This is a genomic window from Clostridium sp. CTA-1 (genome assembly GCF_054768215.1).
Genome location: NZ_BAAAAP010000014.1, coordinates 57,672 through 99,194, shown reverse-complemented (window position 1 = coordinate 99,194; position 41,523 = coordinate 57,672). Strand labels below are relative to the sequence as shown.

General features: G+C 27.6%; 29 protein-coding genes (1 of these 29 cut by a window edge). 2 read left to right on the top strand and 27 right to left on the bottom strand.

Annotated elements, in window-relative coordinates; genetic code table 11:
- From gltA to thrC, 18 genes are all read right to left on the bottom strand, one after another.
- On the bottom strand, positions 1 to 1,085 hold a 1,085-nt coding region (gltA, locus tag ACYUEW_RS12640; RefSeq protein ID WP_460276890.1), incomplete at its 3' end, for an NADPH-dependent glutamate synthase.
- Positions 1,085 to 1,972, bottom strand: coding sequence for a sulfide/dihydroorotate dehydrogenase-like FAD/NAD-binding protein (locus ACYUEW_RS12635; protein WP_460276889.1), 888 nt, complete (start codon positions 1,970 to 1,972; stop codon positions 1,085 to 1,087). The genes ACYUEW_RS12635 and gltA, both read right to left, overlap by 1 nt.
- 340 nt (positions 1,973 to 2,312) lie before the next feature.
- Positions 2,313 to 3,479, bottom strand: coding sequence for an iron-containing alcohol dehydrogenase (locus ACYUEW_RS12630; RefSeq protein ID WP_003486164.1), 1,167 nt, complete (start codon positions 3,477 to 3,479; stop codon positions 2,313 to 2,315).
- Positions 3,480 to 4,009: 530 nt separating this feature from the next.
- Entirely contained in the window at positions 4,010 to 5,920 is a 1,911-nt protein-coding gene (locus ACYUEW_RS12625; protein ID WP_003486166.1) for a sigma-54-dependent Fis family transcriptional regulator, read from the bottom strand.
- Positions 5,921 to 6,928: 1,008 nt separating this feature from the next.
- Positions 6,929 to 7,585 carry a TetR/AcrR family transcriptional regulator gene (locus ACYUEW_RS12620; RefSeq protein ID WP_003486170.1) on the bottom strand — a complete coding sequence of 219 codons (657 nt, stop codon included), beginning with the start codon at positions 7,583 to 7,585 and terminating at the stop codon, positions 6,929 to 6,931.
- Positions 7,586 to 7,865: 280 nt separating this feature from the next.
- A complete protein-coding gene (locus ACYUEW_RS12615; RefSeq protein WP_147567975.1) occupies positions 7,866 to 9,281 on the bottom strand; it encodes a DUF4832 domain-containing protein in 1,416 nt (471 codons plus the stop codon).
- Positions 9,271 to 9,951 (bottom strand): DUF4956 domain-containing protein, encoded by a 681-nt coding sequence (locus tag ACYUEW_RS12610; RefSeq protein WP_032883719.1) that lies wholly within the window; start codon positions 9,949 to 9,951, stop codon positions 9,271 to 9,273. The genes ACYUEW_RS12615 and ACYUEW_RS12610 overlap by 11 nt, the downstream gene beginning before the upstream one ends.
- Before the next feature lie 13 nt (positions 9,952 to 9,964).
- Positions 9,965 to 10,666 carry a polyphosphate polymerase domain-containing protein gene (locus tag ACYUEW_RS12605; protein WP_003486176.1) on the bottom strand — a complete coding sequence of 234 codons (702 nt, stop codon included), beginning with the start codon at positions 10,664 to 10,666 and terminating at the stop codon, positions 9,965 to 9,967.
- Positions 10,667 to 10,685: 19 nt separating this feature from the next.
- Positions 10,686 to 12,383 (bottom strand): CotH kinase family protein, encoded by a 1,698-nt coding sequence (locus ACYUEW_RS12600; RefSeq protein WP_003486178.1) that lies wholly within the window; start codon positions 12,381 to 12,383, stop codon positions 10,686 to 10,688.
- Positions 12,370 to 13,839 carry an exopolysaccharide Pel transporter PelG gene (gene pelG / locus ACYUEW_RS12595; RefSeq protein ID WP_043031888.1) on the bottom strand — a complete coding sequence of 490 codons (1,470 nt, stop codon included), beginning with the start codon at positions 13,837 to 13,839 and terminating at the stop codon, positions 12,370 to 12,372. The genes ACYUEW_RS12600 and pelG overlap by 14 nt, the downstream gene beginning before the upstream one ends.
- Positions 13,839 to 15,254, bottom strand: coding sequence for a GT4 family glycosyltransferase PelF (gene pelF / locus ACYUEW_RS12590; protein ID WP_003486185.1), 1,416 nt, complete (start codon positions 15,252 to 15,254; stop codon positions 13,839 to 13,841). Before pelF ends, pelG begins: the two co-directional genes overlap by 1 nt.
- Positions 15,255 to 15,260: 6 nt before the next feature.
- Positions 15,261 to 17,090, bottom strand: coding sequence for a DUF2194 domain-containing protein (locus ACYUEW_RS12585; protein WP_460276888.1), 1,830 nt, complete (start codon positions 17,088 to 17,090; stop codon positions 15,261 to 15,263).
- A complete protein-coding gene (locus ACYUEW_RS12580) occupies positions 17,090 to 17,839 on the bottom strand; it encodes a tetratricopeptide repeat protein (RefSeq protein ID WP_460276887.1) in 750 nt (249 codons plus the stop codon). The genes ACYUEW_RS12585 and ACYUEW_RS12580 overlap by 1 nt, the downstream gene beginning before the upstream one ends.
- 130 nt (positions 17,840 to 17,969) lie before the next feature.
- Complete coding sequence (locus ACYUEW_RS12575) at positions 17,970 to 20,156, bottom strand: NAD-dependent epimerase/dehydratase family protein (RefSeq protein WP_257412170.1); 2,187 nt, start codon at positions 20,154 to 20,156, stop codon at positions 17,970 to 17,972.
- A gap of 1,250 nt (positions 20,157 to 21,406) precedes the next feature.
- Entirely contained in the window at positions 21,407 to 22,684 is a 1,278-nt protein-coding gene (locus ACYUEW_RS12570; protein ID WP_460276886.1) for a homoserine dehydrogenase, read from the bottom strand.
- Between the two features lie 351 nt (positions 22,685 to 23,035).
- Positions 23,036 to 24,355: an aspartate kinase gene (locus ACYUEW_RS12565; RefSeq protein ID WP_460276885.1), complete on the bottom strand. Its 1,320-nt coding sequence runs from the start codon at positions 24,353 to 24,355 to the stop codon at positions 23,036 to 23,038.
- A gap of 226 nt (positions 24,356 to 24,581) precedes the next feature.
- Positions 24,582 to 25,469, bottom strand: a complete 888-nt coding sequence (thrB, locus tag ACYUEW_RS12560; protein WP_045885415.1) for a homoserine kinase — start codon at positions 25,467 to 25,469, stop codon at positions 24,582 to 24,584.
- A 9-nt stretch (positions 25,470 to 25,478) separates the two neighbouring features.
- Entirely contained in the window at positions 25,479 to 26,960 is a 1,482-nt protein-coding gene (gene thrC / locus ACYUEW_RS12555) for a threonine synthase (RefSeq protein WP_460276884.1), read from the bottom strand.
- A gap of 286 nt (positions 26,961 to 27,246) precedes the next feature.
- Here thrC and ACYUEW_RS12550 point away from each other — a divergent pair, with 286 nt between their 5' ends.
- Positions 27,247 to 27,450: a hypothetical protein gene (locus ACYUEW_RS12550; RefSeq protein WP_460276883.1), complete on the top strand. Its 204-nt coding sequence runs from the start codon at positions 27,247 to 27,249 to the stop codon at positions 27,448 to 27,450.
- A 296-nt stretch (positions 27,451 to 27,746) separates the two neighbouring features.
- On the opposite strand, the gene ACYUEW_RS12545 is transcribed toward ACYUEW_RS12550, so the two are convergent.
- Genes ACYUEW_RS12545 through ACYUEW_RS12535 form a run of 3 tightly spaced genes read right to left on the bottom strand, consistent with a single transcriptional unit; the run spans position 27,747 to position 34,209 of the window.
- Positions 27,747 to 30,710, bottom strand: a complete 2,964-nt coding sequence (locus ACYUEW_RS12545) for a type I restriction endonuclease subunit R (RefSeq protein ID WP_257412172.1) — start codon at positions 30,708 to 30,710, stop codon at positions 27,747 to 27,749.
- A complete protein-coding gene (locus ACYUEW_RS12540; protein ID WP_265204033.1) occupies positions 30,710 to 32,089 on the bottom strand; it encodes a restriction endonuclease subunit S in 1,380 nt (459 codons plus the stop codon). The genes ACYUEW_RS12545 and ACYUEW_RS12540 overlap by 1 nt, the downstream gene beginning before the upstream one ends.
- A gap of 5 nt (positions 32,090 to 32,094) precedes the next feature.
- Positions 32,095 to 34,209 (bottom strand): type I restriction-modification system subunit M, encoded by a 2,115-nt coding sequence (locus tag ACYUEW_RS12535; protein ID WP_265204032.1) that lies wholly within the window; start codon positions 34,207 to 34,209, stop codon positions 32,095 to 32,097.
- A 909-nt stretch (positions 34,210 to 35,118) separates the two neighbouring features.
- On the opposite strand from ACYUEW_RS12535, the gene ACYUEW_RS12530 reads away from it, so the two are divergent.
- Positions 35,119 to 35,292 (top strand): hypothetical protein, encoded by a 174-nt coding sequence (locus tag ACYUEW_RS12530; RefSeq protein ID WP_460276882.1) that lies wholly within the window; start codon positions 35,119 to 35,121, stop codon positions 35,290 to 35,292.
- Positions 35,293 to 35,439: 147 nt separating this feature from the next.
- Here the strand turns inward: ACYUEW_RS12530 and ACYUEW_RS12525 are convergent, their stop codons facing one another.
- The 6 genes from ACYUEW_RS12525 to ACYUEW_RS12500 all read right to left on the bottom strand — a co-directional run.
- Positions 35,440 to 36,816 carry an ABC transporter ATP-binding protein gene (locus ACYUEW_RS12525; RefSeq protein WP_265204031.1) on the bottom strand — a complete coding sequence of 459 codons (1,377 nt, stop codon included), beginning with the start codon at positions 36,814 to 36,816 and terminating at the stop codon, positions 35,440 to 35,442.
- A 10-nt stretch (positions 36,817 to 36,826) separates the two neighbouring features.
- The gene (locus tag ACYUEW_RS12520) at positions 36,827 to 37,507 is read right to left on the bottom strand and encodes an energy-coupling factor transporter transmembrane component T (protein ID WP_265204030.1); all 681 of its coding nucleotides are present in this window, start codon (positions 37,505 to 37,507) and stop codon (positions 36,827 to 36,829) included.
- Between the two features lie 2 nt (positions 37,508 to 37,509).
- Positions 37,510 to 38,112, bottom strand: a complete 603-nt coding sequence (locus tag ACYUEW_RS12515; protein ID WP_003486210.1) for an MptD family putative ECF transporter S component — start codon at positions 38,110 to 38,112, stop codon at positions 37,510 to 37,512.
- A gap of 302 nt (positions 38,113 to 38,414) precedes the next feature.
- Entirely contained in the window at positions 38,415 to 39,044 is a 630-nt protein-coding gene (locus ACYUEW_RS12510; RefSeq protein WP_460276881.1) for a TetR/AcrR family transcriptional regulator, read from the bottom strand.
- A 302-nt stretch (positions 39,045 to 39,346) separates the two neighbouring features.
- Positions 39,347 to 40,930, bottom strand: coding sequence for an ABC transporter permease/substrate-binding protein (locus ACYUEW_RS12505; protein WP_460276880.1), 1,584 nt, complete (start codon positions 40,928 to 40,930; stop codon positions 39,347 to 39,349).
- Positions 40,923 to 41,523: the 3' portion of a betaine/proline/choline family ABC transporter ATP-binding protein gene (locus ACYUEW_RS12500; protein WP_460276879.1), read on the bottom strand. Its footprint extends 545 nt past the window's final position; the window shows 601 of its 1,146 coding nt (coding positions 546-1,146); its start codon lies beyond the right edge, outside the window; it ends in the stop codon at positions 40,923 to 40,925. Before ACYUEW_RS12500 ends, ACYUEW_RS12505 begins: the two co-directional genes overlap by 8 nt.

Genomic DNA, 41,523 nt, shown 5'->3' with positions numbered 1-41,523 from the left:
TCTCCTAGTTCCATCTTTATACATTTCATTCCTTTTACCCAGCCCTTTTCATCCTCTAATATTTCTACTGGATTTGTTAAAAGGTTAAATATTATTCCTTCTTCCTTTGCATGGTGTACTTCTTCTACCCTTGCTGGAAGTTCTGCCTCTGACCTTCTATATACTATATGAACCTCTGCTCCAAGTCTTAAAGCTGTTCTAGCAGCATCCATAGCAACATTTCCACCACCTACTACGGCTACCTTTTGTCCTACTTTTATAGGTGTATCATATTCATCTTTGAATGCTTTCATTAAGTTATTTCTTGTTAAAAATTCATTTGCTGAAAATACTCCATTTGCATTTTCCCCTGGTATTCCCATAAATCTTGGAAGCCCTGCTCCAGATCCTATAAATACTGCATCAAATTTTTCTTCTTCTATAAGCTCATCTATAGTTACAGTTCTTCCTATAATTACATTGGTTTCTATTTTAACTCCTAATTTTTTTACATTTTCTATTTCACGCTTTACTACAGTATCTTTTGGCAATCTAAATTCTGGTATCCCATACACTAAAACTCCACCTGGTTCATGAAGAGCTTCAAATATAGTTACATCATATCCTTTTTTAGCTAAATCTCCTGCACAAGTAAGTCCTGCTGGACCGCTTCCTATTACTGCTATCTTTTTATTTTTACTATCTTCCCTCTGGGATAAATCTACATTATGTTCTCTTGACCAATCTGCAACAAATCTTTCAAGCTTTCCTATAGCTACCGGTTCTCCTTTTATACCAAGAACACATTTTCCTTCACATTGGCTTTCTTGAGGACAGACTCTTCCACAGACTGCTGGTAGTGTGCTGTATTTAGCTATAGTTTTTGCAGCCTCTTCAAATTCTTGATTTTTTACATGTTGTATAAATTCTGGTATTCCTATTGAAACTGGACATTTTGTTACACACATTGGCTTCTTACAATTTAAACATCTGCCAGCTTCTTTAACAGCTTCTTCTTCATTGTATCCTAAGCATACTTCTTCAAAATTAGTAGCTCTTACCTTTGGATCCTGTTCTCTAACTGGTGTTTTTTTCATTCTATCCATTATGCATTTCCCCCCGCTCCTATATGACATACATGACCTTCTTTTTCTTCTTCTACTTTATGAAGCCTTTTTCCTTCTTCAGTTTTATATAAAGCTTGTCTTTTCATAGCTTCATCAAAATCTACTAGATGTCCATCAAACTCTGGTCCATCTACACAGGTGAATTTTGTTTCTCCACCTACAGTTACTCTACAGGCTCCACACATTCCTGTTCCATCTACCATAAGTGTATTTAAACTTGCAATGGTAGGTATTTTATATTCTTTTGTTAACTTGATTACAAAATTCATCATTATCATAGGACCAATAGTTATTAATCTATCATAATTTTCTCCACTATCTATTAGTTCTTTTAATTTATTGGTTACAAATCCATGAAATCCATAAGAACCATCATCTGTACAAGGATATACCCTTGCTCCTAACTCTACCATTTCCTTTTCTAATAGTATAAAGTTTTTGCTTTTTCCTCCTATTATAACCTCTGGTTTTACTCCTCTTTCACAAAGCCATTTTACTTGAGGGTATACAGGTGCTGCTCCTACTCCCCCTGCTACAAATATTAATTTCATATTTTTGAGGCTTTCTAAATCCTCTTCTAGAAATTCTGAAGGCTTACCAAGTGGTCCTACAAAATCCATGAAGTAATCTCCTGCTTTAAGCTGTACCATTCTACTAGTTGAAGATCCAACAGCCTGTACAACTATGGTTACCGTTCCTTTTTCTTTATTATAATCTGCTACAGTAAGTGGGATTCTTTCTCCTTTTTCATCAATTCTTACTATAATAAATTGCCCTGGTTTCGCTGATTTAGCCACCCTTTTTGCTTCTACTTCAATAGAATATATCTTTGGCGCTAATTCTTTTTTTTCAATTATTTTATACACTTTTATTCCCCCTATTCTCTCCCAATTAATATAAATCTAAAAATTTTCCTTACAAAGAATAATATATATTATACTTCTTAAAAATTCAAATATTTAAAATTTCTATACTATATTAAAAACTATATTAAAAACTATTAAGTCTTGGGTACTAATCTATAAACTATAAATTTAATAAAAATTTCATTCAAAAGCACAAATTTTATTTGTTATAATTTTATATATAAATAATGAATTTTATAAAGTAATATGCAACTCTAAAACTTCCTCTTTTTAAAAAGGAAGTTTTAAAGTTATAAGTTATACAATAAAGTTATATTACTTTATTGAAATAGTTTTTTAATTAAAATGCTACATCTTCTCCGTAGTATGTGCAGGCAAATAATTTTTCCATAGTTTCATCATCAATTTCTCTTGGATTTGATCCAGTGCAAGCATCCAATACTGCATTATGAGAAATATATTTAACATTTTCCTTAAATTCTTCCTCTGCTATACCATATTCTTTTAAATTGGATGGTATATTCATAGTTTTATTCATTTCTCTAATCATTTCTATTAATGATTTTACTAATTCATCCTGATTCTCACCTGCAAGTCCAAGTTTTTTTGCAATAGTTGCATATCTTTCACCACAGGATTTGGCATTATATTGAATTACATAAGGTAGGAAGATTGCATTAGCACATCCATGAGGAATATGGAATACCGCTCCAGTTTTATGAGCCATTGAGTGCGTAATTCCAAGTAGTGCATTTGAAAAAGCCATTCCTGCTAAACATTGAGCCAAATGCATTTGTCCTCTTGCTCCTTTATTTCCATTATAAGATTTAACTAAATATTCCTTTACCATAATTATAGCTTGCATTGCAAGAGGATCTGAAAATACAGATCTTAATCCTGCCACATAAGCTTCTATAGCATGGGTTAGAGCATCCATACCAGTATGAGCTGTTAATTTTGCTGGCATTGTTTGAGCTAAATCTGGATCTACTATAGCTATGTCTGGAGTTAAATTAAAATCAGCTAAAGGATATTTTATCTTTTTCTTGTAATCAGTTATAACTGAAAAAGCTGTAACTTCCGTAGCAGTCCCACTAGTTGATGGTATAGCCACAAATCTAGCCTTTTGTCTTAATTCTGGTATGCCGAAAGGTACAACAGCTTGTTCAAATGTAAAATCTGGGTATTCGTAGAATATCCACATAGCCTTTGCTGCATCAATTGGTGATCCACCACCTATTGAAACTATTAAATCTGGTTCAAATTCTCTCATAACAGCTGCACCATTCATAACAGTTTCAACAGAAGGATCTGGTTCTACTCCTTCAATTAGTTTAACCTCTATACCTGCCTCATTTAAATAACTCTCTACTTTATCTAAAAAACCAAATCTTTTCATTGAGCCGCCACCTACAACTACTACGGCTTTTTTACCCTTTAATGTTTTTAATGCTTCTAGGGAACCTTCTCCAAAATAAAGATCTCTTGGTAATGTAAATCTTTCCATATCGAACTCCTCCTCATATTATAAATATTAGAATATTTTTATTAATCTTATTATTTCACAAATATTTAAAGCAAGTATTATGCCAAAAATTTAACAAAGTTACAGAATTAAATTGTGTTCTATTATAATAATATACGGATTTTTTATAATAAACTTAAAATCAAATATCTGCTTACTATCTAAAACACCTATATACACAGGCATTCCCTTAATCTACAGATTAATATAAAAAAACAAACTATCTGATAAAATAATAACTACTATATAATAAATAAATTTTATTTTATTTATATTTTACTCTAATAATAATATACATCACTTTAAAAAATTAAAATTTTAAATAGCTTATTGTATAATATTTATACAATAATTTGAGTTTCACTGTATAAATATTAAACACTGTATATTTTTTATACAGTGTTTGTTGTTTTTATCCAAAATTTTATGATTTTAATATTCTACAAAAAATTCGATTTTATTTTTATTTAAATAAAGAATTTCTCTATTATGAATAAAAATCCTTTGAAAAATCAAATATTATATTTCTTAATTTTTGAATATAGGGTAGCTCTAGTTATACCAAGAGCCTTTGCACTTTGTGACATATTTCTATTATATTCATTCAATGTATTTATAATAGCTTCTTTTTCAATTTCCTCTAATGTTCTTATTTTATTACTATATAAAAGTCCTATATTATTTTCATGAAAATTATGTTTATGCTCAATATTTTTAAAATCCTCTTCCAATATAAAAGAACTATCTCCCTTTAAATTAACTATGTTCTCTATAAAGTTTTCCAGTTCTCTTATGTTACCTGGCCAATTATATTCTAACATATTATAATATATATCTTCCTTTATATGAGGCATTGGTTTGTTTAATTTTATGGCTTTACTTCTCAAAAAATATTTAATAAGTATAGGTAAATCTCCTCTTCTTTCTCTAATAGGAGGTAATTTTATAGGTATTACACTTAATCTATAATACAAATCCTGCCTAAAGGTGCCCATTTCCACTTCTTTTTTTAAGTCCTTATTAGTAGCAGCAATAATTCTTACATTTACAGGTATTATTTTATCCCCACCAACTCTTGTTACATACCCTTCTTGCAAAACTCTAAGTAAGTTCACTTGCATATCTAAAGGCATTTCTCCAATTTCATCTAAAAATAAAGTTCCTCCATTAGCCAACTCAAATTTACCCGCATGTCCACCTCTTCTTGCTCCCGTAAAAGCTCCCTCTTCATATCCAAAAAGTTCACTTTCTATCAAACTTTTAGGTATAGCTCCACAATTTAAAGCAATAAAACTATTTTTCCTTCTATCACTATAATTGTGAATCGATTGAGCCAATAATTCTTTTCCTGTACCACTTTCTCCTTCAATTAATACAGTAGAGGGGGATGAACTTATACTTTTAGCATAGCTTATTACCCTATTTATTTCTTTACTTTCACCTATAATATCTTCAAAGTTATATACAGCTCTCATACCACTATATTTATTAACTAAATCCAACACCGTTTTTATTTCTTTAAAAACAATAACCATTCCTATTATTTCATCTTCTATTTGTATTGGAGTAGCAGAAACATTATATCTCCCTTTAATCAATTTATCATTTAAAACCGCTTCTTTATCCTCATAGGTTTTTCCATTTTTAATTCTTTCAAATATATCCTGCCAATTAGGTAATATGTTTTCTACATTTTGCTCTAATACGTCTCTATCTTCAATTCCAAGAATATTACAAGCTGCTTTATTTATGGTCTTAATCTTTCCATTAAAATCCACCACATATATTCCTGAAGATATTGAATCTACTATAGTATTCATATATTGATATGTTTCTAATAATTTTTTATTTGTATTATCTACATTTATTTGATTTTCTATAGATTTAACGGCTGCTACAACTAATCCTAATGTGTGAGAATGAACTTTATCTCTATCTCCACTTAAATTTAAAGATCCTATTATTTCTCCATTTATATCATGTATAGGTGCTGCAGAACATGTCCATCTGTGATAAGCTTTTATAAAATGTTCTCTTTCAGATATTTGAATAGGTATGTTCTCCTTTATAGCTGTGCCCATAGCGTTTGTGCCAATACTATTCTCTGACATAAATGCTCCCATTACCATATTTAGATCATTGGCAATATCTATTACTTCTTTATCTCCAATAATTTTTAAAATACATCCTTCTTTATCTGTTAAAATTATAAAAAACCCTGAACCCTTTAAAAAATCATATAATATTTCTATAAAAGGAGATGCAACTTCTAAAAAGTTCTTGTTTTTTTCTATATTATTAGTAATTTCTTTTCCTTTTAGAATTTTTTTGGGGAAAACTCTATTTTCCTCTATTCCAAAATAAACAGATCTCTCATGAGATTTTTTTATTATATTATCTTGTTTTTCTTTACCATAAATCAAACCATCACTTCCTTATGTGAGTATTATATCAAAAATTTAGATTTTTATTTACCTTATAAAATATAATCTTAAAAAAGATAAAGAAAAATACTATGAATTATTTAAAGAAATAAAAGAGTAAAATGTATCTTTCATTAAATGAAAAATTAAAAGAGGCTTTTAAAGTTCCTGTAATCACTGCGGGAAGAATGGACAATCAATTCTAAAAAAGAGTTATATAATGAATTAAAATTTGATGATAAGGATCTGTAGAGGTAATAATGCGTAATGTATTTATTAGGAGATGCAAAAGATGTAAAAAATATTATGACTGCTATATGGGATGCCTTTGAAGTAGCAAGACATATATAAAAAACTATCTTAAAATAAATTTAATTTAACTTCTTAAAAATAAAAGTAGATAGTTGTAAATAATAGGTAGTTATATCAATGATTTTTTAGTTGTTCTAAAAAGGTAGAAGATAAGAAAATAACTTATATACCCATGCAATACTGCTTAAACACTGTCCCCTTTCAGTTTTTCATTTTACTATAAAATGCCTATAATATAATCCAAATGAAATTTTTTTTTGCTATTTTAATAGACAGTACACCGTTGCCATAACCAATATCTAAGATCTGTCCATTATCAACTTCTAAATAGAACAAACCATAATCAATCATTTTACTTTGAATTTTATAATTACTACCATAATAAAATGAACCTCTGTAACTAAAAATATGACACATTGCGAATTCTGAAGATAGAATTCATTATCAATGAATTTGTTTTAATAGTCCATTTTATTGAAACTATCTTTCCTTCTGCAAATAAAAAAAAACTTATATTACATAAGTCATAACAAATTAATATATTTTTTTTGCATAACAGCCGTTACGTAGTACTGTTAAATATACTTGAAAGCATAGAATTACACTCTAAACTTTCAAGTGAAATTTTTTATTATTCTATTCCAGGCACCAACTAATATGCTACAACATCTACTTGAGTTAACACATCATGAAAAGTTAAGTCGCTAGCATAGAATTATAATCTAAATTTTCAAATGAATTTTTCATTATTCTGTTCCAACCACCAACTGCATAATTTGCTATAACTTCTGCTTGAGTTAGTGCCTCATGAAGAGTTAAATCACTATTTAATACATTAATATAAGAATGCATACGCCATGAAACCAAACAATGTATTGTATATTCATTTATATTAGGATTCCTACTTGTTTTGCACTTATACAACTCCAAAAATTCTCTAAACACTTCCTCCACTAACTGAAGAACTTCATTATAATAATTCTCATAGCAAGACCCCTGTGATTTCATAACCAACAGAATAAATGCAGTCTTATTAGCATACATATACTTCATAAACTTCTTTTCATGCTCAACATGATAATTGAGATTATCTATATATTTACAATTACCATTCCAAATATTTTTGTAATTTTCTTTTTCTCTTTCTACAAAGGCACAAATAATTTTTTTAAAACTGTTTGCAATCTTTTTTACTAATGACTTAAATAAGTCTTCTTTATTATTAAAGAAAAAATATAGTGCTCCAGTTGTAAGTCCTACATTTTTACATATAGTTCTTAAGGAAGCTTTCTCATATCCATATTTCAAAAACTCATTTTGTGCAGAAATTAAAAGTTTTTCTCTGGTTTCCATTGTATTATATATGGCTATCCTCTCCTAACTTCATATACTCCATAACACTTAATAACTTGGAGTATAGTATTATATATGTAAAGTTTATATAATTCTAAAAAATTATTAATATGCTTACATTAAAATTTTTTACTAAATATCTTCTAAAATTCTCTACTTCTCCACTTATAAGAAATTAGTTAATCTTAAATTTCATCAAATTAATAACTACTAAATGTTATTTTTATATCTGTTTCATATATTTTTACCTTTTACACACTTAAACTAAATCTATTTTAGTTTATTTCACTTTCATTTCACCTACATTACAAACTTTACTATTTTCACATCCTAAATTTGCAAATTCAATAGCTGGTTTGTTGGTTTCGGGATTTAATATACACACTTTCAGTTTATAAATTCCCCATGGTAAATTTTTATCTAGTGGAATTTGAAATGGGATATCTACACTTCCTGGAAGTAGATTTCTAATATCATAATTCAAATTTTCTTTTTGTACAATCTCTCCTTTAGAATCTTCTAAAATCACTTGTATTGGCCACTTAAAGTAAAATGGTGCAACCCCAGAATTTTTTATGCCTATACTTCCAATTAAACTTTGCCCTGGAGAATTTAGATAAGAATATTGAATTTTTGTAATAGTGTATCTATAACCTATTATATTTAGCAATCTATCTAAATTCTTTTTCTTTTCCTTTGGTAATCTTATGTATCCAGGATTACTTGGACCTAACCAAGTTGTATGACTATTTTTTATCATATTAATTGTACTTTCAATATTTTTATTTTCTAAATACATATCTCCTGGATAATTTGCAAACTCCCCGCCCGAAGGACTTTTTTTCCAATATCCATTCATTTCAGGATTGTACTGATCATTGTCAGGAACTTTATATCCATTATTTATCCAATTTAAAAAGTAATCATTAGTTTGAAATTTGTCACCAAAGGAATCATTAAACAATCCCATTTTATTGTCTTTTGCTATCTGGAAAGGCCTTCTCATTAATAAAATCTTATTGCTTAAATACTGTATGTAAGGTCTAACGTACTTGTCTGTTACACTTGCATTAGGAAATTTATTTTCTACATTTGATATGGAATTATTCCATTCTCCCCATTGACCAATACTTCCTATTTCAACAAATACCACAGAACTATCCTTACCATATCTTTTTCCTAATGCTTTGATTAATTTGCTATGATAATCAATTAGTATTGGATTATTATATTCGGGCGCAAATCCTTTATTTCCATCTTTATCATACCAAACTCCCTTTCCCTGAATCTCTTTATACAGCCAATCTGGAATATCCATGTGTTTTTCACTAGAAGGATAATCCATATATACCCTTATAACATAGCTTTTATCTCTTTTCCAATACTTATATTTTATCTTTTTCTCAATTGCATTAAAATTAAACTTTCCCTTCTGAGGCTCTAATTCTCTCCACGATATTCCCGCATAAACCATAGAAAAAGGTTGTTCCGTAGAGCCTGAAGTAGCATCCATAACTAACCCCATATAAGGATTAATTATTACTCTATTACTTTCTTTAAATTCATTAACTTTAAATTCTTTATTTACAACACCTATACGTTTTTTATTATGAAGAAACATTATTACTATAATCCCAATAATTACTATAAGTAATAAATTAACAACCCAAATTTTAATTTTCATCTTATTCTGCATAATCTCCATTATATCTTACAAGAGAAGCATCAATAACACCTTCCATTTCTGATATTTCATTTACAAATGCTGTGTTATTATTTTTTACTTTTACTTCTAAAGCCATCTCAGTGACCCCTCTTGTAATAGATTTAGACTTTATAAAATATTGTACTTCTTGAAGTGTAACGATTAATTTTTCATTTATTTTTTCTTCATAATGTATAATAAACATATAGGTATTGTTTTTCACTTTATAATTTGTTAATAGTTTAATAGCTAGTCCTACAAGAAGAGATCCCAAAATAGCCACGGAATATATTTTGGCACCACAAGCTATTCCCACTGTTATGGCCCAAAACATATACATTACATCCATAGGATCTTTAATTGCAGTTCTAAATCTAACAATACTAAGTGCACCAACCATACCTAAAGATAATGCAACATTTGAACTTATAGTTAATACAATTAACGATGTTAATAAACTCATCACAAACAATGAAATATTATAACTATAACTATATACTACGCCTCTAAAAGTATCTTTATATATATAGAAAATAAAGGATGCTACAATGGCTGTTATTATCAGACATATAACTACTTGTGAAATGGGTATTTTTCCAAAATGATCTACTTGTGTGAAACTTTTTTTAAAAATATCTTGAAAAGTTAGACTTTTATCCATGTTTCCCCTCCATTTATATATTATTTTTTTGTACTCTACAAAAAACATACTTAGAAATTGCACTCAAATCTTCCGCATCTATACAGATCATTTTACGTACACTTTCAGGTAAAAACTCATTAAATTTCACTTCCATTATCATCTTTGGCATGGCTATAATGGTTTGAGTTGCAATATTTTCATTGAAAATATTATTGTCTGTATAAGATACTCTTAAGTTTTTATCAAAGGTAATTCTAGTTTCACTTATTTTTCCTACATATGCTTCTCTATCATAGTCCACAATTACTTTAGGAGCTAATATTTTATTTTTAATTTCCCAATAAAAATCTCTTTTCAAAGGATGCTTTGAAGAAACTAATGATTTATAATCACCATTAATAATCTCATCATACTCTTTTCTTGAAATTGTGGCGCTTTCTTTACAAACATATTGACCAACTTTATTTTTTCTTTCAAGTTTTATTACCTTATCACTCATATTATAAATTCTTATACGATATTTCTTTCTAATATTTACGCCAAAATTTTTTTCATATAATGCACTGTCATATATATCATCATAATATAAACTTCTAATAAAATATTCTCCACTTTCATCTGCATTTTGGTCCAATTTTAGTACATATTTAATTCTATTCCTTACTGAAATATAATCATTGTAATTTATATAATATTTTAATTCATGCCTAAATTTTTTTCCTCCATTTCTCATATTTTTACCTACTCCCTCATCATTTAACTTCTAATTCCTTTACTCCATAATATTTAGCATCTCCATCGTAACAACTATCAAAGGCTACTTGCTTCCTACCATTAGAATCGCAAATTTCCACTTTCCAATAATATTTTCCTCCTTCTAAATTAGGAACATTTATAAAAGTGCTTTTTATAGAGTCCTTTTTAAACACTATATTATTAAAGCTAGGATCTTTACTAATAGTAAAATTATATGTTAAACTATTTCCTTTGAAATCAAAGGATTCATCCCAATTAAACCTATACTCATTTCCCTCAACCTTTGGTTCACCTAAAAATATTGGCATTGGTGTATTCATTGAATCATAGAATTTCTTCTTATTTTCTTCAACAATAGAAGGTAACCTTTTAATCTCTTTTTCATAATTTTCTTGAGTTGACGGCAAAAATTGTATATCTGGTTGACTTTTAATAATAGCATTCGTTTCATTATAATATTTAGAAACTAAGCTCTCTATTTTATCTTTAGACATATATTTAGATATTTCTTCAACTTTTTGTGTTAAATCTTTTAAATTCTTAGGATTAGATAAAAACCTCTTATGCAACTTAACCCCCCAATAATTAGATAAAGGTTCCATTTGCCAAGGTGCAAATTCTACCTTTTGATCTCCCTGGGACTCAAATCCAAAAGCACCGTCATAGTCCCAAGGTATAAAATACCATTTGTCTGAAGTAACGGGACTAAAAAGCAAGAAGTTTTGAGATGTTGTATCTCTATTTCCTGTTAAAATATTTATAGCAAGCCAAGTTAAATAATTTTCTCTATTAAAATGCTTATTTATTACATCATCAATATTTAAATCATAATTGTTTACATCATCTAACATTTTTATTAATCTAGTATGATCTTCTATCCCTCTACATTTTAATATTTTACTAAACTCCACTTTATCATAGGCAGGATCAGTTACATTTTTAATTCTGTCAGCGTATCTATTAAACTCAAAAAATTCTGCCTTATATAAATACCCTTCTTGAGCTAGTCCATGATTTTTGATATATGATTCATTAGGTTGCTCAATTTGAGTATATAATCCTTGGTCTACAAATTCATTACTTCCTCCAGCTAAATCCTTAACATAAACTTGAAAAAATTCTGTTCTCATACTAAAAATATCTGGAATTGTCTTAATTAAATCAAAAGCTAACTTTGCTCTTATCCTTGTCAAATCATAAGGACACTTATTTAGATTTATTACACTTTGTCCCTTCCATTTTCCAGCTTTTTTAGAAAGCTTTATTTTATATGATTTTTGTGCTGCTCTACTGGTAGCATGTCCCTTAGGTTCAATAGTTGCATTCACATCTGAACCAGCCATTATAGGAGAAGGCTTATCAAACTCAACTTGTACATTTAATTTAGGTTTTGTTTCTGGTTTGCCCTTTTGAGTTAAAAAATTATGAAATCTGTATCTATATAAATTACCCATATTTTTTTTATTATCTTTTGCAACGGTAATATATATTTTCCTAACACCATCTTCATCCTCTTCATAAATTGCTTTATTATCTTTAACAGTATATTCAACTTTTCCACCATTTTTTATACTTTTTTCTTCAACCTTATTGACAATTATGATATTTTTGACAAATAATAAAATAACTATTATAAGCACTATTATTAAGGATATTGCAATAATAATTACGTTTTTTCTGCTAATCTTTTTCACTCAATTTGTCTCCTTTCATAATTTTATTATGGTATAATCTAACAAAAAAACCATCCACTTTTTTTATAAACATTGGTTGAGAAGCAAAAGTATAATAATCTATTTCTTTTAAAAACGAATCAAGCTTACGATATGAATAAATAAAGGAACTTAAAGCTGCTACAAAGAATCCAAATCCATAAAAATACTCACCTAAAAATAATGTTAATAATGTTAATAAAAAATTTAACACACAGAAAACAATTGATATTTTCATAGCATTTACCATACTGTCAAAATAAAGTAAAATCACTACTATAATATACATTATAGAAAAACTCATGCTTCCTAAAACTAGTATAGAAAATATATCTGTTGGCAATCCTGCCAGCCCTATCTGAGGTAAAAATTTTTTTCCAAATACCATAAATACTAAACCAATAATAAATTGCATTTCAATAAGATAATTTAGTTCAGAATACAATGTAGAAATCATTTCTGACCTTGCTAAATTAATATCTTCTATGTTTCCTTTTTCCTGAGATACCATATAATATTTCTTATATTTAGGATAAAATGCAGTTTCAGTCTTTACTTGAAATAGTACCGTTATCGGCATTAATGATAAAAAAGCATAAAATAATGCAATATCATAAAATGGCGCAACTCTAAAAGTATTCTCCACAGTTATTCCCTTAGGACTAAGCCAAAACACAAAATTATGTATATACATTCCAATATAATATAAAAAACCTGTAATAAATATATATGGATATTTATTAAAACTTGTAATTACTTCAAAGCACTCTTTATAGTTAAAACTATTTTGCCCAAATTCTTTTATTATCTTTTTTATAAACAACATTATCATTACAAAGAATCCAAAAGTAATAGAAAATAACGCACTATAAAATATACTAAACTTTATAAAATAACTTAAAACAAAATAAATTACTATTATATTACCAATCCCTATCAAAAAACTCTTTAAAATTGCTACATAATCTTTTAAAACAGATATGTATACTGATTGAATCCATACTACTGATAATTCACCTAAAAGAATTATAGAAAGTATTTTTACACAACTACTTATATTAGAATTAATATAAAATAAATTTGAAATAGTAAAATCAATTACCAAAACTATAGATAAAATACCAAATAGGGAAGGTACTATCTTTTCTTTATTATCTTTATATATACAATCTGAAACATATCTGGATATTAAAAGAGAAAATCCTCCTGTAATTATTAATGAAAATGAAAAACAATATACTATTATTGTCACAAAATATTCTACACTTTTATAACTTTCGCCCATAACTTTCATAAAATATTGCATTGTCGTAATTAGTAATATACATAAACATGTAGGTCCAATACTTACCAAGGAAGATATGAAATATGCTCTAATATCATAAAACAAGCTATGTTCTTTAAAAAGTTTTTTTAATTCAAAACCTATTCCAGCCATTATATTTCTCTCACCACTTCATTATAAATTTTTTTATAACTATTTATGAAATTTTCAATAGTATACCTAGTTGAAACTCTTGTATATGCATTTCCACCCAATTTATCCATAAGTTTTTTATTGTTACTTAATTTTATGATAGCAGCACCAAAGCCTTCATAATCCATAACAGGCACAATTATTCCAGCCTGTGCTGTATCATCCATGGTTCCATACATGAGTTCTTTGCAGCTTCCAACATCTGTAAGGACATGTGGTTTACCACAAGCCATCCCCTCTAATACTGCTAATGGTTGGCCTTCACTTATACTTCCAAGTACAAGAATGTCCATCTTACCTACATACTCTTTAACATTTATCTGGCCTGTAAATGTTATATTTTTAAGCTTCAGTGATTTAGCAAATGCCTTACACTCTTCAGTGTAAATAGGATCCTCATCTTCTGGTCCCATTATGAAAAGGTGAATATTTTTCACCTTTTCATAAGCTACAGCAAATCCTTGAATAATTGTTTTTACATCTTTTATTGGAACTACTCTCAAAATAGCCCCAATATTTATAATTTCATCTTTTTCTTTCTTTCTATTAATATTATTAAAGTCTTTGCAATTTACCCCATTAGGTATTATTGATATTTTATTTTCTTTACATCCTAATTTAACCTGAATATTTTTATTTCTTTCAAATAAGGTTATTACCTTATCTGAAAACTTATAGGCACATCTTGATAATGTATAAAAAAACTTTATCCAAAAATCCTTCAAATCGCTTTCAACCCAATCAGCCTTTATTAATTCTTCTTCTCTTTCTCTTGTATATATTCCATGTTCTGTAAGAATCATTGGAACATGATATTTATACTTTCCAAGGGACGCAATAACTCCAGCATACCCAGTGGACACACTATGATAAATATCAGCTTTAGGAATCTCATTTCTAAGAATTTGGAATAAAGTTAAAATCATTGATCGTATGGTCCAGAAAAAATCATTAAAACCTATATAAGGATATTTCTCTTCACATATCTCACGAATAATATCATAAAAATCTTTACTCATTAAAAACTCTGAAACAGAATAATTTTTATGCTCTTCAATAAATGAAAAAAGATCATTCCAATTTAAATTTTCTCCTAATATTAAATTCTTAATAACATTTTTCTCATTTTCTTTAAGATTCATCTGAATTATTACTTCACCGCTATCCTTAAGATATGTATCTAAAAAAATTTCTTTAACCTGAATAATGTTTTCTGGCAATTTGTACTTAAACTTCCCTTTTAAACTTTCCTCAGCTCCTATTGCAAAAATTACAAATTCATGCTCAGGCATTAATCTTACAAGACTTTGTATCCAGCTTGATACCCCTCCAGTAACATATGGATAACTCCCCTCTGCTATAATACAAATTCTCATCTCACATCATTCCATTTCTAATTTAAATTCATAATCTTTTACTTTTATTAAATAAAATTTATTATCAATTTCCTTAAAATCACAATTATTTGTTTTAGTTATTTTTTTATCACTTCTTAAAATATAATACATAGTGCCTTTGAAATTTTTACAATATCCATTAATAGAATTATCATTATATTCAAAAGCTATATCACTATCTAAATATTTACTTAGTTCTATACCACCATTTGAAATTGTCATACTGTTTAACCAATCAAAATTGGTATATACGTCTTTCATCATTTTATTATATTCAGTACTCATTTTTTCCCAATTCATTCCTTCACTTCTTTCTGGATCTAAAACATCATCTGGATGAACAAAATGTGAAAAAACCCCATAAGCCATAATTCCATTATAAATATCAAATTTTTTTTCTTCTGTGTATCCATAACCTGAAGAAAATCTTGGAATACTTAAAATCCCTTGAGAATCTTTTGAAAATTCTTGTACACAATGCACATCATCCTTATCACTATCCCCTTCTAGAACTGATGCTATTACTTTAATATCTGGGAAAACCTTTTTTAATGCCTCCTTACCCTTTTTATCAATTATATTGGAAGGTGGGACATAACTTCTAAATTTATAATTCGGGAAAACAGACTTTAAATAATTACTCACTTCTTCAAGAGCTTGTACCATTTTTTCTTGACTAGGCCAAATCTTATATTCTGACTCTACATCTTTAATTTTTTCATCTGAAAAAAGTGGTTCATGATTATATCCATGAAGACCTATTTCTCCACCATTTTTAATTACCTCATATCCTAATTTAAAAAGAATATCCCTATTCTCTTTACTTCTAGCTTTATCAAAATTACCATTTACCAAATCATTATAAGATTCAATATAATAAGTTGAATACTTGGCATCATAATTTTTAGCACTTCTTAGCATAGTCGGCCACCAAATTTCTGTATAAAAATCACTTGTATTTCTTCCATATTCTGAATATATTTTTTTATTATAACCTTCTGGAATAGGACAAGGAAAATCATCTATAAAATTTAATTTCATGTTCATAATAGGATAAATAAACCCTGATTTTATTTTACTTAACAAGCCTACAAACAAACCCCTATATTTCTTATATTGAAAAAGATCCCCATTAGTAAATAATATTCTCCCATTTCCTAAGGACTTTTCCCAAATTATAGGTCTGTTATTTTCAGAAACCGCATGAACAATACAATTTTTATCAACTTGAGCCTGAACAGATGAAATCTCTGCATTAGGGTTAGAAACCCCATTACCTTTAAAAATCAGATCATTTGTTAATTTAATCCCTTTAATATTAGTGATTTCTCTGTATTCATAAATTCCCACTTCCCTACTAATACCTTCAAGGCCACTATATGTTTCAGGTGTCACTGCAAAAATAACAGTACCTCCATTTTTAACATATTGAAATAATTCATTAAAAAATTTAAATTTATATAAATATTGAAAATCTATTATTACACATTTATATCCCTTAAAAGAAAAATTATTATCTGTATTTACTTTATAATCAACCTTCTTCTTAATAGATGAAAATACTATGCTTAAATTTTCTTTTATCTTGACACTAATCTCTTCCCCTGGGTTATATATAAAAAGGTATTTTTCATTATTAGCATTACTAATACTACTATACTTATTAGATGTCTTACCATCCTTACTGTTGTAATCTTTGTATACATCTGTATTTTCAACATTTCCTAAAATAAATTCTAGTCTAAAAACAAATAAACCAAGGGCTAGAATCAATAAAACTATAACAAATCTAATAAATAACTTATTATTATTCATTAAATTTCTCCTTCTAACCAAAATTTAATAAGATTTAAAGAATCTTTATTTAATATAACATTAGATTCCTTAAGCTTTTCTAATACTTTATTAAATTTAGTTCTATTTTTATTAATAAAATAGATTTTCATAATTAATAAATATGGTTTTTCAGATTTTTTAAATTTTTCAAAGTATCGATTGCAATATTCTATAGCTTTTTTAAATTCTTTTAATAGAATATAGCAGTTTATAATTTCTTCATATAGATATTCATCTGATTCGTCTATTTTAATGATCTTTTCTAATAATTCTATATATATATATAGGTTCTTTTGATATGCGCTCTTATCTAATAATCCACTATCATTATATTTTTTTATCGCATCTGCATATTCTTTTATTACAGTTAAATCAGTTTTATTCTTTTCATATCTTTCTTCAAACTCTTGAATTTCTAAAGTAAGTTTACGTTTCACCTCAGTAACTGCTGTAGCAGCATAATGTGATGTTTCTGTATCTTCATCCTTAAGTGCTTTTTTTAAAAAACCTAAATATTTATATGGATCACTCTTTAAAACATTAATAATAAGATCTTGCTTAATTTTTTCATCATTAAGCACAAGGGCGTCCTCTACTGGAATAACATCCATTTTCTTGCTTAAATAAAATGGTTTTGATGTTAATTCATCAGATTGACTATAACTATCTTTTTCTAATTCTGAAACCTTAAATTTGCTAGTAATTTTTTTTCTATAATAAATATTCATAATATAAAATACGCTCCCGAAAAAGGGTAGACAAATCATTATTATAAATCCAATAAAGTATTCTTCTTTTTTTTTCACTTTTGCAAAAAGAAAAATTATTAAGGAAAAAATGATATTAATTAAGTATATCTTAAACATATAGGCACTCCTCATTATATTCTTCAGCTTGTATACCTTTTTCATTTAATCTTTCTACTATTAAGCCACTATCAGATTTAGAAGCATTTGATAAAATCAGAACTAAGTCATCATGTGACGTCATTCCTATATAATCACTTTGCCTAATTGTTTTAAATATTAAATGAGATAAACTATTAATATCTTTATCTTTATTTTTAACTTTTAACATAATAAATTCTGATTTATTCTTCTCCATTTCATCTTTTTTAATATTTTTTATATTTTCAAAGAACTCTCTCTTTAAAATAGGCGTATTTTCTATATATCTTTTATCTCTTATAGCTTGTTCATATTTATATGCTTTTAAAATAGCTGCTTTAATTAAGCCTGTAACCACATTTATCAAATTTATAAAATGCAATGTTAATCTTTCAAACTTAACCGAATTAATCATTATTAAAGCAATCGGAGTACCATGCTGATCATTTATTGGAGAAATAAACATTGGAATATCCCTATGAAGATTTTTATTTACAAACAATTCACCATTAAATATATTAGTTTTTGCTTCTTTTAAATAGTCTAATGTGATTGTCTTAGGCATATTAATATCATTCTTCCCCTTTCTAACAATTAATCTTAAATATTTATTGTTTTTATCCATTGAGTATATTGATACATCCCCTACCTTCAAAATCTTTTCGATTACTTCAACTGCCTCACTATAAACATACTGTGATTCCAAGCTATCTAATTTCTTAATAATTCCATATATCTTTCCAAAGCTATTTTCTGAATTTACAACTTGATCTTGCAGAACTGACTTTTCTTCAAGTATTTCATTATATATATTTTGTAATAAATCATACTCACCTTTTAAAGACTCAACAATTCTCTTTTGTGACTGCTCTTTTTTCAAATATCTTTCAAAAATATAACTAAGGATAACCCCAACTAATATATACATACCAATTTTAAAAGCAAAATTAGTATCTAGAGGTAACGTAAAAACAGATCTTCCCTTTAAAATATTTTCAACAGTAACTAAAATGCTAGTTAATGTAGTTGCAATTATTGTTTGCTTTCCTCCATGTGTTAATCCTATTATAAAAATATAAGCAAGTTTTAAATCCATAGTATTTTCAAGATATTCTCCATTTTTAAAAGTAGTCAAAACTATTATTAGAATAAATAATGCTATATTTTCAATATAGGGTATACATTTTTTTATTTTATCATCATATTTTAACTTTTTTTTTTCCGTATTGTTTTCTTCAACTTTATAATTAGTTGAATACCAATCAAATGTATTTTTTATACCTTGTTCTAGTGAAACCATAGGTATCCATCCCAGTGCTTTCTTTATTTTGGTGTTATCTAGACTGGAATGTTTAATATCTCCTTTTCTATCTTCTTTTTTAATAATGCCCTTTATCTTTTTTAAATTGTTTAATATTTTAATTAAATTATTTAAGCTTGATCTACTATTAGTAGAAAGATTATACACTCCAAAAGAAATATTACTTTCAGCTGCTTTAAATAATGCATCTGTCAAATCTGATACATAGATAAAATCTCTTGTTTGCTCTCCATCACCATTTAAAGTAATTTCTTGATCTTTAGTTATATTATCCATAAAAATGGAAACAACTCCACCTTCTCCTATAATTCCTTGTCTTGGTCCATATACATTTGAAAATCTAAAACAAATAGTATCCAAACTATATATTTCATTCCATTTTTTACAATATCCTTCTCCCACATATTTACTTATACCATAAGGTGATAATGGTTCGGCTATCTCTTTTTCTGTAAGAGGTATATTTTCATTATTACCATAAATTGCTGCCGAAGAAGCAAAAATAAATTTCTTAACCTTATACTTTGTAGATAATTCAAGCATATTAACCAAACCTAAAATATTTGTTTTAGTATCTAAAAACGGGTCTTCTAAAGAGGTTATTACATTAATTTGCGCAGCTAAATGAACCACAATATCAAAGTTATTGTTCTTAAAAACAAATTCACATCTTTTATCTTCAACATCAAATTTATAAAATTTATGTTTACAATTTACATTTTCAAGTTTTCCTGAAGACATATTATCAATGATAAATACTTCATATCCTTCCTTTGCAAACCTTTCTACTACATGTGAACCAATAAAACCATATCCTCCAGTTACCAAAACTCTCATAAATCATCCCTCCAAAAAATTCCATTATGTTAAGTTATATAAATATTAATATTTTCACTATGAAAAACTATAAATTTAATAGAATAATAATAAAGCAAAAATGGAATTCCATTATGTCGATTCTCTCAAGTTATATAAGTTTAGACAAATAGACTATTGAAAAGAGAAATGTAATCTATAATTGCCTTTTAGCTTCGTCAATTAACTTAGCTTATATAATATCCTAGATATGTTAAATTTGTTTGTAGACAAATTTATAATTGAGATTTGCTAACACTATAACAGATATGAATTTGTCACAGATATATTGCCATAATATACTCAAGCAGTAGTTAAAATTTTAAATAATACGAAGCATACTTAAATAGATCCAATGTGAAATTATAATTATAATAATTTAATAATGCATTTAAATTTTAATATAAAGATAAAAAGGTATTTAATTTATTTTCAAATACAAATAACTCAATATATTTATTTATCCTTAAATTTAAAATAATGAATTATCCAATAATCTTGTCCCAATTAAAATTATTAGTTTCTTTAAAAATAAAATTAGTTTTACCGCCTTGTTTATTACTGCTTAGAAATTAATAAATAGCTTTATTAATCTGCCAAAATTATATTTATTCATAGCCTATTTGTCACTAATCAAATTAGCTAAACTTATACATTTTTCAAAGAACCTGAAATTTTGCCAATAGTTAAGATATTTTTTAATAATAACTTAACTACATCAAAATTTGCACAAAAAAACTATACCATAAATTTCTTTTGGCGTCAAAAAAAACTTTTTAAATCATTTTTTACCTTTATTTATCAATATATTACAAGGAAATATACGGTTTTATTCTTTTATAATTTTATAGATTTTATCCTAAAGCTAAAATATTTTTTAGAATTTTCTCATGGAATTTATTGTAAAATATACATTTAAATACATATAATAAATATTTTAAATATATATTTTTATATCTTTCCTCCGTCATTTTCAATATAAAAAAAACTTTTTTTAATATACTGTGAATATAATTCATTCATATATTTTAATTTTATTAATTTTCTAAATATACATAAAAAAGTGTATATTAAAGATATTTACTTTCAAAAATAAAAAGAATATATCTACTATATAGAGAATGCCTATATAGTAGATATATTCTTTTTTTAAATTATATTTTTATAAATTAATTTGAATTTCCTAAAGTATTAAAATTAAATACATTTTATTTTGAGAAATCATCTTTGGATTAACTTAAATTTTCAATTCTTATAACACTTTTTATCTTGTCTACTACCTCTAAGTGTTTTATTTCTTCTATGGATTTATTTATATTTCCTTCCAAAGTATCATAAGTTACCAACACTATGGATACAAAATCTTCTTTTTTAGGTTTCTGTATAAAGGATAGAATACTTACCTTATTTTCTCCTAATATAGCAGTAATTTTTGCTAAAACTCCTGGTTTTTCTTTTACAGAAATTCTTAAATAATATTGAGATTTAATACTTTCTACTGGTGCTACCTCTTTATTATTATAGTTTTTATCTATTTGAGGCACACCTTCATTTCTTACAACAGATATTATATCGCCAACCACTGCACTACCTGTAGGAAGTTCTCCTGCTCCTCTTCCATAAAGCATTAAATCGCCAACTGCATTACCTTTAATAAAAATTGAATTAAAAGAATCATTAACATTGGCCAAAGGATGAATTGATGGTATCATTGTAGGATGAACCCTAAGTTCAAGCTTTTCATTAATTTCTTTAACTATAGCTAATAGTTTTATAACATATCCCAATTCCTTTGCATATTCTATATCCTTTGCTTTTATCTTAGTTATACCTTCTACATATATATCTTCTACATCTACATTTGTTTCAAAGGCTAAAGTAGTTAAAATAGCTAATTTATAAACTGCATCATATCCTTCTACATCAGAAGTTGGATCTGCTTCTGCATATCCCTTTTGCTGTGCTTCTTTAAGTGCCTCTTGAAAGCTCATACCTTCTAAAGTCATTTTAGTTAGTATATAATTTGTAGTCCCATTAATTATACCTACAATTTCCTCTATTTTATTTGCAGTTAAACTTTCATTTATACTATTTATTACAGGAATTCCTCCAGCTACACTAGCCTCAAAATTCACAATTACCCCCTGTTTTTCAGCCTCTTTAAAAATTTCTTTACCATTAGTTGCAATAAGCATCTTATTAGCAGTTATAACATGCTTTTTATTCCTTATAGATCTTAGTATATATTCTTTAGCAGGCTCTAGCCCACCTATAACCTCTACTACAATTTTTATACTATCATCATTAAATATTTCTTCCACATCTGTAGTTAATAATTCTTTAGGTACTTCTATTCCTCTTTGTTTATTTATATCTTTTACCAATATTTTTGATATTTCTATATCATAACCGGCTCTTTTAATTATAGCTTCTTTGTTTGTCTTTAATATATTCCAAACACCTTTACCTACATTTCCTAATCCTAATAACGCAATTTTAACTTTTTCCACAATTTTTGCCCCCTTTTTTTTGCAAACAGCTTTCTAATTTTTAAATTCTTTTTTCAATCTACTCTTAAATTAAAAATCCTTTTAAATCACATATTTTCCCTTATACAAAACATCAAATAATTTCTATTTTAAAATTGATTTTATTTTGAAAATTACTTTTCTACATTTAACTTTATTACCATGTTTCTCAAAACTATATCAATTTATAAATTATTTATAATAAAAACTTTTAAAAATATCATACATAATATAAGAGTTTAACTTTATAGAACTTAAAGCTTTTTAAAATTAATAATATTATTAATACTGATATAATAAGTTTTTCTAACATTTCTACATAAATTTATAAAACTAATTTATAAAAGCTTTATATATGCCCCTTACAGCCTTTTCAAAATCATCATTTTCCACACCCACAATAATATTTATTTCACTAGAGCCTTGATTAATCATTCTTATATTTACATCGGCTTCTAAAAGTCCTTTAAATATCTTTGCAGATATTCCCTTAGTTCTATTCATTCCATTCCCCACTGTGGCAATCAGCGCCATATTAACATGAACTTCTAAAGAATCTGGGTTGCACTGTCTTTTAATTTCCTCTAGTATAATATCTAACTTATTGCCAAGCTGACTATCTTCTATTACTAATGATACAGAATCTATACCTGAAGGAATATTTTCAAAGGCTACTCCATTTTCTTCTAATATAGATAAAAGTTTTCTACAAAATCCTAATTCTGAATTCATAAGCATTTTGTGTATAGCTATAACTGTAAATCCTTTTTTACCTGCTATGCCTGTAATAGATCCAGTATAATTTAAAGCTTTATCATCATCCACAATTAATGTACCTTTATCCTCTGGTTTATTTGTATTCTTTATATTTATAGGAATTTTTACATCTCTTACAGGAAATATGCTCTCTTCATGAAGGACCTTTGCCCCCATATAAGAAAGTTCTCTAAGTTCCTTATAACTTATTATCTCTATAGGTTTCGGATTATCTATAATATTAGGGTCCGCAACTAAAAACCCTGAAACATCTGTCCAATTTTCATAAAGACAAGCATCCACAGCTCTAGCTACTATAGCTCCTGTTACATCAGAACCACCTCTTGAAAAAGTCTTTATAGTTCCATTAGGTAGTGATCCATAAAAACCTGGTATAACAGCTTTTTTTACGTTCTTAATTTTTTCTTTTATTGCTTTTTCTGTTTTTTCTAAATCTAAACTTCCATATTTTTTGAAATGTATAATATCGGCTGCATCTATAAATTCATAATTTAAATAATCAGCTAAAATTAATCCGTTTAAATATTCCCCTCTACTAGCTGCAAAATCTCTTGAAGCACCTACTTCAATTTCCCCCTTTATTTCTTCTAATTTATTTTTTATATCTACTTTAACCTGTAGTTTCTTTGCCAAATTTAAATATCTTTCCTCTATATGTATAAATACATCATCAAAAGATATACCACTTTCTCTATGTGCATGACATAAATATAAAAGATCTGTTATTTTATAATCCTTTTTAAATCTTTTACCTGGTGCTGAAGGTACTATATATTTCCTGTTTTCATTATCATAAACTATATTTTTTACCTTTCTAAACTGTTCACTGTTTGAAAGCGAACTTCCTCCAAACTTAGCTACAACTACTTTTTCCATTTTATTTTAAGCCCCCTATATATGAATTAGTGAGTAGTGGATGGTGGCTAGTAAATAGAATATTAAAACTTATTTTACCACCTAGTACCAACTACTAAGTATAATTTAAAAATTTTATGTTATTTTTGCAACTACTAACACTATATTTTTCTTTTAAAATTATAAATATTGCAATTATTGTGCTTAAAAGTACTTAATTTCTTTTTTAAATTTATTTACTTTAACACTAATTATTGTTTATTATAGTTCCTATATTATCTATCTTAAGTTCCCTAACTTCCCACTTATTTTTTAAAGTATCTAGAAAAACTTTAATATTTTTTGAAAAATAATTTTCCTCTTCTTTAATCATAACCATAATTGTTGGACCTGCTCCACTTAAAAATACCCCTAAGGAATTTAGTTTTTCACACTGTTTTTTTATTGAATAAAAATTTTCTATAAGTTTTGCTCTATAATCCTGATGTAATTTATCCTTACAAGCATGTTTTATTAAATGAAAATCACCATTGTTCAATGCAGATACCATAAGTGCAGTTCTTCCTACATTAAATATTCCATCTTTATAATCTATACTTTTAGGAAGCACTGTCCTTGCCTTCTCTGTAGATAAAGTAAAATCTGGTATAAGTGCACAAAACTTAATCCCTTCACTTACCTTTACTTTACTATAAATTATCTCCTTATTATCAGATATGGAAACAGTCATCCCCCCACAAAAGGCTGGATTTACATTGTCTGGATGGCCCTCCACTTCCACTGCTAAATCTAAAAGTTCTTTTTTATTTAAAACCCTACCAGCTAATTCATTGGCAGAAACTATACCTCCTACCACACAGGCAGCACTACTTCCAAGACCCCGAGATACAGGTATATCACTTTCCATTTTTATCCTTAACCCAGTAGGTTTGTATCCAATTTTATCAAAACACTTTTTCATAGCTACATATATTAAGTTGTCCTCATTTTTAAATTTGTCCTCACAGCCTTCAAAAATAAGTCCCTCTTTAATTTCTTCTACAAAGAATTTATTATACATATTTACTGCTACACCTAAACAATCAAAACCTGGTCCTATATTTGCACTTGTAGCAGGTACTCTAACTTCTATCATTTTAATCACCTATATCCCTAAAAAATTTTTAATTACTTTTTCCATTTCATCCTTTTTACAAGTGACCTTATGACAAATTTCTTTTTCCTCTAGTCCTTCTAATCCTTTAGGCAACTTTAAATTTAATTTATCTGAAAATAAATTAACTAATTCAAAATCTGAGACACTATCATTTCCTATATTTAATACTTCATTTATACTCCTTGGAAATTTAAATGGGCTTGCAGTGGATGCTATTATAGTAATCCTATGGTCTCCTGTTTTATTTTTATATTTTTCATAAACCTCATATGCTACTGCAGTATGAGTATCTATAAGATAATCAGAACTTTCATAAACCTTTTTAATAGTTTTAAGTGTATCATCTTCACTTGCAAAATCTCCATATAATATATCTAATCTTTTCTTCATTTCCTCTGTTATCTCATATTTACCCTTTTCTTTAAGTTCTGTCATAAGATTTCTTACAAGACGTGAATCTCTTCCACTTATTTCATACAAGAATCTTTCCAAATTACTAGATATTAGAATATCCATAGAAGGAGAGTTAGTCACAGAAAAATTTCTTCTTCTATTGTAGATTCTAGTATTTATAAAGTCTGTTAACACTTTATTTTCATTGGATGCACAAATTAATTTTCCAACTGGTATTCCCATATTCTTGGCATAAAAAGCCGCTAGAATGTTACCAAAATTTCCTGTAGGAACAACTATATTTATACTTTCTCCTTCCCCTACTTTTTTATCTTTAAGTAGGTTTACATAAGAATAAACATAATATACTATTTGAGGCACTAGTCTTCCTATATTTATAGAATTGGCAGAGGAAAAGATATAACCATTTTCATTCAGTAACTCATTAAATTCCCTATGGCTAAATATTTCCTTAACTCCACTTTGAGCATCATCAAAATTTCCCTCTATACCTACTACAAAAGTATTTTTTCCCTCTTGTGTAATCATTTGTCTTCTTTGAATTTCACTTACCCCATTTTTAGGATAAAACACTACTATTTTTGTGCCCTCTACACTATCAAATCCCTCTAGGGCAGCCTTTCCAGTGTCTCCTGAAGTAGCTGTTAATATAACTATGTCTTTAGTTATATTCATCTTTTTTGCTGAGGTTTTTAAAAGGTGAGGAAGTATACTTAAGGCCATATCCTTAAAAGCTAATGTTTTACCATGATAAAGCTCTAAAAAATATGCTCCTGCCTTATAATTTAATGGTGCTATAAGAGGATTTTCAAACTTACTATTATAGGCTCTATTTATACATTCCTTAAGTTCCTCTTCATTAAAATCATCAAAATATTTTTTCATAATATAAAATGCTAATTCTTTATAATTCATGTTTCCTAATTCTTTAAAACTCTTATCTATTTTAGGAAACTCTTGTGGTACATATAACCCTCCATCTTCAGCTATTCCTCTAATTATTGCCTCTGATGCTTTAACATTTTTTCCTTCTCCTCTGGTACTTTTATAAAACAAATTATTAGCCCCCTTTTAATGAAATATATCTTAATATGCTTTATTCCATTTTCTATTTTTTCCTGTTTTGTTAATATTAAAGTTATAACATATATATTATATTGTCTTTGATATAAAGTCAAGTGTTTTTATATAAAATACATTTTTTTAAATTTACTTATAATTTATTAAATATATAAAAAATAAAAAGTGTAGCTATTTTTAATAACCACACTTCTTCATATTATTATTCCTAATTTATTATTGTTGTATTACAAGTAATTCCCAAAACTCCATATCAATTATCATGTCTATAGCAAGTGGTTGTGAAACCACCAAATACACCAATGAAAAGATGGGAGTAGAAAAACTAGCTCTAAATATGTTTGATATTGATAAAACACCAGATCAATCACAAATTAGTGAATTAATTAGACGATTTGATTCTGATAGTATACATCAAGTAACATATATTAATCATCATCTTTTTATGGAGATTAGAAAATGTTGAAAATCTCTCTTCAATTCCTAAACTAAAGTTCATTACTAAAGGATACTATACTATTAAAGCTAGTAATCCTGCAAAACATTACCTTATTCAAAATATACTCACGCCGATAATGCTGCTTGGATATATGAACTTCCTCAAAGCAAATGAGATATTGTCCAAAATAGGAGGCATCACATATAAATTTTCTTTTTCATATATTCTATTATAACTTATAGTATCACTATTTTATAACTCTTTTACGGATAAAAAAGCACAATGACTTTTTACATCACTGTGCGCTCTCTTAAATCTTATTTTTATATTGTTACCACTCCAGAGTAAACCTCCCCTTTTGTATTATAAGTAACATTAAACACCATATCTGAAAGCCATTGATTGAAGGATGAATTATCGTTAAATTGTTTGAAAATTTCCATATTGTTATACATCAAAGAAATCATAACTTTATTTAATGCTTTTTGACTTTCAATTTTAGCGTTTTGTTTATCAGAATTTTTCATGGCATTTTGATACTCTTTATCTTTTGCCACCATTTCTGGTATCCTTGCAATCTGTTTTTTTACACCCTCCTCATTCTCCCAAGGTATACTCCCAAAAAGTTCATGAAAATTTGACAATCTATTGCTTAATAAATCCAGCTTAGGTTCCTTTACACCTCTATGATTTGAGGTAACAACAGGATTTATTTCGTAGCTTTCTTTATCTTCAAGTACTATTGAGATAGTAGCTTGTGCTTCTGCCCTATAACTATCTAAATCTATTGATTCTAGTATTCCTTTTGAATCATCTTCCTCCTTTTGGGATGTAGGAAGTTTAGGTATTAGCATATTTAAAAATATACATAACTTTTCCCATTCTGAATTGCCATAAGGTAGAATAGAAGCTAAAAATCCATAGTTTCTTATAAAAGCTTTAGCCTTACTTCTAAAATTAACTTGTTCATCTTCATCTAAATCTTCCTTATAAGTTTTAACACAAACATCAAGAAGTGGATCAAGTTGCTCTTTACCTGCACCATTTAAATAAAGATATACTATGGTTTTTACATGATACTCACTAAAAACTTCATATTTTTTAATCTCTCTTTTTATTTCATTAAGTTTACTTGGGTCTGTTTCATCAGATAAAATAGTTGTTTGATAATATTTTGAGAAAGCTTCCTTTATTGCATTTATGTCATTTGCAAAGTCCCAAATAAAAGTATCATGTTTTTGAGGATGAGCTCTATTTAATCTTGATAAAGTCTGCACTGCATTAATATCTGTTATGACTTTATCCACATACATTGTATGAAGCAAGGGTTCATCGTAACCCGTTTGAAATTTGTTAGCAACTACTAAAATTCTATAAGGATGATGTCTTAGCTTCATTTCAATTTCATTACTTGGAAATCCATTAATACTACTTTCGCTAAGCCTTTCACCACCAAATTCATACTCACCGGAGAACGCTACAATTGCTTTATAAGGAGTTTTTCTTTTTACTAGATAATCTGAAATAGCATAATAGTATCTAATGGCCTTTTCTTTGCTCCCTGTAACTACCATAGCACGAGCTTTTCCTCCTACTTTCCCCTTTGCTATAACTTGATTAAGAAAATGGTCAATCATAATTTCAGCTTTTAATTCTATAGCTTTTTCATTAGACTCAACATATCTACGCAGTTTGTTTTGAGTCTTCTTTTTATCAAATAAAGGATCATCTTCTATACTTTTTGCAAGTTTATAATAACTATTTATTGTTGTATAATTTTTAAGTACATCAATGATAAACCCTTCCTCTATTGCTTGTTTCATAGTATAAACATGAAAAGGTCTATGCTTTATCTTTCCATTATCCTTATAAGGAATTCCAAACATTTCCAAGGTTTTGTTTTTAGGTGTAGCTGTAAAAGCAAAATAGCTTGCATTAGTAAGCATTTTACGTCCTTCTAATATTTTAAGAATCTTGTCCTCATCACTCTCATCATACACTTCTGATAAAGTCATGTTCATCTTTGCAGACATATTTCCACTTTGACTTGAATGTGCTTCATCAATAATAATTCCAAAATTACTCTTTCTATGATCATTTCCTATACCATTAAGTATATAAGGAAATTTATGAACTGTAGTTATAATAATTTTTTTACCATTTTCAAGAAGTTTCCTTAAATCTCCAGAGCTATCTGCGTGACCTACAGTATTCCTCATTTGCACAAAACCTTTAATAGTATTTTTAATTTGTTTATCCAGATTTATTCTATCTGTAACTATAATAATAGAATCAAATATATTTTTACCCCTTTTTTTTACATCCACAAGCTTATGTGAAAGCCATACTATAGAATTTGATTTTCCACTACCTACACTATGCTGAATTAAATATTTTTGCCCCATCCCCTTAGCTTTTACATCATTTAAAATAGCTTCCACAACTGAAAGCTGATGAAAACGAGGAAATACTTGCTTTCTATTTATCCTTTTCGTTTCTTCATCTTTTTCTTCAATTATTTGAGCATAATTCTCTATAATATTTGAAAGTTCATTTTTACTTAATATTTTTTTCCATAAATAATCTGTTTTTATACCATTAGGGTTAGGTGGATTTCCTGCGCCATTATTATATCCCTTGTTAAAGGGTGAAAATAAAGACTTTTTCCCATTTAATTTTGTACACATCTTAATTTCATTGTCATCCACTGCAAAATGGACCATACATCTTCCAAATCCAAATAAAGTCTCCTTTGGATTTCTATCTATTTTATATCTATATGCTGCATCACCTAAATTTTGTTTTGTTAAATTATTTTTAAACTCACAAGTTATTATAGGAAGTCCATTTATAAATATAACGCAATCTATAGCAAACTTTGTATTATCTCTTGAATACTTAAGCTGTCTTATAACACTAAAAATATTCTTAGAATACAATTCTGCTGCCTTAGAATTTTCTTCCGTTGGAATTAAATAATATAAATCTAAATTCACAGGATATATTTTAAATCCATTCCTAAGCACATTTATAATGCCATCCTTTGTAATTTTATCCTGTAATTTATTTAAAAACTTAACTTTATTCATCTCACTACTTAATACGCCTAAAATTTGAAGTTTTTCTGGTTGAGTCTCTTTTAAAAATTCAAATAATCTATTTTCATCAATTGCATACTCTTTATTATAATCAATATTTGTTCCTAATTCATAACCATTGTTACGCTGAAGATAATTCACAATAAGGGTTTCAAGCTTCTCTTCCTTTGTATTAGTATTACTTATCATTACAATTCGATCTCCTTTATATCTGCTTCCTCCCCATTATGAATTATTTCATCTTCTATTTCATGAGTAATATCCTCTTCTGGAATAAATTCATCTACTGGAATATTTCTAACATCAACTTTTCCTATAACTATGTCTGAAATAAGACGTATACCATATTCGGTAATGAGCGAAATTTCTTTATTAATATGTAAGATACTTTTATCAATTTTATCTGTTATTCTTATAATATAATCTACTATTTTTTTCTGTTCTTCTATAGGTGGAAGCATTGTATAAATATTTATAATCCTTTCTATAGCTAATCCAGGCTGAGCAGCAGATTGAGAATATTGATTTAGATTCATTGTTTCAATTAAATATTTGGCCCAATCCACATTAACATTTGAATTTGTTGTTACTACAACTGCATGTTCTGAAGCCCAAAACCTTCCTTTCACTAAATGAACATTACCACAGAGAGCTCCTTGTCTGCCTATAAGCAAATAATTACCATCATGTGTATATTTATCAAAATATCCCCTTAGTCCATTTCCTCCATAAACAGGATACTTTCCTTTCATATCAATTTGTGAAGAAGTTATACTATCTCCACTTTTAAATTTTCCTAAATGCTTTAATTTACACTTTATCCAATGGTTCGGGATCTCCTCTACCCACTGTATGCCACTTGGCTTCATTTCTGACTTATATCTAACTTTACATTCTCCATTTTCAATTTTTATTTTTCCTATTATTGCTTCATTTATAAATACTTTCTTTTGTTGTTTTAGTAAATCTATAATTTTTTTCTTTTCTTTTATAAATTTTCTTATCTTACTAAGCTTACAATCCAAATATTTGACTATTTGCTTTTGCTCTTCCATAGGTGGGTTAGGCATTTTTGTTCTTAAAAATGTCTCTATATGAATTACTTTTCTAAGTCCAGTATAAAGCGATCTAAGTTTTTTGCTATTATCTAGTGACAAATAATAATAATATAAATATTTTTCATTAATATTTTCTATTTTAAAAACATTATATGAACCAGTAATCATTCCCTTCATTGAGGATAAACCAACTGTTCGTGGAGTTTCATCCATATCAAATAAGCAAAACACTATATTATTTGGATTTACTACTTGATATGCCTCAAAGTCTTTCGGAAATTTTCCCTTTGCATTTTCTAAATCACGTGGTATTATTCCTCTTTTTGTTAATGACAAAAGAGTATATTTACTGTGATTTCGTCCTACTATTTCTTTTTCTACCTTCATTACATTTTTATTTCTTATCATGTTCCAATGCTTAGGTATATAATCTAACCATAATAACTCAGTCTTTTTATAATCTTCGTAAGGTCTAAGTTCATTATGAATCTGTAATTTTTGATTTTTCATTGAACTTAACCTCCTATAATCTCATTTAAAAGTCCATCGGTTTCCGATTCAAGTATCTTAATATCTGCCTTTATTTCATTAAGATCTCTTAGCTTAATTGGCTTGTAAAAGTATTTTGAAAAACTTATTTTATAGCCTATTTGAGTTTTACTTTTATCTATCCAAGCATCTTTATTAAAAGGTAACACTTCATCTTTAAAGAATTTTTCGATACCACCTTCATGTAATAATGGTATCTCCTCTGTATCTCTTAAATTACTATCTGCTTCATATTCTACAATATGGTATTCATCTTCAATATTTTCATTAAATAATCCATACAAAGGATTTTTTTCTACTTTTCCTGGTTTGATTATTCTCTTTATTACCTTTTCTGCTACTTCATCAACCTTTGCCAGATTATTTTTAACAAGCTTTAATCTCTTTGAAGACAGCTTAATATTTAAATTTGAAGCTATTTTTTTTAGTTCATCTAAGAGCAGATTATAATTCGTTAGTTTTTTATGTTGAAATTTATCTCCTAAAATATAAATTATATCCATGAGTTCTGTATCTTTTTGTTCTTCACATATTTTACTGAATTCTTCTATGTTTTCTTTAGATAAATCCACACTTAAACGTAGTGGCTTTTCAACGGTTATCTTCCAATAACCAAATTCCTTATTATCAAATATTTTTGATTTATCATTTTCTTCAAAATTTATAAGTATATCAGTTATTACTTTTCTTATTTCAGGTGTTAATTCACAATTTTTATTTCCTTGATTTTTTCTAAGAGGACTTTTTAGATCTGTAGCATCTATAAGTTGTACCTTTCCCATTCTATGTTTAGGTTTTCTATTAGCAACTACCCAAATAAATGTTGCAATACCAGTGTTATAGAACATATTTTCAGGCAATGCTATTATAGCTTCTAGCCAATCATTCTCTATAATATATCTTCTTAAATTACTTTCACCTTGTCCTGCATCCCCCGTGAATAAAGATGACCCATTATGTACTTCTACAATTCTACTTCCAAGCTCTGTGTTTTGTTTCATTTTACTTATTTTATTCGCTAAGAATAATAATTGTCCATCACTAGAACGAGGAATCATTTTAAAATCGGATTCGTTATTATGCGTTACTGCAAAACGAGGATCTGTAATATGTTCTTTTCCACCTAATTTATTTAAGTCTGTTTTCCAGCTCTTACCATAAGGTGGATTTGAAAGCATAAAATCAAAATTTGTAGTTGAAAATTTATCATTAGATAAGGTAGATCCATAGGCAATATTATCAGCCTGCTTACCTTCACCCTTTAGCAGCATATCTGCTTTAGTTATAGCATAAGTTTCTGGGTTGATCTCTTGCCCATATAAATTTATAGAAATTTGTTTATTATTCTCCTTTGCAAGTTCTTGTAGTCTTTTTTCTGCAATAGTAAGCATTCCACCAGTACCACAAGCACCATCATATACAAGATAAGAACCATCTTTTATTTTATCTACCACCGGTAAAAAAGTTATGTCTGCCATAAGTTCAACAACATGTCGAGGAGTGAAATGTTCTCCTGCCTGTTCATTATTTTCTTCATTGAATTTATGGATAAGTTCTTCAAAAATACTACCCATAGTATGATTCTCAAGAGCCGGTAATTTAACTTCTCCATTATCGTCAAGAACTGGTTCTACACTTAAATTTATACGAGGATCAACAAATTTTTCAATTACTGATCCTAATATATCAGCTTCAATCATTGTATCTATTTGGTTTCTAAATTTAAATTTTTCAAGTATTTCTTGAACATTAGGTGAAAAACCATCTAAATATGTAATAAAATCTAGCTTTAATTGTTGTTGCTTTACCCTTGATTTTAAATCTTTAAGCATGAAAGGTGATGTATTACAAAAGGCTTGCCCTGCCACACTACAAAGTGCTGAAGTTTGATTTACTATACCTGCTTTATCTAATTTTTCTTTCATTTGTAATACTGCTTCTTTTGTTGGTTCAAGAACAGCATCAAGCCTTCTAATTACAGTCATAGGTAAAATTACATCTCTATATTTACCACGAACATATACATCACGCAAGCAATCATCTGCAATACTCCATATAAAGTTTACTATTTGATTATCCATGTATTTTTCCTCCAATATATATAATATATATTATAAATTTTCTTCTAAATTAAAATAATAATTGTATCAGCTCATCACAATTCCTCTCATATTATGACCTTATTTTTTGGGTTCCATAAAATTTGAGAAAGTAGCTATTTAACAACAACTTATGAAAATACCTATAAAAGTTATATAGATTTCCACTATACCTTTTCGAAATTCCCATAAAAAACTATAGATATTTTTATATAACTTTTCGACAAACATATAAAAAACTATAGATATTTCCACTATAGTTTTTCGAAAAATCCATATTTATTTCACCATAAAATTTATTCTCCCCATACTCTGTATACATATTTATATATATATTATATAATATCATAAATTTTGTACAAGTACTCTAAATAATATGAAATAAATATCTAATAATATTAATAAATTAGAAATATGCAATTTCATGGTAGAATATTAAAAAAAGTATTATTTTTTTACAGTTATACTAAACTCACCAAAGTAGTCAGGACCACTAATAAAACCAGCGGTATTCAAAACACAAAAAACCAACATAGTTAGTTCACATAAGTAAACTAATTATGTTGGCTATATCTAGCTAAATAAATCCTTATTTTCTATCCATTCCACCAAGCAATTATTAAATTATCTACTATATATCATTAACCTTTTTCATATTAACCTATATCTGGCAAAATAAATACTTATCTTCCATATACATTATTAACACTATTTATAATATATCATCTTTCATAATCGTTTTCAATATTTTTTAGCACTAACGTTCAACATTTAGAAATACTATTGACAAAATTAATATGAAAGTTTATGTAGATTATCCATTAATTTTATAATGAAAAAATTAGCAACCTTTGCTTTAGTATAAGTAGCACCAAATACATAGCAAGGAGGTTGCTAATTATTAATAAATATAATTATACTATGTTGTTTAAAAAATTTATAGAGTTAATCGATTGGAAATCCTTCAAAATAGCTCCTTATAAGTTAAATATCAATTATTTAACTATAGAAAATCATCTTAGAACTTTAATAGATTCTTCAACTATTAGTACGTGTATAGCTTAGCTTCGAAAGCTAGAATTAAAGTTCATACAAAATTTGATTTAGGAAAAGGTATTCCTAAAACAATAGTTGTGACTAATGCTAAATAATTTTAATATTTTATTACACATAATAAACCATAAAAACATATTAAATATCACATTATTATTCCTAATTTATTATAGTTTTATTACAAGTAATCTCTAAAAACTCCATATCATGAGTTACAATAAATATAATATGATTTTCCTTTGATAATTTTTTTATCATTTTACTAACTACCAACATATTTTCATAATCTAATCCACTGGTTGGTTCGTCAAAAATCAAAATTTTTTTATCTGTTAAAAGTCCTGTAGCAATGGCTAAACGCTGTTTCTGTCCCCCGGATAATGCCATAGGATGATTGTCTTTGTAAATATGTAAATTAAATTTCTTTAAAATATCTAATATAACCTCTTCTCTTATTTCTTCTAATGATAGTGTACACTCATTCCATACACTTTCTGAAAACAATTGATGATTTACATCCTGCATAATCATATAGCAAGCTCTATTACGTTGTTTACCATTTAAACACTTTCCATTTAACTTTACAGTACCCTTACTTTCTTTTATTAACCCTGCAAGACAACGCATAAGAGTTGTTTTACCGGTGCCATTGTTACCTAAAATACCAATAACTTCTCCTTCATTTGCTGAAAAACTAATGTCTTGAAAAATAGGATTTTTCTTAATTGAATAGGAAAGACCTGAAACAACTAAATCAGCTTTATTTGATATTACACACTTAGAATGTTTTGTTTCTGTGTTTTTTATCATTCTTAATCCCATTTTTATTCTATCGTCATCTTTTAAAGCTAAAAATTCTTCTCTTTGAAAAATACGAACAATTTTACCCTTGTCCATATATACAGCCCTATCAATTATATCTGCAAGATAATAAAGACGATGATCTGCAATCACAATTGTTTTGCCAAGACTTTTGATTTTTTCTAGTTGTTTTTTTAATATTTGTATAGATTTTTGATCTAGATTAGCCGTTGGTTCATCCAATACGTAAACTTCTGGATTCACTGTATATATGGATGCAAAGGCAAGGGCCTGTTTTTCTCCACCGGACATAGTAAAAATATTTCTATTCACTAGTCTTTCTATCTGCAAATCATTAATAGTATCAGAAACCCTTTTCTTTATATATCCAGGTTCCCTTCCATCGTTTTCCAAACAAAAAGCTAACTCGCTATCAGAATCTATGTTAAAAAACTGAGATTTTGGATTTTGAAATACAGAACCTATTTTAGAGGATAACTGATACATTTTTGTATTTTCTACATCCATCCCAGCTGAAATAACTTTACCTTCAAATTCCCCTCTTATAAAATGTGGAATTAGTCCATTAATAAGCTTTGTTACTGTGGTTTTACCGCATCCACTTTTACCACATAATAAGATACATTCTCCAGGCTTTATATGAAGATTAATATTTTTTAATTGATAATCTTCTCCTTCTGAATATTTAAAACAAACATTTTTGATATGTATCATATACTACCTCCTATTGCATCATTATGATTACTATGAAAATAATTCCAATTCCAAGGCATATATAATCTTGTATATGAAACCGTATATCAATAACGCTAGTTTTAGGTGCTGGATTTTCAATACCTCTAGTAATAGCTGCAGAACTTAACTCTTCCGCAGTATTTGCAGCGGATATAAGCATAGGTACATACATACACTCCATTCTTCTTATAACACCTTTTATTTTCCTCATTTTCATTGCTTCTTTAATATGAGTCACTTCTTCTTTAATGGCTGGAAAATAGCGTATAGTAATGGATAGTGGAATGATTATTTTTTGTGGAACCTTCCATTTTTGTAATGACAAAATTATTAATCTTACTGGTATTGTTTTTATGATTAATCCCCCTATCATCATGCATGGAAGTAGTTTCCTAGCATAAATAGCTAATACAGAAAACATAACAGCAAGAAAGGTGGGCATAACTGGAATTAAATAATATTGTATAAACAATAAGGCTCCATAAAATCCAATCCATTTTATAGAAGATTTTCTACAACCACACAATAATAGCAATACTGAGATAGCCACTATTATTAATGTTTCCATATAAACAGAAGAATTTGCAAAAGCAACTATATTTGCAATAAAAATAAGCATAATTTTGGTTCTTGGATCCATTTGCAAATTTTTTTTACTTTCCTTTGCCATTATTAAACAATACCTGCCTTTTTAAAATGTTTTTTTAACATAGACTTACCAATAAATCCACCAATTAATGCAGCTATAAATGTTGCAACATACATTGACATCAGCATACCTGTAGAAGTAAGAGTCTTAAGTCCCTCTACATAACTTGCAGACATTCCTTGTTCCATAATGGATTTTAAAAAACTATCTCCAAATAACCAAATAGGAAGTGGTGACCCGGTCATACCAAGTGAAAAGATAGCATAAGCAATCAAATTTCCTGTAAAGCTTTTGTAACCAAATCCACGACGAATAAATTCCCCTATAATACTAACAATTGCAAAACTAACTAATAACACCACCGTAAATTGACCTGTTGCAAAATAAATCAGTGCTGTAATTATAGACATAATTAATATAGCTCCAAATTTTTGAACTTTTGCAGTCATCAGCATAAAAATAACACCACAAAGAAGTCCAATAATGGCAGGCATAAAAATCCATATAATCGGTGAAATACCTCCACAAACCATAACAATTAGATTAACCACAAAATAAATAGCTGAAAAAATACCAATAGTAACTAAATCTTTGATCTGTAGCTTATTTGTTTCTGTTTTTAACATTTTACTTTCCTCCTAATATATTATATTTTTTTAAAAGTTTATCCATAGATAAATAAACTTTATGTAATACTTTAATTTTGACTATATTCATAACAGAAAAACACCTTATTTTTAAGAATTATGGAACTACTTCCCTAAATCACCCTATATCTTTGAACTTTCATCTCCTCAAATTTCAGAAATTCATTTGTAGCTTGTACATAATAACATAACAACGTTATGTTATAACTAAAAAATTAAGAGTTCTCACTCTACTATTTAAAGTATAGTTAGTATAGACTAACCTATTAACAAAAAAAAGACTATGCCTTTTTTAATCTCATTAATTCATTCCATCCACCATAAAAAAATCTGGCAATAGCATCAACCTGTTTTAATGCTTCTTCCTTAGGAAGCTGATGACGAATTGGCTCTACAATGGCTGAAACTTGTAAACTCACAAGATTATGTAAGATATTCTCATCAAAGTATACACCTATTTCACCTGTGTCACGCTTATTCATAATATAATCTCTATTTAAATTCTCAAAGGATTCTACCATCCTGTCATAAAAATTCTCCATAGAAGAACCTGTTGATTTGCAAAGTAAAAGCACAAAAACATCAAAATTATCATACATATATTTTAAAATACCCTTAATCTGTAATGTATTAATATCAATAGCATTATCTAAGGATATTTTTTTATCATCACGAATAATTTTATTCTCATTTTCAATTTCTACTATATAATCTAAAATTACTTTTGCCTCATTACCAACAAGGTGATAAAATATATCATTTTTATCTTTAAAAAAGAAGTAAGCTGCTCCTGTAGTTACATTTGCTTTTTTGCAAATAGTTCGCATAGAAGCTTTTTCAAACCCCTTATATAAAAACTCTTCTTTTGCCACTTTGAGCAACAGTTCTCTTGTATCAGGTTTATCTTTCATTATTCTTCACCTTTTCTTTCTCCTTTAAAAGCTACTACAGAACAGTGTTATTTTACCATGCTTGCACATCAATGTCAATTAGTTTTGAAAATTATTATCAATTATTATTTTATCTGCCACCCTCTCATAGCCAAGTTGTTACCCGTGGTGGATACACTAAAAAGAGTATATCACTTTCTAGTGATATACTCTTTTTTATTTTACTTCAAATCTAATTCTTATATTAATTTTATAATAATAATGTATTATATTAAAATTATTGTATGAAATTGAATTTTTATATAATTAATTAATATATAATTTTAATCTGTTAACCCTTCTTTTTGCAAAAATTCTTTTGCTACTTCTTTAGGATCTCTTTTATTTACATCTACTTCATAGTTTAATTTTCTCATTTTTTCGTCAGTTATTCTTCCGTCTAGTTCTCCTAAAACTTTCCTAAGTTCTGGGAATTTTTTTAATGTCTCTTCTTTTACAATTGGAACTGCATAATAGTCTGGAAAAAAGTGCTTGTCATCCTCTAAAAGAACTAAATTAAACTGTTCTATTAACCCATCTGTTGTAAAAGCATCTATAATTTGAGTTTCATTATTAACTAAAGCTTTATACCTTAATCCACCATCTATTGGTTTAACAGCCTTAAAATTCATATCATATGCTTTATTAAGACCTACAATCCCATCTTCTCTATTTGCAAATTCTATTGTTGGTCCTAATATCATTTTACTTGATACATTTGCTAAATCTGATGTGTTTTTTAAATTATATTTTTGTGCAATTTCTTTTGTAGTTGCCATTACATAAGTATTGTTAAAACCTATAGGCTTTAAGACTTCAATTCCAAACTTTTCTTTAAACTCTTTTTTGACTGTATTATAAACCGCCTGTCTATCTCTATTAGGTTTTTTAATGTTTAACATATTTCCATATGCAGTACCTGTATATTCAACATACATATCTATTCCGCCAGTTTTTAGTGCATTAAAACTTACTTGAGTTCCTCCTAAATTTAACTTTGTTTCAACATTTATATCCGTTTTATTATCGATTAATTCTTCCAATATATTACCTAAGATAATCTGTTCTGTAAAGTTTTTGGAACCAATAACTACTTTTTTATCCCCTAGTCCTATTAGCTTTGGAACTATTAATGCTAACACTATAATAATTCCTAATATTGATGCTATTATAGTATTTCTTTTCCTGTTTTTATTTGAAGAATTTCTTTTTACTTTCATTGTACCATCTGCTTTTTTTATACCATTTGGCATAGTTGCCTCTTCTATTCTTCCTGTTATCCAATCTATTATTAAAGCTAATATAGCTGCCGGAATAGCACCAAATAATATAAGATTATTATCTACTGTTTGTATTCCTGAGAATACTAAATACCCAAGTCCACCTGCTCCTACAAATGCTGCTATAGTCATAAGTCCAACGGCTGTTACTGATGCTATTCTTATACCTGCCATTATTATTGGCATTGCTAAAGGTATTTTTATTAATTTAAGAGTTTGAGTATTTGTCATCCCTAGACCTTTTGCTGCTTCTAGCATATCTGGATTTATATTAGTAATTCCTGTATAAGTATTTTTTAATATTGGTAACATAGAATATAAAACAACCATAGTTATAGCAGGGCCTGATCCTATACCTATTAAAGGTATTAGAAAACCTAAGATGGCTAAACTTGGTATAGCTTGTGTTAAATTTGCAAAGCCTATTACTATATTAGCTATTTTTTTATTTTTAGTAATAATTATACCCAGGGGCACTCCAATAACTACTGCTATTAAAACTGCTATTAAAGTAAGTTCTATATGTTCTATTAAAAGAGAGAATATTTCTGATCTTTTTAGTATTAATTGTTGTATAAAATTATTCATCAATTATCCCCTCCATATCTATATACTGACTACTTAAAACTGCTATTAAACTACTTCTTGTTATTAAGCCTAAAAGTTTTCCTTCATTATTACTTACAGGCAAATATCCCATCTTCAAACTATTGAATTTATCTAAAAGTTCTGGTAAATTAGTGTCTCCCAAAACACATTTTGGCTCTTTATTCATTACTTCTTCAACTAATTTATCTTTTTCTTTTATTTTTCGAATATATTCTAATTTTATATAACCAAGTAAATTTCTTTCTTTATCTATTACTAGTAAACTGTCCACTTTTTTATCTCGCATTATCTCTCTTGCTTGAAGTAGATTTCTCTTAGGAGTAACCGTCACTGGATTTGTTATCATAACATCCTCTGCTTTTATCATTTCCGGCTTAGTCCATATTTTATTTTTACCTACAAATTCCTCAACATATTCTCCTGCTGGATTTTTTAATATGTTTTCTGGAGTATCATATTGAAGTAGTTTTCCATCCTTCAATATACAAATTTTATCTGCTAAATTTAAAGCCTCATCCATATCATGTGTAACAAAAACTATAGTTTTTCTATATTCTTTCTGGATATTAAAT

Coding starts and splice junctions, on each gene's coding strand:
- ACYUEW_RS12630 (WP_003486164.1), bottom strand. CDS start 3,479: ATGGAAAGATTTACATTACCAAGAGATCTTTATTTTGGAGAAGGTTCC.
- ACYUEW_RS12620 (WP_003486170.1), bottom strand. CDS start 7,585: ATGGAAACCAGAGAAAAACTTTTAATTTCTGCACAAAATGAGTTTTTG.
- ACYUEW_RS12615 (WP_147567975.1), bottom strand. CDS start 9,281: ATGCAGAATAAGATGAAAATTAAAATTTGGGTTGTTAATTTATTACTT.
- ACYUEW_RS12610 (WP_032883719.1), bottom strand. CDS start 9,951: ATGGATAAAAGTCTAACTTTTCAAGATATTTTTAAAAAAAGTTTCACA.
- ACYUEW_RS12605 (WP_003486176.1), bottom strand. CDS start 10,666: ATGAGAAATGGAGGAAAAAAATTTAGGCATGAATTAAAATATTATATA.
- pelG (WP_043031888.1), bottom strand. CDS start 13,839: ATGGCTGGAATAGGTTTTGAATTAAAAAAACTTTTTAAAGAACATAGC.
- pelF (WP_003486185.1), bottom strand. CDS start 15,254: ATGAGAATTTGTATTATAGCAGAGGGGAGTTATCCATATGTTACTGGA.
- ACYUEW_RS12585 (WP_460276888.1), bottom strand. CDS start 17,090: ATGAATAATAATAAGTTATTTATTAGATTTGTTATAGTTTTATTGATT.
- ACYUEW_RS12580 (WP_460276887.1), bottom strand. CDS start 17,839: ATGAATATTTATTATAGAAAAAAAATTACTAGCAAATTTAAGGTTTCA.
- ACYUEW_RS12575 (WP_257412170.1), bottom strand. CDS start 20,156: ATGAGAGTTTTGGTAACTGGAGGATATGGTTTTATTGGTTCACATGTA.
- ACYUEW_RS12565 (WP_460276885.1), bottom strand. CDS start 24,355: ATGGAAAAAGTAGTTGTAGCTAAGTTTGGAGGAAGTTCGCTTTCAAAC.
- thrB (WP_045885415.1), bottom strand. CDS start 25,469: ATGATAGAAGTTAGAGTACCTGCTACAAGTGCAAATATAGGACCAGGT.
- ACYUEW_RS12550 (WP_460276883.1), top strand. CDS start 27,247: ATGTCTATAGCAAGTGGTTGTGAAACCACCAAATACACCAATGAAAAG.
- ACYUEW_RS12545 (WP_257412172.1), bottom strand. CDS start 30,710: ATGATAAGTAATACTAATACAAAGGAAGAGAAGCTTGAAACCCTTATT.
- ACYUEW_RS12540 (WP_265204033.1), bottom strand. CDS start 32,089: ATGAAAAATCAAAAATTACAGATTCATAATGAACTTAGACCTTACGAA.
- ACYUEW_RS12535 (WP_265204032.1), bottom strand. CDS start 34,209: ATGGATAATCAAATAGTAAACTTTATATGGAGTATTGCAGATGATTGC.
- ACYUEW_RS12525 (WP_265204031.1), bottom strand. CDS start 36,816: ATGATACATATCAAAAATGTTTGTTTTAAATATTCAGAAGGAGAAGAT.
- ACYUEW_RS12520 (WP_265204030.1), bottom strand. CDS start 37,507: ATGGCAAAGGAAAGTAAAAAAAATTTGCAAATGGATCCAAGAACCAAA.
- ACYUEW_RS12515 (WP_003486210.1), bottom strand. CDS start 38,112: ATGTTAAAAACAGAAACAAATAAGCTACAGATCAAAGATTTAGTTACT.
- ACYUEW_RS12510 (WP_460276881.1), bottom strand. CDS start 39,044: ATGAAAGATAAACCTGATACAAGAGAACTGTTGCTCAAAGTGGCAAAA.
- ACYUEW_RS12505 (WP_460276880.1), bottom strand. CDS start 40,930: ATGAATAATTTTATACAACAATTAATACTAAAAAGATCAGAAATATTC.